Below are 56,384 nucleotides of genomic sequence, written 5' to 3' on the forward strand. Positions count from 1 at the left end.
CGAGAACCAGGCCGAAGTCGAGAAGGCCGTCGAAGTTAAATTCTAATCAGAGGACTACATGAAGCTGTCAGAATACCGAAATAGTAGCAGCTGGCAGAAAGCCATCGATCTGGGACCCAAACTAATGGCTTTGGCAGAGGAGCTGCCCGCCAGCGAAGAAACAGGCCTGAGCCTCCAGCTGCGCCAGCTCATGGTGGAGCTACCCGCCACCATCGCCGCCGATCTGGTGCAGGAGCACAGCGACGAGCGGCTCATGCCCGCGCTCAAGTTGCTCGCCACCCTCGAGCTCATCGATCGCGTATACCCCGCGCTCGATACCGCCGGCGTGCGCAGCGAGGCCGATGCGCTGGCCGAGGGCCTCGTGTCGGGCGAGCCGGCGGCCCGCGACGCCGAGCCGCCCCAGCCGGCGCCGGCGCCCGAACGGGAGCTCGAGCCCGCCGCCACTCCGGTGCTGGCCTCAGAAGTCGGCGCCGGCTCCGAGGTGAGCGTGAGCCCCGACGGCACCGTGGGCGATCAGCCGGCCGAGCCCGCCGCCGCCAGCGCCCCGGCTCCCACCATCGTCCCCGTCACCACCGCGTCCGAGCCATCGCCACAGGAGTCCAATGTACACTCAGATAGCCAGCAATAAACGCCGCAGCCTGCTGCTCATCCTCGGCTTCATCGTCTTCGTCGGCGGGCTCGATTGGCTGTTTTCGCGCCTGCTGCACCAGCCGGCCGCCTTCATCCCCATCCTGATCGTGGCCGTCATCTACGCCGGCGTTTCATACTTCTTCTCGGCTCAGATCGCGCTCTCGATGAGCGGCGCCCGCGAGGTCCAGAAAAAAGACGCCCCCCAGCTGTACCGATTGGTCGAAAACCTCACCATCGCCGCCGGCCTGCCCACGCCCAAGGTCTACATTATTGAAGACGCCTCGCCCAATGCCTTTGCCACCGGCCGCGATCCGCAACACGCCGTGGTCGCCGTCACCACCGGCATCCTCGAGCGCCTCGAAAAAACCGAGCTCGAAGGCGTGCTCGCCCACGAGCTCAGCCATGTTGGCAACTACGACATCCGCTTCATGGCGTTGGTGACCGCCCTCGTGGCGGTAGTGTCGGTGATTTCCGACCTCCTGCTGCGGCTGTCGTTTTGGGGCGGCGGAGACGACGATGAAGGCGGCGGCAACAACAACGGCCTGCTCATCATCCTCAGCATCGTCGGCGCCATTCTCGCGCCGCTGGTAGCCGCCGTCATTCAGTTTGCCGTCTCCCGCCAGCGCGAATACCTGGCCGACTCGTCCGGCGCGCTGCTCACGCGCTACCCCGAAGGCCTCGCGCGGGCTCTCGAAAAAATTTCTGCCGACCCCCAACCCATGCAGCATGCCAATTCTGCCACCGCTCCGCTCTACATCTCCAATCCCCTCAAGGGCCGCAGTCTCGCCGGCCTCTTCGACACCCATCCGCCCATCGCCGACCGTATCAAACGCTTGCGAGAAATGGAGACCAAACAATGACAACCCGCCGCGCCGCCCGCTCAAAGCCCGCTAAGTCCACCGGCGCCTGGAAGCTGTGGGTCGCCGCGGTGGCCGACATGCGCACCCAATGGAAACGCTACCTCGCTATTCTTGCCGTCGTCACCGTCCCCCTCAATCTGTTCAACTTATTTCCTGGCCTCGCCACCGACAGCACCTTCAATCTCGCTACCCAAATCGCCGCCGTCATCATGAACGTAGCGCTCATCTGGGCTATCGTCGAGTTTGAACGCACTGGCGTCACACCTGGCATCGGCGCCGCATACTACGACGGTTCGGTCGCCATCGTACGCTTTCTCATGAGTGCACTGTTGCTCGTGCTTATGCTCGTGCCCGCCGCCTTTGCGGCCACGCTCTACATCATCGGCTTCCTGGCGGTCAGCGACGCCGGCACCATTGCCGAACAGCTCATCCTCGCCTCCATTTGCCTGCTCATCGCCGCGGTCAGTGGCTGGTGGATGGTGCGTTTCGGCTTGGCGCCCACCATCGCCGTGGCCGAAGGCGCCCGGCCGCTCGCCGCACTGCGCCGCTCGCGCCGACTCACCCTCGGCCGGTTTTGGCGCGTGTTCAGCCGCTATGCCGCCCTGGTATTCTTCATTGCCGTCACGGCTGTACCCATCGCGCTCGTCACCGCGGGGCTGTCGTATCTGAAGCTCGGCCCCATTCCTACCATTTTCTTCGGGCTCGCCACCACCTTTACGGCCTTACCACTATTGAATCTCTATCTCCTCAAGCTCTACCGCAGCCTCGAATCCACCATTAAGGCATAAAAACACCGGACTGCGCCACGCAGGGTATAATCATCACATGACCCACCAGCAAGCCCACGACCGCCTGGCCAAACTCCGCGATCAGATCAATGACTACCGCTACCACTATCACGTGCTCAATGAGAGCATCATGAGTGAAGCCGCGGCCGACTCGCTCAAACACGAATTATCCCAACTCGAAGCCAAATTCCCCGACCTCATCACCCCCGACAGCCCCACCCAGCGCGTGGCCGGCAAGCCCTCGGACCGCTTCGCCAAAGTCCGCCACTCGGTCCCCATGATCAGCCTCAATGATGTTTTCAGCCGCGACGAGGTCGAAGCCTGGGCCGATCGCATCAACAAGCTCACCCCCGGCGCCACTACCGAGCTCTTCGCCGACACCAAAATGGATGGGTTCGCCTGCGCGCTGGTGTACCAAGACGGTGCACTCACCCAAGCCGTTACCCGCGGCGACGGGCAAGTGGGGGAGGACGTCACCATGAACGTCCGCACGATCGAGTCCGTGCCGCTGCGCCTGCGCGCGTCCAAGGATCACGCCGCATTCCTGCGCGGCCGCACCGAAATCCGCGGCGAGATCGTCATGCTCAAAAAAGACTTCGAGGCCCTAAACATTGCCAACACCGAAGCCGGCCGCCCGCTGTTTGCCAACCCCCGCAACACCGCCGCCGGCACCATCCGCCAGCTCGATCCGGCGCTGGTGGCCGCGCGTCCGCTCACGTTCTTCGCTTACGACCTCCTGCGCGACGATCCCGCCGAGGTGCCCACCTACGCCTTCGCCTATGACACCATCCGGGCGCTCGGCATCAGCACGGGCCGCCACGCCACCACCTTCACCACCCTCGACGGCCTCATGCAGTTCATCGATCACTGGTCCGAGGCCCGTGCCCAGCTGCCCTTTGGCACCGACGGCATCGTGGTGAAGGTCAACGACCGCGCCGTCTACCGTGCTCTCGGCGTGGTTGGCAAGGCCCCGCGTGCCGCCGTGGCCTACAAGTACCCGGCCGAGGAAGCCACCACCGTGATCAAAGATATCGTGCTCTCGATCGGCCGCACCGGCGCCGCCACCCCCATCGCCACTTTCGACCCCGTGGTGGTTGCCGGCACCACCGTGACTCACGCCAGCCTCCACAACGCCGACGAAATCGCCCGCCTCGATGTGCGGGTAGGGGACACCGTCATCATCTACAAAGCCGGCGATATTATCCCCAAAGTACTCCAATCGCTCCCCAAGCTCCGCCCGAAATCAGCCAAACCCTTCGACATGGAGGCCGAGCTCGCCCGCCAGTATCCCGAGCTCGAGTTTGTGCGCCCCGAAGGCGAAGTGGTCTACCGCCTCGCCAATGCCTCCGGCCCGCTCCTGCTCAAAAAAGCCGTCGAGCATTATGCCAGCAAGGGCGCCCTCGACATCGACACCCTCGGTGAAAAAAACGTCATCACACTCGTCGACGCCGGCCTCGTCCAAGACCCCGCCGACATCTACGCCGTCACCAAAGACCAGCTCCTAGAGCTTGATCGTTTTGCCGACATCTCGGCCACCAAGCTCACCGACGCGATCGGGCGCGCCAAAACCCCCGAGCTCCCGCGCTTCATCTACGCCCTCGGCATCCGCCACGTCGGCCAGCAAACCGCCGTCGACCTCGCCGAGCACTTCGGCACCCTCGAAGCCCTGCAAAACGCCACCCTCGAAGACCTCGACGCCATCGACGGCATCGGCCATGTCGTCGCCGAGAGCGTGCTAGCCTACTTCGCCGACGACGACAACGCCGCCCTCCTCCGCAAATTCCATTCCCTCGGCGTCAATCCCCAGACCTACCACAAAACCACCGGCCCCCTCACCGGCGTCAATTTCGTCATCACCGGCACCCTCGGCATGGGCTCCCGCGAAGAAGTCGCCGCCAAGCTCGTCGCCCTCGGCGCCAAAGAACAAAACTCCGTGAGCAAAGACACCACCTACCTCATCGTCGGCGAAAATCCAGGGGCTTCGAAGCTCGCAAAGGCGAAGAAGCTGGGGACGAAAACGTTGGATGAGTCGCAATTGCTTTCGATGTTGAAGGCAGATTAATTAGCCTTTTTTGGTGCGTATTTATCGGTCAATATCTTCTTCGTGGTCTCACTAATATCTGAGGGTAGTCCGACGCGCATGAACAGTCGTGCAAAATTTTGCGCTAGATATTCCCTATAAGGAGAGATCAACTGGAGCTTTTCAGGATATTTACGGCAAAAGTTATCCAAATAACCAACCCTTACCGCGTAAATTCGACTTAAATCAACCACTAACGGCTCAGATGGATAGGCAGAAATTTCGGTAGAAGCCAATACCGAGAACCGAGGGTATTTCCCATTCAGCAGATCAGAAAGCTTATTGCGATTTTTAAACTCTGTTTTTCCTTTAATAAAAATTGCTAATTCATAAACCGGACATAGTTGTACATAATCAACCTTGATCCTACCGGGCTGCAGATCACATGATTGTGTCATGAGTACGACATCCTTCTCGACCACGTCCACATCAACGGTGGTATTACTAGCGTCGAGCGACACCTCTTCATCGAGAAGTTCAAGTATCGGGAGCTGGCGAAAAATATCCCCTTGTGATAGGGGTTCTGTCGTTGAAGCTAGTTGGTACCATTCTGACGCCACGAAATTTAGCCCAGCTCATTTTCATCAGAATGGTTAATGCGCGAAGGGCTGTCCTTGCGCCAGTGCTTAATATTCGCGATAAATTTTTTGCGCCGATTCGAATACCCCAAGGCTAGAGGGGCGGTGAGGATAAAACTCGAAGCTCCTCCGGTTAGCATTGATGTCGCACTAAGGACATTCTGCGAAACCGAAGAAGTGGTCTGAAAACTAGGAGAAATTGAGAATGCCGGCAGCCCAACCAAGAGAACGGCGGAGGCAACGACGGGTGCGCGCGGATATCTGAAGAACAAAAATGAACTGGCTGTTGTAGGTATCGCTTTCATTTTGCGATCTCCCCCGGAGGCGGCGACACTGCAAATACTTTTGTACCAATAAGTGAGTCATTTATGGTAAAGTTTGCTCTATAATCACCGTAAACTGAAAATGTCAACGCCTGGACCGCGATAGCCCCCCCAATTTTTTGGCTCACGGCATCATGGGGGAGTTTTAGCGCATTAATTTGCAAATTTGTATCGAGGGGCTTACCATCCGGAGCAAGTATTTTAAGCTCAAGCTGAATGGGCAATTCGTTCTCGGAATCGTTGGTGAGGGATACGCTAAACGCAAAATACATTGCAGGTGCCGCTACGGGGAGGGTGTCTGCAAAGATGCGATCATACAGATTAATGAGGCTCGCCTTGCCCTGTTCTCCGACAATTACGTTCTCGCACAAAAGCAAATATTCAGTAGTGTGTTTCATAGTACAAGTAATTATACACGCGCTAATTGTAAAGAGATATTGATGTTGCCTATAAATAAGCCGGGCAGGTGCGAACAAGTCCTCTGCACGTTTCTCGCAGATAGGCACATCTTAACTACTCGCAGGCCACGCCATCGCCGTCACGATCCAGCCCATATTTGTCGTACCCAATCACCGTCACCGGGCCGGCCACATAAGCTGGACCATTGCCGGAACCACCCGCACAATCAACATCGCTGGCTATGGGGACGCATCCCGAATAATTGGGGTCGCAGTTCGCAGCCGCGGCCGAAGTCGGCGCCGGTGCGGGGGTCGCAACGGGTGTCGCTGCCGGAGTGGCCGTTGGAGTAAGTGTCGGCGCCGGCGTAGCAGGAGCCGCCGTGGCCGCTGGCAATACCGTAGCCGCCAACGCCGCCGGTGTAGCCTCGGGCGCCGCCGGTTGCGGATTTGAAGCGGCAATTACCGCCGTAACACCAATAAGGCTTCCCAGACCAATGAGAAGCTTGCGTCGGATAGACATTTACAAAACCCCAATTTTATTGAATTATTATACGCCTAAAGCGTAGGCATAGCGAATCTGGGCTTTAGGTGGGGATCGCCAGCAGACATTACGCCCAGCCCCTGCTAAAATACATCAATGACCAATCACATCATCGAGGTTCGCGGCCTCCAAAAATCATACGGCAAGAACCACGTCCTGCGCGGGATAGACTTTACCATGGAGCGCGGCACCATGCTGGCGCTACTAGGTCCAAACGGCGCCGGCAAGACCACCACGGTGCGCATCCTGAGCACGCTGCTGCCGTTTGATGGCGGCACCATCACGGTCGACGGGCACGATCTAGGGCGCGACCCCGAGGCCATTCGCCGCATCATTGGCCTCACCGGTCAGTCGGCAGCGGTCGACGAGCTGCTCACCGGCCGCGAAAACCTAGTAATGATGGGCCGCCTCTACCGCCTCACCACTGGCAGCGCCAAACTGCGCGCCCGCGAACTGCTCGAACAGTTCGATCTTGGCGAGTCTGCCGACCGCGTCGTCTCCACCTACTCCGGCGGCATGCGCCGGCGGCTTGACCTGGCCGTGAGCCTCATTGCCACGCCGCCGGTCATCTTCCTCGACGAGCCCACCACCGGCCTCGACCCCCGCTCGCGCATCGCGATGTGGGATATCATCAAGCGCCTGATGGAGCAGGGGATTAGCATTTTGCTCACCACCCAATATCTGGAAGAAGCCGACCAGCTGGCCGACCGCATCATCGTTATTGACGACGGCCGAGTTATCGCCGAGGGCACGGCCGCGGAGCTCAAGAGCCAAGTGGGGCGCGACCGGCTTGAGCTCACATTTGCCGATGAAGCCACCACCAAGCAGGCGCTGAAGCTGCTCGGTAGCGCCTCGGCCGTCAAGCAAACCGACGACACCACCCTCAGTATGGAGATAGGCGACGTCACCACCGACGTCAACCACACCCTCACCACGCTCGCCGGCGCCGGTATCAAAGTCTCGGAACTGGCAGTTCACAAGCCCACCCTCGACGACGTTTTCCTGAGTCTCACCGGCAAGGCCAAGGTCACCGAAACCGAAAAGAAACCAGAGAAGGTCAAATAATGGCTACAACCACCAAACTCGAATTCAACCGCAGCCCGCGCTGGGTCCTGGGCATTACCGACTCACTCATAATGATCGAGCGCTCCAGCCGCCACATCTTACGCAACCGCGACCAACTCCTGGGTACGTTCTTCCAGCCCATCATGTTCCTGGTGCTGTTCGCCTCGGTCTTTGGCGGCGCTATCGAAAAAGCCCTGCCGCACGGCGTAAATTATCTTAGTTTCCTGCTGCCCGGCATCATCGTACAAACGCTGGCCTTCGGCTCCAGTACTACGGCCATCGCCATTTGCAATGACCTGGCCAAGGGTATTGTCGACCGCTTCCGCTCGCTCCCCATGAACAATCTTGCCGTGCTCACCGGGCATGTTGTTTCCGACCTCTTCCGCAACGGCATATCCACCGTCGTGATGATCCTGGCCGGCCTCGTGATGGGCTTCCGTTCCAGCGCCGGCTTCACCGATTGGCTGCTCCTGGCCGGCCTGCTCATGCTGTTCACCCTGGCATTTTCCTGGCTATCGGCCATCATGGGACTCTTTGCCAAGAGCGTCGAGGGCGTGCAATGGCTGTCGTTCCTGATCGTCTTCCCCTTCACGTTCGCCAGCACCGCCTTCGTGCCGGCCGAGGGCATGAACAAATATCTCAAGGTCTTCGCCGAAAACCAGCCCATCACGCACATCGTAGAAGCAGTGCGGGCACTCATGCTGGGCCGCCCCATTGGCGATCACGGCTGGCTGGCCGCCGTCTGGTGTGTCGCCATCCTCGCCGTATGCTTGCCGCTATCTTCCTGGCTCTTCCGCCGCCGGACCGCGCAGTAACCCCTAGCGCGCCGTCCCCACCTCATTAATCTGCGCCTGCGTCAGGGGTACCCAGGGCGAACTGTCGGCATTGGACGAAGCCGCCGCCGGACTCGCGCCCGTATTCCACCATTTGGCCTGGTAGGGCACGCCGCTAAAGAGCACGCGATCGCCGGTATTGTAGGGGGTAGTGCCCGCCCAATCCGGGTACGTCCCGGCTGGCAGCGTGAGCTGCGGTACCGGCTTTTCGCCCGGCAGCACCGGGCCCACGAGCTCCCAGGGTGTCTGCCAAGCCTGAAGTACCGGGTTGTCGGGCAGGTCACCCTGCGTCCACCACTTAGCCGAATACACGTTGTGATGCCACACCACTTTCGTACCCTGCAGATACGCGCCGGCGGTCGACCAAATCTGATAAGGGCTCGTAGCCGGATCATCCGGCTTCTGAGCCGCTGCGGTGGCGTCCGGCGAGGTCACCACGCCGGCGTTTTGCGACAAACTGCCGTTGAATCCGGTGCTCAGCGAGGCGGCGTAGTCGCCCTTGCCTTGCTTCACGCCACTGCACGAGTCCGACACGACCTTCACATCCACATAATTGCCGCTGCATTCCAGGTCGCGATTGGCCGACCACATCGACATGCGGCCCAGTTTGTGCGATGAAGCGAAGGCGTTCAACCCCTTGGCGTCCTCGGGCGTCAGCACTTCCTCGGCCTCGTCGTTTTGGCCAATCATCGGCGTAGCGCCAATCTTCGACCACAGCGTCGCGCTGCTGAGCTGAATGCCGGCCCGCTGGTACAAAACGCCGAGCTGGCGCTGCACGCCGGTGAGGGCCTTTTCGGAGGCCGTCTGCATCGACTGGCCTTTCTCGAGACTCTGGCCATAATCCATCGTCATCACATTCACACCGGCCAGATCAACGCCTTTGGCGAGCAGCTGCGCCACCGCATTGGTGCCGTCTTCGCTCAGGCCCTGCGGCGTGGCCGGCAGCGTCACCCACACGGCCAAGGGCTTGCCGGCCGCGCGCCGCTCCGCCTGCAGTTTGGCGATCGCCGTGGCGCGGCGAGCACCGGCTTCAGCATCGGTAAGTCCCGATTGCTCAAGGTCCAGATCAATCGTACTAATGTCGTATTGGTTAATAACCGACGCGTAGGCCGCCTTCAGTTTGGTGGGATCAGTACAGCTCACGGCTAGTTCACTATTTTTCAGGCCGCCAAACGACACCGCCACATCCCCGTCTTGCTGACGCAAGCGCTCGATACGCCGGTCGAGATCAAGCGAAGCGTTGGCCTGCGCCATCGTGTAGGCTCCACCCCACGACGGCGTGCAATCCGCCTGAGGCAGCGCTACCACAAACGACAGCACCGCCTCGCGGTTCGCGGTCGCACCCAGTTGCTCAAACGCAAATCGCGGCGACGCCGTGACGTCCACATAAGCCGCAAACCACGGCTTATGAACCGCCGCCGACCGCTCGGCGAGCCAGCGCTGGCCCGCGTAGGCACTGCCCACCACGACCCCCGCCACAATCAATAGACCCAGCATGACGCGCCACGGAGATAATCGCCTCACGACACCACCTCGCTCTGCTCGGTCAACGGCACCGTGCCCCGGGCGTCGCCATGGTACAGCACGGCTCGCCAATCCAGCCCCGCCTGGCCTTTGCCCGCGCCGGCGGCCGACTTCGGCTTCACCTCCACGTACATCCAGTCGGTCAGGCCGCGCCAGGTGTCGGCCAAAATGCTGAAAACACCGATGTAAGCCATGATCGCCCAGCCCGCCACTACCGCGTTAAAGCCCGCAAACGCCGCATTGCCCCAGTTGTGCGGTACCACGTCGCGCCACAGCGTAAACACCGAGAAGCCCACAATCAGCAACGGCACGATCACATACAGCATTGGCGAAACCGTGCGGTTCTTCACCTTCGGCGTGCGCGCAAACGGAATCTTTTTGCCCGAGAGCGCCTGCTGAAGTGACTTCAGCACCCCGGCTAGGTTCACCGGCAGTAAGATCAAGTTGAAGCCGTAGATGCGGAGCACGTCACTGCGCTTATAGCCGCAATACTTGAGATCGCTGGCCATGGCCAAGAAATAGGGCAGCGCCGCCAGCAGTACCAGCGGGCTCAGCAGTCGGCCGTCATACGGGTACGCCAGCAAAAAGATCAGGCCAAAGCTGGCCCACGCGATCGACGCCATGTAGTTGAGCCGCAGCAGCACCTCGGTGCGCGATACAAACTCATTGCGGCGTTTGCGCTCGCGAATAGTGGCCCACAGCTTGGGCAAAATCAGCAAGCCGCCATTGGCCCAGCGCCGCCGCTGCACAATCAGCGAACCAAAGTCCGGCGGCGTGGCGCTATAGCTCAGCCGCTCCGGGTAGTTGGTGAGCGTCCAGCCGTGCAGCGCCAGGTCCACACTCGACTCCGTGTCTTCGATCACCGTGCGGTCTTGAATGAACCGCCGAATCGCAAATCCGCCGACCCACTCCGTCTCGGCAATGTCCTCCAGCGCCTGCTTGCGAATGACCGCATTTGCCCCCACCCAAAACGTCGCGCCAAAGTGGCTCATGCCCTGATGCAAAATATGCTGAATGTCGGTCGTAGCCGCGGCCAATCGCTCGATCCGCGTAGCCGCGCCCCGAAACGACGAATACGGCGTCTGCGTCACCGCCACCCGGGCATTGCCAGGTTGCTGCAAAAAGTAAACCAGGCGCAAGCAGTAGTCGCGTAGCAGAATCGAATCCGCATCCAGCGTCAAAATAAATTCACTATCCGGCACCACCACATCACCCGGCTGGCGGCGGCTCGTCGGCACCAGCGCCGGACCATCCGGCGTCGGCATCGAGCGGTACGTGCCGCCCATGAGGCCGATGTACGAGTTGAGGTTCATGGCCTTGTTGGCCTCGTGCGACAACGACGCATATTGCTTGCGCTCAAATACCGAGATTTCGGCCTCAAAAATCCAAGCCAGCCGCCGGTATAGCTGGTGCACGCGGCTCGCCGCCAGCGGCGCCCCTTCGCGGCAAGAGGCCGTCAGTGCATCCGCCGTCAGACGCAGCTCAGCTGCCAAACTGCGCAGCACCTGGTCGCCGAAAAACACATCCACATGATCCTCAATGTCCTCCGCATCAGCCAACCTCGTCAGCCAGTCCGCCGCCCAGGTATAATGCCCGGCCAGATCCATCACCGTCATAAAGTTGGCAAATTTCGCCTTCGATTGCTTGCGCTCAAAGCGAGCCAGCGCCCCACCAAACCGTTCGCGCGGCTCTGTGAAGAGTTCCATAATGTCGCCCCCCAACGCCCGAGTCGCCTCGAGCTGCGCGGCCGCCACGGGGTCTTTGGAGTTGGGTTTGTCGTCCACGAGCAGTACCACGCGCATCCCCGGATACTCCTGAAGAGCCGCCGACATGAGCGTCTTGCGAATTACCCCCGTCTCCTCGCTATAGGAAGGCACCAGAACCGTGATCGACGATTGCACCTGCGAGAAATGCCGGTCCAGTTCAGCTCGCGGCACGCGCACGTGTTTGCCAAAACGCTGCAGCGCGCCCTGGCGAGCTATCAAATACATCAAGGCCGAGAAGGTCAAAAACGTCACCACCACCAGGTAGCTCAGGGCCTGCATCATAAATTGAAAACTGTGCGGGCCGTCAAAGAATTGGCGAATAATAGTCGACACCACATACGCGGCCCACAGGCCGATCGTCAAAACGATCGCCAAACGACTAAACGTCATTTTGCGCGTCGAAGGCCGGTCATGGACAATCGAAAGCGGCAGCGTCCGCCGCTCCGCGCCCCACTGCCGCTTTCGCAGCCGTTGTTTTTCAGTTTTTAGGCCTGGCTTAGCCAAATTAACGTTCCTTAAGGTCAAGGATTACATTTATAACACATATCATTATTTTTTACAATACATTACGACAAAAACACCCAAAAAACACAAGAAAAACGCGCCGGCGGCTGGCGCAGCCTCGCGGGCAGGCTGGCACTGAGCGCCAATTGAGCGGATAATACCAGCATAAAACGAGGCAGCCATCATGAAGGAACACAGTCATAAAGTCGCAAACGCCGGCGGCGGGGGCGTCTACGGCCTGGGCCTCATCGGGGCTCTCGTTTACTATCTGCAGCACGCTGCTTCATTTGGTGATGGCGTTCTCGGTATTTTGAAGGCCATCTTCTGGCCGGCGTTCCTGGTGTACCACCTGCTAGCACACCTCCAACTATAACGAGGGAGTATAATTTCATCATGAAGCAAAACCCCCAACGGGTGCAAAATGTGTATCTCGTGCTCACCCTGCTGAGTACCCTCGCCGCCTCGTTCATTTGGGGCGTCAACACGCTATTTTTGCTCGACGCAGGCTTGAGCATCACCGCCGCCTTCGCCGCCAACGCGCTGTTTTCGGCCGGCCAGGTTATTTTTGAAATTCCCACCGGCGTTGTCGCCGACACCATGGGCCGCCGCACGTCGTATCTGCTCGGCACACTCACGCTAGGCGTCTCCACCTTGCTCTATCTGTGGGCTTGGCAAGCGCATGCGCCGTTTTGGGCCTGGGCCGTCACCTCCGTGCTGTTGGGTCTGGGCTTTACCTTTTTCTCGGGCGCCACCGAGGCCTGGCTGGTTGATGCGCTCCATGCCACCGGCTACACCGGCACGCTCGAGGCCGTATTCGCGCGCGGCCAGATCGTGGGCGGCATCGCCATGCTCACCGGCTCCGTGGCCGGTGGCCTCGTGGCCCAGGCTACCAACCTCGGCGTGCCCTACATTTTGCGCTCTGCCGCCTTGCTTGCCACCTTTGGCGTGGCCCTCGTGTATATGCGCGATCTGGGCTTCACGCCAGTGAAGGGCGAGCGGGCCGTCAAAAATATTAAGAATATCCTGAGCGCCTCCCTCGAAAACGGCCTCAAAAAACCACCCGTACGCTGGGTAATGCTCACCGCACCTTTCTCGGCTGGTGTGGGCATTTACGGCTTTTACGCCATGCAGCCGTATTTGCTCCAGCTCTTCGGCAATCCCCACGCCTACGGCATCGCCGGGCTCGCCGCTTCGATCGTGGCCGGCGCCCAGATCTTGGGCGGCCTCACGGTGCCGTTCGTGCGCCGCCGCTTCGGCCGCCGCACCACGCTGCTCATGACCGGCATCGTCGGCAGCGCCGTGGTGTTGGCGCTCATTGGGCTCACCCACGTGTTCTGGCTAGCAGTGTTGCTGCTCATTGTGTGGGGCCTCATCTTTGCCGCCGGCTCACCCATTCGCCAGGCCTACCTCAACGGCCTCATTCCCTCGCAGCAGCGCGCCACCGTGCTGTCGTTCGACAACCTCATGGGCTCGGCCGGTTCGGTCTTTACCCAGCCGGCGCTCGGTAAGACCGCCGACATTTGGGGCTACGGCCTGTCATATGTCTTTGCCGCGGTGGTGCAAATTATGGCGTTGCCGTTTTTGGTGCTGGCGCGCCGCACTCATCCCGCCTCCGACCCCATCGTTCCTGAATCCGCCTCCAAAAAGACCGCCTCGTAAGAAGCGGTCTTTTCCATACGAACGAGCGCGTAGCTACAGATCGTTGTGGTGCGCCATGCAGTATGCGTCGCGGTTGGCTGTCTGCTGAGCGGTGTTGGTGGTCGCTAGCTTGAGCGCGTTGGCCGCGGCCGTAGATTGGGCATCAATCTGGGCTGCCACCAGCTGGTATAGCAACGGATTGTGCGTATCCACGGCCAATTTTAGCTGCTCAGCATTGCGCCAGGCCAGCTCGCGCCACCCTGCTACCAACTGGTAGTCGATGGTGCTAAAAGGCGGCGTGTTGAGGACGGCCGGCTGCCCGATTGCCGGGTCAAATCGCCGTGCTGCCTCCGCAATAGTGGGCACCTGCGCGGCCGCCAGCCACACATTATCTTTGTCGTAGTCGCCCTTGGCGCTCACGCCGTCCGGATAGGCAAGTCCCATTTCGAGCAGCGTGTAGGGCTCATCGTGCAAAATGTGCGCCGCCAGAGCAATAAACGCGTCCCCGAGGCCGCTCACTTGCTTCTGGTCGGCAGCCGCAAACGCCACCCGCCAGGCCGGTGCTACTTGGGCCGTATTGCCCGCCCGCCAGGCTTGATACTGCCGGCTATAGTAGCCCGCAAATACCGCATCTTCCTGGTTCAAATATTGCGGATTGTGGAAAAACGTGGAGTCATTTTGGGTGGTCCGAAACGCCTGCGTAATCCGCCAGTACACAAAATTAAACACTAAATTGTGATCACAGCTAGCGATCAGCGGATCAAGCTGCGCCTGCTGGGCCGCAATCGTGGCGTCCACACACGTGATGCTGCCAGTAGGGCAGGCCGTCGCCGTGCTCGGGCTCCAGCCGATCGGCGCCGGCAAGAGCAGGCCCGTCCACGGCGACGGGTCGGCCAACGCGTGCGCCGTGCCAAAGGGCATCAGCAGCGAAGCCATCACCGACACGCCGGCGGTTAAAATCTTAATGCGAGGCCAAAATCTCATACAAAACTCCTTTGTTACCAGGAAATAATACGTATTGCAGTGCGTAGTTAAAAATACCTAGGGGTACAAAATTATCAGCCTTTTCTAAGCCAAACTTTGGCACTATGCCTCTGCTAAACGAAAATAACAACAGCATGACCCCGGCCGGAGGGTATCCGGCCGGGGTCATCACGCTAACGCAGTCGTGGTACGCTAGCGTGATCGGCGCAAACGTAGAGCTCAAGGTTCTCGAGCCCCGCCTGTTCGCCGGGTTTTGCGCCCGTTTGGATCCGCGGCACGATCACCCCCTGAGCCCCATTTCCGGCGCTGAAGTCAGAGAAGTACCTCACGAGCTTGGTGTCGTCGTCGGTGTGGCCGGCCTTCACCTCCAAGATTCTGACGCTCGGTGTCGCGGTAATGTCGTACCTGCTGGCGGCGCCCTTGTTGTTCTCGGTCACGGTGATGACGCCAGCGCCGCTACCGGAAGCATCTCCGCGGCCGCCCACCTGCGTGGCGGTGGTGTAGTGCAGCGCGTAGCCGCACGTTCGCTCGTAATTGGGGTGGGGCGCCGGCAAGTGCTGTAGCCCAATTAAGCCGCCAACCAGGAGCCCCGCACCTACTGGGGCCCACCGGAAAATGCGCCTCATCGCCACCCGCTCACTTCGGCAACCGCGCAACCCGCAATGGCCGCCAGTGTTCTCTTCACGCCTATCCTTTCGACCGTAGCCCCGCGCCGGGTGCGCGAAACTAGAAATAGCCGCTCGCGAAACGCAAGCTAGGCCATGATAGGTTATAACTGCCTGGGAATGTGTTTACAAGGCTATTTTTCGAACAGCGAGGCTTCATGCGCCGCTTCCAGATCGAGGAGCCAGCGCTTACGCTCGAGGCCCGCCACGTAGCCGGCCAGACCGCCGTCGGCGCCGAGCACGCGGTGGCAGGGCACCACCACGCACAGCGGATTGCGGCCCACTGCCGTACCCACCGCCCGCACCGCCCGCGGCCGGTCGATCAGCGCCGCCAGCTGCGAATACGTGGTGTGTTCACCATACGGCGTCGCCGACAGCGCCTCCCACACTGCCCGCTGAAACGCCGTCCCCGCCGGCTCGATCGGCAGATCAAACTCCCGCAAACCGCCGGCAAAATACCGCTCAGTTTGCCGCCGCGCCGCTCGCAGCACCGGCTCCTCGGGCCGCAGTTGCCAATCTGCCGGCACGCCGTCAAAGTAGCGCTGCCCCTCAAAATGCCAGCCGGTCAAAGCCGCCTCATTGCCACTTACGTAGGCATTGCCGAGCGGCGTCTCAATAATGTCGTAATACGTCATAAAACCCTCACTATCCTCACCATAGTAGTACGCCAGCAGAAGCAGTTCCATGCCATTGACATGCTCCGCCATCCACGCGACAATTCCGCCTGCGGACTCCCATCGTCGAAACGGGGCACTATGAAGCCAATCAGGTTGGCAATAGCCGCTGGTGTCACCATGGCACTTCTCGGCGGTACGCAAGCCCGGCCGAGCCATCCGTCGCATGTAACGTCAGGTGGGTTTATCTGCGCCCGGCCGAAGCCACCTCAGGACATCTGTCACAGCGGCCAGCTGATCGATAGCAACGAGGCCTGTGTCACCGCCGGAGGCAACCCCACCTACCTCGCGCTGGCCAAAGCCTCAACAACGGCCGGCTCACCCGCCGGGTAAAGGTTGGCAAAAAGTTCCACGCCGTCCGGATTGGTTTCGGGCCTGGCCAGTGGAACGCCCTCTGTAAAGTTGGCATGGCCGAGTCCAAGTTCAACCCTAAGGCGGTGAACCCAGACAGTGGAGCGTGCGGGATCGGCCAATCCAAGCCGTGCGGCAAAATGGGGCCGTACAATCACACGACGGGCATCAGCCTCGTGCCGCCGCGGGAGCAGATCATCTGGATGTTCATCTACATCCACGACCGGCCCGACCAACGCAATCCCGACGGCGCCTGGCGGCACCACGTCGCCTACAACTGGTACCTAACGGGGCAGCAGCCAAATATCCGCCCTATACAGCCAAAATGGTGTATAAACGGTAAGGGTCTATTGTCTACCGAAAGGGGACCCTCGTGTCAAGGGGACAATCAAGGCGCCGTCTGCTCATACCAGGGGCGGTATTCGCGGTTTGTGCGGTGCTCGGCACCCTCGTCGCACTCGGGACCAACAACACCCCACCCGCCACCGAACCCTGCCTCTACACCCTCAGCTGGGATCAGCAGGGGCCGGGGAGCGGTTTCACCGGTGACACCGGGCTGTTCACGAGTCTGTCGGGCCCGTCCGCCGGCACACCCACCGCGCAGCGGACCCTGAAGTTGCAGCCATTGGGCGGCTACCGCGTCGCCGCGGCCCAGCTCTACGACGGCAAGCGGCTCGGCGACAAGTTGGTGACCGGTACGGGCGTCGGTCAGCTCTATGAGCGGAAGCTTGACGGACACACCACATCGGTGGTCTTCAGCGTCTGCGCCGGCGGCCAACCCACCACATCCTGACCCTACGGACACCGCGCCCCAAGAGGGGGGACCCTGCGGCGCCGTCCGTGGGGTCCTTTCTCTTTTTAGGCTATGTGCCCCTTGACAAATCGCCGAAATAGGACATACTCAAGGCTACTTTGCCCTAATCAAGGAGTGCGTTCGTGTATTGCATACATTGCGGCTATCGGCTGCATCCCGGCGCCGCCTTTTGCGCCCGGTGTGGCCGCAAATACCCCGCGCCGGTCCAGCATATGGACATCAAGCCCGTCTTCCGCAAAACCCCCGGTGTTGCCGAATTCGGCGAGTTCGCGCCGGCCACCTACGTCCCGGCTGCCCCCGCCGCAAACGGCTGGCTCGAAGCCGATGAGCTCCCCGGCCTGCGCCGCGAAGGCGCCATTGCTGGCTTCATCGTGGCCGCCGCTACCGGCTTCGTAGGTCTCATGGCCATGGCCGGCTTCGATATCTTCGGCGTGGGGCCGTGGAGCCTCATCGACGCCGCCATCTTCGCCCTCCTCGGCTTTGGCACGCTCAAAAACAACCGTTTGGCCGCCGCTGCCGCATTCACCCTGTTTTTGGCCGAAACCATCACCGTCTTCGCCGCCGCCGGCCAAAGCGGCACCACTGTGGGTATCGCCGGCATTATCATTCGCATGCTGCTCGTGCGCAGCTTTTATCGCGGCGTGAAGGGCGTGCTCTCGAGCCACCCCGGCCGTTTCTCGCTCCAAGCGGCCGCCGGCGCGCACATTCTCCTCCGCCCGCTGTACCTGCTCACGGCCGGGCTTTCGCTCGCCGGCATTGCGGCCGGTATCGCACTCAGTAGCCTCGCGGCCCTCTAGCCGCTATAGGCTTGCCCGCGCCCATAAATGAAGGTATAACCAAACGTGGCGTCCGCGTTTGCGGCGCTATCCGGACCGAAAGGTGTATACCCGTGCGTAGATGGGGAACAGTGGGATTGGTCGCCGTGGTCGTGGTCGGGGCCGCGGCGATTATCGCCACCGGTTACAGCAGCACCAAGTGCAATATCAGCACCTCGTGGCAGCGCACCACGAGTGCGGTGTCGAGCGCCGATGCCAGCCGGCTCGAGCTCGCCGTCGACCCGGCTGGCGGTACCTACACGGTGACGCCAACGGGCGCCAAGATCGCCACCGTCACCATTACGTACACCGACGCCACCGTCGCGACCCGCATCACCGTCAACTCCACGGCCGTCTATCACGGCCAGTTGCCGCCGGGCGCCGATTCCGTCACCGCTCGGGGCAGCCGGTGCATCCATCCGTCTCGGCGGTAGAGGGCCCCTCAGTCCCTCGGGGGCCGGCCGGCCGCAATAGCCCGGCCGGCCCCAGCTCCCAAACCCTAACCCGCGGCGTTGCCCCACGCCCGCATCTGGTCCACGATCGCCGACAGCGAGCGGCCCTTGGCCGTGAGGCAATACACTGGATGCGCCTCGCCGCCGCTGCAATCACGGTCGAGCACGCCGTCGGCCTCGAGCTCTTTGAGCCGAATCGCCAGCGTGCGCGGCGAGATGCCTTCGAGCGAGGTTTCAAGCTCGCCAAACCGCCGGGGCTGTTCGAGCAAATCGCGAATAATCAACAGCGTCCACTTGCCGCCGATCACCTCAAGCGCGCGCGTGACACCGCAGGCTTTTGTCTCCCCAGTCGCATTCATGCGCCCATTATACCAGTCTGGCTTGTATGCCGGCCCAAAAAGACTATGATTTGCGTATAAACAAGGAATAACGTGGTGTTATTCGAAATATCGTTCTGGTGGGTGTTGCTCGCAGCAGTCGTCTACTTTGGCATTGGCGCGGTGTGGTATTCGCCGGTGATGTTCTCCAAAATGTGGGCAGAAGAAATCAAACGCAAAAAGGCCGACATGACTATGGCGCTGCCGGCCATGGTTACGACGTTCGTCACCATACTCGTCTTGGTGGGCGTCGAAGCGTGGTTTGTCACTGCCACCGGCACCTCCGGCTGGATGAACGGTGCGATGCTCGGCTTCAAATTATGGCTGGGCTTCGCCGCTACCACCGCGCTCATCAATAGCTCGTTCCAAAACGGATCGATGCGGCTGTATGCCATCGACCAGGGCTATCATCTTATCGGCATCGCGCTAGCCGGCGCCATTTTGGCTCACTAGAGCTCGCCAAGGTGCTCGCGCTTGATTTCTGACTCCCGTCGATTATGCTAGCAACAGATATGACAACTAGGAGTTACTGATATGATCATGCCCCGCCTCCTTGCCGGACTCGCCTCCTCCCTGTTCGTATTTGGGTCACTATTTTTCGCTAGTCCGCCGGTGCCCAATCGGGTCGATTTGGCCGGCGCGGTGACCACCCAAGCCGCTCACGTTCCCAGCGCCGGGAGCGTTCAGTCCGCCGCTACCGTCGGTCCTGATGCCACCACTGCGCCCACGCCGGCCACTTCGCCTGCGCCGGCCGTCGTGCTGCCCTCGTCGGGCCCCACTCCGGCCGCTCAGCCCCAGCCGTCGCCGCAGCCGCTGCCGGTCATTACACCCCAACCCACGCCCGAACCGACGCCCATCATCAAGCCCGTGCCCGGCGGCACCTGTGGCGGCTGCGGTTCCTGGACCGGTCCCGGCCCGCACCCGCTCGTAATGTGCCCCCTCATGACCGACCGCATGTGCCCCAACTAGCGCTATACTAGCGGCATGAAACTACAAGTTGAGTCCAATCACAAACGCCAAATTATCGACCTCACCGAGTCGGTGCAGGCGCTCATACCCTCAGCCGCATCCGGCGCCGTACTGGTGGCCGTGCAGCACACTACGGCCGCCGTCACGACCGCCGATCTCGATCCCGGCACCGATCTCGACCTGCTCGATTTTCTCGAACAGGTCACGCCCAGCGTTCGGTGGCGCCACCCGCATAATCCCAGTCACGCGCCCGACCACCTATTGGCCTCGGTGATTGGTCCGTCGGTGATTCTGCCGGTGCAGGAGGGGAGACTCGTGCTTGGCTCCTGGCAGCGCATCATCCTCATCGAGCTCGACGGCCCGCGCGAGCGGCAATTAACGGTGCAGCTCTTGGCAGAGTGAGCGTAACGCACGTATACTAGGCCCATGTCAAAGATTGGTGTTACCGAGGTAGAGCGCGTCGCTGCATTGGCGCGCATTGGTTTGACGGGCGAAGAGGCCGCCGCCATGGCGGTTGAGATCGGCCGCATCGTGGGCTTTGTGGAGCAACTACTGGCCGTAGACGTCGAGGGCGTGGCACCCACCGATCAAGTCACCGGCCTCGTCGATGTGTGGCGCGAAGACATCGTAAAACCCAGCCTGCCGCGCGACCAATTGCTGGCCAACGCGCCCGCCCAAAAAGACGGCTACATTGTCGTAAAGCGAGTGCTCAATGGCTAACCACACTGCCGATCTCACGCGTCCCATTGCAGGTCTCGCCGCCGACGTGCGCGCCGGCCGGATTTCGGCCGCCGAGCTGCTGGCCGCCAGCCTCGAGCGCATCGCTGCCACCGAAGATTACCACGCACTGCTTGAGCTCAACCCCGAAGCCGCCGCCGAAGCCGCCGAGGCCGATCGCCGCGCCCAGGCCGGCGAAAACCTGCCGCTAGCCGGTGTGCCATTCGTGGCCAAAGACAACTACCTCACCATCGGCACCCACACTACCGCCGCCAGCCGCATGCTCGAGCCGTTCCGCGCGCCCTACGAAGGCCCCGCCATGCAACGTCTGCGCGCCGCCGGCGCCGTGTTGGTAGCCAAGGCCAACCTCGACGCATTCGCGCACGGCACGTCCACCGAAAACTCCGACTTCGGCCCCACCAAAAACGCCCACGACCCGTCGCGCGTGCCCGGCGGTAGCTCCGGCGGCTCGGCCACAACCGTGGCGCTCGGCCAGGTCACCTTCGCCGTCGGCTCCGACACCGGCGGCTCGATCCGCCAGCCCGCCGCCCTCAGCGGCGTCGTGGGCCTCAAGCCCACCTACGGCCTCGTACCGCGCACGGGCGTGGTGGCCATGGCCAGCTCCACCGACGTGCTCGGCCCCATCACCCGCAGCGTGGCCGACGCTGCGCTCGTACTCGACGTGATGGCCGGCCGCGATGCCTCCGACGCCACCACCATCGACCGCGACCCCAAATCCTACGCCGTCACCACCGGCAGCCTGAAAGGCCTCAAAATCGGCCTCATCAAAGAATACCTCGGCGAGGGCCTCGACCCCGCCACCAAGCGTCACCTCCTGGAGCTCGTCCCCCAGCTCGAAGCCGCCGGCGCCACCATGGAAGAGGTGAGTGTGCCCGCCACCACCTTGGCCCTGGCTGCCTACTACATCCTCGTGCCAGCCGAAGTATCGTCGAATCTCGCCCGCTACGACGGCGTCAAATACGGCCACAGCTCGCCCCACGCCAAGGACCTTGAAGAAACCTACCGCCTCAGCCGTCAAGAGGGCTTCGGCCCCGAGGCCAAACGCCGCATCATGATCGGCACCTACGTGCTCTCGAGCGGCTACTACGACGCCTACTACAAGCGCGCGCAAAAGGTCCGCACCAAGCTCATCGAGCAGTTCGACCATGCTTTCGTCAAATACGACCTCCTGCTCGGCCCCACCTCGCCCAGCCCGGCCTTCCCGCTCGGCTCTAAAGCCAATGACCCGCTCGCGCTCTACCTCGAAGACGTCATGACCGTGGCCGTCAACCTCGTGGGCATTCCCGCCATTTCCATCCCCTTCGCCACTTCCGACAGCCTGCCCGTCGGATTGCAGATTATGGCTCCCCAAAGGGCCGAACACCAATTATTCGCCGCCGCCATCGCTACCGAAGCGCTCATCGGCGATTGGAGGAAACGCTAATGTTACCCTTTCTCGTTGTCGCCCTCGTCGGCGGTGTGGTGCTCTATGGTGTGGTCGAAAACGGCAGCCGCAAGGGCCGCAAGCGCTCCCGGCCCGTGGCCTCCTCGCGCGGCTACCGCGGTTTTGTCGATCCCACCGAAATCAAAACCCGCTGGGACACCATCATGGCCATCTCAAACACCGGCGCCAGCGGGCTCAAAAGCTCGCTCAACGAGGCCGACAAGCTCTTCGATCACGTCATGAAATCCCTCGGCTTTGCCGGCGACACGATGGGCGAGCGCCTCAAGCACGGCCGCAGCCGCTTCGCCGACCACGACGCCTACCAGGCCGTCTGGCGCGCCCACAAACTCCGCAACGCCCTCGCCCACGAAATCGGCTTCGACCTCGTGCCCAGCCAAGCCAAAGACGCCCTAGCCGACTTCGAACGCGGCCTGCGCGCCCTGGGGGCTCTGCGATGACCAAGCCGGAGCTTCAAGCTTTCATCGATCACCACGACTTGGCGGTCATCTCCACCCTGGCTGATCTAAACCAGCGACCTTGGAACATACAGGAGATGATATTCTCATGAATCGCGAAGCCCTGCTGTCAAAGCTCGAACAATACTTGGAGTCCGATGCCGATTTTCGGATCGTCTACAAATATGTTGAAAAACGCTTTAAAGACACTCCCAACTTGGTCGCCCACAATTGGGATCACGCCCGCCGCGATACCCTAAACGCCATTGTTATCGGCGAATCCGAGGACGCCGACATGAGCATCGTGCTGCCGGCCATGATCATGCATGATATTGGCTTCTTGTATGGCGCCAGCGGCCCCACTCATGGCACTATCGGCGCCCAAAAGCTTAAAGAATTCCTCAAAGATGCCGGCATCAGCCTTAGCCAGGACAAAATTACCCGCATTGCCAACTGCATCCGTACGCACAAGGGTAGCTTGCATAACGAAACGCCCACAACGCTCGAGGCCAAGGTCATTTCGGATGCCGATCTCTTGGACAAATTTGGCCCCATCGGTGTCTACCAGGGCATCCGGGTGTTCGTGGAGTTTAATTACGACATTGATAAAATCATCGAAAGTTTAGTTGGACGCCACAAAAAAGCCGTTTTCCAAACCCCCACCGGCGCAGCCCTAGCGCGCGGGCAAGAAGATTACCCCGCCAACTTTGGCCGCGCCCTGCAACAAGCCTATGAACCATACCGTGAGGACCTATCATGAACCCCGAACTCCGCGCCAAATACGAAACCGTCATCGGCATCGAATGCCATGTGCAGCTGGCCACCCGATCGAAGCTGTTCTGCGCCTGCGACAACGATTCGCGCGAGGCCGAGCCCAACACGCATGTATGCGAAGTCTGCCTGGGCCTGCCCGGCACCCTGCCGGTGCTCAACCGGCGCGCCGTCGAGTTGGCGCTGCGCCTCGGTCTGGCGCTGGGCGCCGAGTATCCAGCCGAGCTCCATACCAAATTTGACCGTAAAAATTATTTTTACCCCGACTCGCCCAAGGGGTACCAAATTACCCAATTTGACGAGCCGATCGTGCCAAACGGTGCTGTCGAGTTTCCGCTAGATGGCAAAATCAAGCGCGTCGGCATCACTCGCGCCCACCTCGAAGGCGACGCCGGCAAGCTCACGCACCCCGAAAAAGCCAATTACTCGCTCGTGGACCTCAACCGCGCCGAAACCCCATTGCTCGAAATCGTGAGCGAGCCCGACATGCGCAGCGCCGCCGAGGCCAAAGGCTACGCCCAGGAACTTTACAATCTCGCGCGCTACGCCGGCGCTTCCGACGCCAACCTCTATTACGGCAACATGCGCTTCGATGTGAACGTGAGCGTGCGGCCCATCGGCCAGAAGGAATTTGGCACCCGCACCGAGACCAAAAACCTCAACAGCTTCAAAGCCATCGAGCGCACCGTCGAATACGAAACCCGTCGCCAAATCGCCGCCATCGAGCAGGGCGAGCGCATCCGCCAAGAAACCCGCGGCTGGAACGAGGCCAAAGGCCAAACGTACCCTATGAGAAGCAAAGAAGACGCCGATGAATACCGCTACTTCCCCGAGCCCGACCTGCCGCCGCTCGTGATCACCGCGGCCATGGTGGCCGAGCAAGCCGCCGAACTCGGCCTCATGCCCCGCGACCTGCGCGCCGAGCTCGCCGCCGCTGGCCTGCCCGCCGCCGCGGCCGAGGCGCTCGTAGCCGACCCCGACGCGGGCCAGCTCTGGCACACCACTGTCAGCGCCTACCCCGAGCACGCGCGCTTTGCTCTCAACTGGCTGGTCGGCGACGCCGTCAAACTGGCCGAGACCAAGGGCCAAACGCTGCCCCAATCCGACATCAATTCCGCCACCCTCGGCGGTGTTGCTGAGCTTGTGAAGGACGGCAAACTTAGCTCTACCAACGCCAAGGTCCTCCTGTCTCACCTCTGGGACAAGGATGAAGGCCCACGTCAGGCCGCCCAAACACTCGGTCTGCTCCAGCAATCCGACGCCGGCGAGCTGGGCAAAGTCGTCGACGATGTCATCGCGGCCAACCCCCAAGCCGCCGCCGACTACCAGGCCGGCAATCACCGGGCGCTCGGCGCCCTCGTCGGCCAAGCCATGAAAGCCACCCAGGGCAAAGGCAACCCGCCGCTCATCACCAAGCTTCTCAAAGACCGCTTAGATGAGCCGGCGTAGACTGCAACGCAAGGGTAGACGGCAGGATTGACCCCATTTCGTCAAACCGCCAGACAACATCGCGCCTAGATAGTCACCAAAGGAAGAGTTCGCGTTTGACGAAATGAGGTCAATCCGGGAGCAAGCAGGGAAGGCGTGCACGTCGCTAGCACCCAAACCGTGTTACACTAACCACAAGCACAATCCTCACCATGTTTGAACTCAACTCCAGCTTTGTCGATCATATTTTAGCCATTGGCCGCCTCGTGCAGGCCAATCTGTTAAAGGCCCTGTTTGATTTACTCCTAGGCATCCTCATCGTCCGCTTTATGGTCCGCGGGCTGCGGCTCCTGCTCAAGCTCACGCACATCCAAACCGGCTTGCGCTATGTGCTTACCTCCATTATCGAGACCGTGCTCTGGATGTTGCTTACCGTGGTGATACTCCAGGAACTCGGCTTCCAAAACCTCATTTTGTTCTTCACTGGCTCCATCGCTGCCATCGGTATCGCCATGGCCGCCGGCGGCTCAACGCTCGTTTCAGACGTAATCGCCGCCGTCTTTTTGGCCCGCGACCACGATTTTAACGTCGGCGACGAGGTTATTGTGGGCGAAACCCCTACTCAGGGCGTCATTGAGCGCATGGACGCCCGCCGCATTCGCGTCCGCGACGACGACGGCATCCTGCATGTCATCCCCAACTCTCTCGTCGAGCGCAAAGAATGGGTGGTGTTGCAGCGCCGAGCCGAACTCAGCGCCGCTGCCCGGGCTGCCCGCACCGCCAAGCGTTTGGGCGCTGCCGCTTTGGAGAAAAGATCAAATTTCAGAGCCAAAGCCAAAACGGCTCGTGAGAATGAACAATAGCCAGGCTCCGAGAGGCATGTATGATAGAGCTATCCGTTAGAATAATTAACAATCAAGCAGATTGAATAACGAGCACGCACTATGAATACCGTCGAGCTAATATTGGTAATACTCCTAAGCGTTGGGTTTTTAACCCTAATCGTTTTGAGCATCGTACTGGTAAGCCTCATGGTTGCCATCATGCGAAACCTCAAGCGCATCTCGGAGCGGGCAGAGTCCGCCACCAGTAGCGTAGCCAACCTCGCCGAAACCTTCGGTCGCAAGTTAGGCCCCTTAGCCGCCTCCGGTATCCTGGGTATGCTCATCAAACGCTTCACCAGCAAGCGAGCATCAAAGGAAGATTAATACTATGAACGAACGAGAAAGGAATAGAGCCATGAAGCGAACATTTTGGAAGGGTACCATGATCGGAGCCATAGCCGGAGCAGTGGCCGGAATTCTCCTGGCCCCCAAGAGCGGCAAGGAAACCCAAGAAGACATCAAGCGCAAAGTTAAAGGCACCTACGAAGACATTCAGCGCCGACTCGAAAAAATGAGCGAAGAAGTCGGCGGCCGGGTCGACACGCTGCGCGAGGCCGCCAAAGATCTGCAGGGCGAGGCCAAAGCAGAGAGCCAAGAGCTCATCCGCCGCGCTGAAGTACTCAAGCAAGACCTGCGCGTTTCCGCCACCAACCTCACCAAGAGCGGCGCCCAGACGAAAGACGTGGCCGTCAAAGAGGTCAAGCAGCTCCTCAACGAGGGCGCAGCCGTTATGAGCGAGCTCGAACGCGTCACCCGCCATCTCGCCACCTCGGCCAAGAGCAAAGTCGACGACGTGCGCGACGGCCACTAAATGATTCTCGCCAGCGACCGACCCGACTCCAACTCCAAGCGCAGCGGCGTCAACTACGAGCGCCTCGGCAAAGCCGTCGAAGACGCGCTCATCCTCGACTACATCTACGTGCTGCACAGTACCCGACGCCAGATTTGGAGCTCGTTTGTGCGCGGCATTTTTGCCGGCCTCGGCGGCGTTTTGGGCGCCACCGTGGGCGTGGCGGTACTCGTGGGACTGCTTCAGCTCTTCGGCGGCGCGCCCGTCATTGGGCACTTTTTCCGCGACGTCGGCCAAACCATCGAAAACCGCTAAACGCCCGGTCTAGAACGACGAAAGCCCCCGGCAAGAGCCGGGAGCTCCCGCCAAGGGCGGTTGTTCTGTCATGCGACAGAACGGGAAGTTACGCGGGGCAGGTGTTCTCCTGCTCGTCCGATGCGATCGGCACCGGCTTCTTGGCTTCCCACAGCGCGACCAGCTTCTTGCCGCAGGCCGCGGCATCGGATTCGGTGTCGAAGTGGCCGGCCAGATCGTAGGTCCGAAACTCCTTGCCCGTCACGTCGGCCGTCACGAACCACTGCCCGGAGAGCGGCGACTGCTGGACCTTGATGCTCTTCACCTGCGCGGCCGGGATCGAACCATCCGAGTAGACGCGTTCGTTGGAGCTGCGGGTGCTGGTGGGGTTCGGGGTGACGTCACCACCCGACTGGTTGCCGGACAGACCGCCATTCGCAGCGACGGCGACGCCACCCACCACCAGCACCCCGGCAGCAATAATTCCCCTGATGCGCATAACACGCTCCAATGCAAGAGCTCCACTGCGGGTTACCCGCAGATCGTCCCGAAACGGAAACGACGTTCTGTTGATACTACAAAAAAGCCCAAAACACAACTAATTGCCGTCCAAAAAAGGCTTCAGGGCCCGACCACCGCACCATGCCGCGCTCTACGCGCAGGTTCCCGCCCGCCGCCGGCTAGCCAGCAGTATGCGCCGTCCCCGGCCGAAGGCTTGGCTGCTCAGCCGCCGGGCACAGGCCTTGGCCGCCTGCCGATCGGCCAGTCCCGTCACTACCTCCAGCGGTCCGTCAACGCCCTGGGCGTAGACCACCACCCGCCAGCTCGTGCGGCTCGGCGAGACCGGCTCCTCCTTGAAATCGATCACCGTTGCTCCCGCCACAGAATCTGGCGGCGCAGTCTGCGGCTTGGGCCGCTGAGGATCCCGGGATGGGCTCGCGATCGTCGATCGCAGGCCCGCATTCGCGCTCGTGATGGAATCCCGGTTACCCATATTCCCGACCCACACCGCAGTCGCTACGGACACTATCGCCACGGCCGCCAGGCGCCTGAATGTCACCGTCGTACTCCTCCTTCTCGGGTTGGAAATCCTCCCGCTACCGTCCATAGCGGGAATAGGCCTCATATTTTATAGAATAACTAACATGCGAAAGCAACCATCCGTGTCCGCCACCCGAAATCGAAAGCGGCGGCTTGCGACTGCAAAACGAGTCTAGAATTTAGACAAACCGTCCGAACCTGAAGGTAATGACGCACTGAATGTCTAAGGTTTAGACACATTACCGCGGACGACTGCCCCCGCGGCCGGTCACGCCCATGTGCTACCATTAAAATCAACGAAGAGGGGAGAGGGCGTGCCGGAAACACAAACAGCGAAACCACAATTTGTCCACCTGCACAATCACAGCCACTACTCCCTGCTCGACGGCCTCCAAAAGGTCCCCGGCATGCTCGATCGCGTGCAGGAGCTCGGCATGACCTCGGTGGCGCTCACCGATCACGGCACCATGTCGGGCGCCATCGAATTTTACAAAGAAGCCAAAAAGCGCGACATCAAGCCAATAATCGGCGTTGAAACCTACGTGGCGCCGCGCGGCCACCTCGACAAAGCCGGCCGCCAAGACGCCAATCCCTACCACCTCATCCTGCTGGCGTACAACAACGTCGGCTACCACAACCTCATGAAGCTCGTCACCATCGCGCAGCTCGAGGGGTACTATTACAAGCCGCGCATCGACCGCGACCTCATTACCCAGTACCACGAAGGCCTCATCGCGCTTTCCGCCTGTGCCGGTGGCGAGGTGGCTCAAAACATCCTCAACGGCAACCTGGCCGAGGCGCAGAAAGTAGTCGAGTGGTACGACGCCACCTTTGGCCGCGGCAATTATTACCTCGAACTCCAAGCGCACGAGCACCAATGGGAGACCCAAAAACAAATTAACGATGCCAAAATCGAGCTCTCGCGCAGCACTGGCGTGCCGCTCGTAGTCACAGCCGACGCCCACTACAGCGCCCACACCGATCGCGAGGCGCACGAAATCTTGCTGTGCGTCCAGACCGGCAAAACCATCAGCGACGCCGGCCGCATGACCATGGACATGGACCTCTACGTCACCAGCCCCGACGAAGTCATCGAGCGTTTCCAGCGCGTCCCCGAGGCCTACGAAAACACGGTCAAAATCGCCGAACGCTGCGATGTGGAGCTTGAATTGGGCCGCATTCTCATCCCCACCTTCGAAGTCCCCGAGGGGTTCAAGGATGAGCGCGAATACCTGCACAGCCTGTGTTGGCGGGGGCTCGCCTGGCGCTACGGCGGCATTCCCAAAGAAGACATCGCCCACATTACCGAAGTCAAAGCCAAAACTCTCGTCACCCCCGAAATCGCCGAGCGCCTCGAGTTTGAGCTGTCGGTCATCGGCCGCATGGGCTACGACGGCTACTTTCTCATCGTGTCCGATTTCATCAACTGGGGCAAAAACCAGGGCATCATCTTTGGCCCCGGGCGGGGGAGTGCGGCCGGTTCCATCGTGTCCTTCGCCATGAACATTACCGACCTCGATCCGCTCAAATACGACCTGCTGTTTGAGCGCTTCCTCAACCCCGACCGCATCTCCATGCCCGACATCGACATCGACATCCAAGACACCCGCCGCGGCGAAGTCATCGACTACGTCACGGAAAAATACGGCCAAGAACGCGTGGCGCAGATCATCACCTTCGGCACCATGGCCGCCCGCAACGCCGTGCGCGACACCGGCCGCGCGCTCGGCTACTCCTACGCCGAGGTCGACGCCATTGCCAAGCTTGTACCGCAGCCGGTGCAGGGCCGCCACATCCCCCTGGCCGTAGCCGCCGGCCTCAAAACCGGCAAAGGCAGCGAGCAGCGCCCCGACCCCGAGCTTGTGAAGGAATACACCACCAACCAGCGCGCCCGCGAGCTCATCGACCTCGCCATCCGCCTCGAAGGCACCATCCGCTCAAACGGCGTGCACGCGGCCGGCGTGGTGATCGCGCCCGAGCCGATCGTGGGCTACACGCCGGTGCAGCGCGCCCAAAAAGGCGGTACCGCCACGCAGTACTCCATGGGCCCCATCGAGGAGCTCGGCCTGCTCAAAATGGACTTCCTCGGCCTCTCCAACCTTACCGTCATCAACAATGCCCTGCGCATCATCAAACGCGTCTACGGCGCCGCCATCGACATTGCCGACATCCCGCTCGACGATCCCAAAACCTTCGAGCTCCTCTCGCGCGGCGACACCACCGGTGTCTTCCAGGTAGAATCCGCGGGCATGAAGCGCTACCTGCGCGACCTCAAGCCCACGGTCTTCGACGACATCATTGCCATGGTAGCGCTCTACCGCCCCGGCCCCATGCAGTGGATCGACGAATTCATCGGCCGCAAGCACGGCAGCATCCCCATCACCTACGTGCACCCCTCCATGGAAAACGCGCTCAAAAACACCTACGGCGTGCTCGTGTACCAAGAGCAGGTCATGCAGATCTCCAAAGAGGTCAGCGGCTTCACCGGCGGCGAGGCCGACACCTTGCGCAAAGCCATTGGCAAAAAGAACGCCGCCATGATGGCCAAAATGAAAACCAAATTCGTCGAAGGCGCGGTCAAAAACGTTGGCGCCGATCAAAAAATCATGGAAGACTTCTGGGCCAATCTCGAAGATTTCGCCGCCTATTGTTTCAACAAATCCCACGCTGCCTGCTACGGCCTCATCGCCTACCAAACCGCCTACCTCAAGGCGCATTACCCCGCCGCCTTCATGGCCGCGCTCATGACCAGTGATTTTGGCAACATCGACCGCATCGCCATCGAGGTGGCCGAGTGCACGCGCATGGGCATCCAGGTGCTGCCCCCCGACGTCAACGAGTCGTTCCACGAATTTGCCGTGGTCAAAGAGTCGGGCAACATCCGATTTGGCCTTTCGGCGGTCAAAAACATCGGTTCCGGCCCCATCGAGACCATCCTGGCGGCGCGCGACGAGGGCGGCCCCTTTGCCTCTGTCGAAGACTTTGCCAAGCGCGTCAACGCCCGCGAGTGCAACAAAAAAGTCTGGGAATCACTCACCAAATGCGGTGCCTTCGACGCGCTCATCGACGGTGACCGAGCTCAGCTTCTCTTTAACATCGAAACCATCACCGCCTTTGGCGCCAAAGCCCAAAAAAACGCTCTCTCGGGCCAAATCGACATCTTCGGCTCGCTCGGCGTCGAAGAAAACCTGCCGGCTCTTCGGCTCGAATCCGCGCCGCACCCTGCCTCGACCCGCGAGCAGCTCGCCTGGGAAAAGGAGCTCCTCGGCCTCTACATCTCGCATCATCCCCTCGACGAATACGCCGGCTACCTCGCCGACACCTGCGTGCCCATCAGTGACATCACGCCTTCGTCGGACGGCAAACTCCTGCGTATCGGCGGTATTATCACCACGGTGCGCAAAATTCTCACGAAAAAAGGCGACACCATGGCCTTCGTGGGCATCGAAGACAAAACCGGCCTCACCGAGCTCATCGTCTTTCCCAAGGCCTTCGAAAAATCCCCCGAAGTCTTCGAGGCCGACAACATCATCATGGCCACGGGCAAAATTTCCGCCCGCGACAAAGAAGGCCGCCTCACCGACGAGCCGAAGATGATGGTAGACGCCGCCAAAATCGTCAATTACGACACCGCTTCCAGTCATGTCTCTACCCACGCGCCGCAGCCGGCGGCCCCAGTCGCCGCCCCGCCCGCCCGCCCAGCCGCCGCGGCATCCCCTGGCGGCGGCTACGTGGTGCTTCATCTCGCCGACCTGTCCGATCAGCAATTGCTTCACGACATCAAGCAAATCATCGGCGCTCATGCCGGCGGCGCCGAAATTTATATCGTGGTCGGGGCCGACGCTCCCAAGAAAATCCGGCTACCGTTTAAGGTCGCCGTTTCCGAAGCACTCTTAGAGCAATTAGGCGCCCTCGTTGGCACGGACCAAGTAACCCACGCCGCGTGAGCTTGCCAAAAACGCCCAGCCCATTAATACTGATTGAGACCAAATTCTCCATGACCACCTAGCCACCCGAAAGGCGGTACCGTATGGGAAGTCTACAGATTTGGTTGATCGTTATAGGAAGCCTCGCTGCAGCTCTGGTGCTGTGGTACGTCGTGTGGCCGCTCTGTGCCTTGGTGCAAGCCTGGCTGAGGGTGAAGGCCGCCACGATCACCGCATCGCGCGATGGACGCGTTGAGGCGGCCCGAGCCAAGGGCCAGCAGCTGGCCGCGGAGGCCAAACTGCAAACAGCTCGCCTCCAGACGGCCGCCAAGGCCGCCACCGCCACGGCCGCATTCAAGGCCCAAACCATTGCGGAGCAGAGGGTGATTGAGGCCGACGCCGCGACCCGCGTTCAGGCCGCGAAAGACACGCCTCCCGCACCTGCCAAACCGCCACCACGCCTGGCCCGTTCGGACCTGTTCTGGAATATCAGGTTCTGGGCGAACTTCGCGGCCGCGATCGTGATCGTGGTCGGTGCCATCGGGTACGGCATCTTCAAGTACGACCAGGCCTCTACCCGGCCGCACCAAGCCACCATCCTGGTGTGCAAGGTGTCGGACAACCCGCTCGACACCGACCCGCCCAAGCTCGAGACCGCCAGCGGTTCATACTACATCAACAAGGGCACGTTCGGCGCCACCTACTACCCCGACCCGAGCAAGGGAAAGAAGTTCTTCGGGCCCAACAGGCAATACGCCATCACCTTCCACGGCATCTGGCCTGGAGATCGGTATGTCATTGGTGCCACCGAGTTGCCCAACACGGAGCAGCAGTGCGCCGGCTCGTAGACCTGCTGCGGCCCGGGGACCAGCTCCCCGGGCCGCAGGCCCAGCCCCTTGATCGCTCCGCTCAGATATGCTAAAGTACCCGGGTTATGGAAGCCATTCGTCAACTCGAACTCAATTACCGCAAGCCCGCCCTGCCCCAGGTGCAGACGGGTGATACCGTGCGTGTGCATCAGCTCATCAAGGAAGGCGCCAAGCAGCGTATCCAGGTGTTCGAAGGCATTATCATTCGCACGCACCGCATGAACGAGCTGACCGCCTGCGTTACTGTTCGGCGCATTGCTTCCGGTATTGGCGTCGAGAAGACCTTCTTGCTGCACTCACCCAACGTTTCCAAAATTGAAATTTTGCGCCGAGCCAAAGTCCGCCGCAACTTCCTCTCCTTCCTGCGCGAGCGCCGAGGCAAGTCGGCCCGTCTCAGGGAAATTAGCTTCGACAAGATCGCCGCCAACGACGTCTCCACGCCCGAGACGCCCGCCGGCGACACCGATGAGACCGAGGTCATCGATGCCGAGCAAGCTGAAGACGCCCTCACCGATGCTGTGCCGCTGGCTGATGTTGAAAAATCCGAAGCCAAAGCCGCCGCCAGCGAAGACGAACCCAACACCGCTGCCGATACCGGCACTCCCGACGAACAGCAAGCCCCCGCCGACGAGGCCGAAGCCGGTGTTGCCCAAGCCGAGCCTGGCGAAGGCAAAGCCGTCCAATCGTAGCCAAAATCCTTTAGTGTTCATCTAAAACAGCGCCGTTATACCGGTGCTGTTTTTTGGTATAGAAGTCGGCCGTTTTGCGGTATGCTGGTTGGCATGACGGTCATATCTGGAATTCCCGCTACCACCCGCACCCCCCGGCATGCCGCCGCCCCCGGCTGGCGCGCGGTACTCCCGCTGGTGCGCGCAGGCCGCACCATCATCGGCATCGACGAGGTCGGCCGCGGCGCCTGGGCCGGCCCGGTAGTGGCCGCGGCCGTAATCTTGCCGCCCCGCCTGCGCCTTCCCGGCCTCGGCGACTCCAAAGCCCTCGCAGCCCCGGCCCGCCGCCGCCTCAGTCGCGACATCCGTCGCCGCGCCCTCGCCGTGGGCATCGGCTGGGTGGCCGCCGCTGAGGTTGACGCCCACGGCCTCAGCTGGGCAGTGCGCGAGAGCGGCTTGCGCGCTCTGGCCGGCATGAGCCTTGAGGCTGCCGTTATCATCCTCGACGGCAGACACAATTACCTGCGGGGCACCCACGAGTCGCAGGTGTTTGTGAAAGCCGACGCCACCATCTCACCGGTTGCCGCCGCCTCGATCATCGCCAAGGTGGCGCGCGATGCCTACATGCAGCGGCTGCACCGGGCCGACCCCCGCTATGGTTTCGACCAGCATGTTGGCTACGGCACCGCCCTGCACGCTGCCGGCCTGGCCGCCCACGGTCCCGGCCCGCAACACCGATATAGCTTTCGTCCCATCCGGGAGGCCGCACGTGTCATCGGTTGAGACCGGCCGCGCGGGCGAACAGCTCGCCGCTCAGCACCTCGCCGCCAGTGGCTTTGCCATTCTCGCGCGCAATTGGCGCAACCGGTGGTGCGAGCTCGATATCGTCGCCCGCCGCCACGGCATAATTCACTTCATCGAGGTTAAATACCGCTCCGACATCCGCTACGGCTACGCGGCCGAATACATTTCGCGGGACAAATCCGCGCGCCTCATGCGCGCCGCCCTGGCCTGGAACCAGGCACATGGTTACGACGGCCCCTACCAAATCGACGTCGTCACCGTTGAGGGCAGCCTCGAACAGCCCCAGATCGCGCACCTCGAAAACGCCGTCGGTGGATGGTAGCCGGCTGGCCGCATTAGCGGGCCTGCGCCTGCTCCCAATCGGCCAAAAACGCCGCCACGGCCGCCGCGTCGCGATCTGCCCAATCGGCCCGCAACTCCACGCTTTCCACCGCCTGATCCGTCGGCCGGCCCAGCGCCGGGTGCGGGTGGCTGTCGAAAAAGTCCCGGATCTCGGCTGCTTTCGCGTGTGTCGCAAAACCCGCGCCCACAAACAAAGGAAAATGCTCCAGCATATGGCCGCCCGCTCCGTAGCGCTCCAGCCATAGATTCCAGTGATCTTGGACCCATTGCCAGGTAGCGTCGCGCCCGTCGCGGTTGCGCATGCCCCAGGCTAGCGCAATGTAGAGGTCCTGCGGCCGTACCGCCTCGGTCAGTGCGTACGCCAAATAGCGCGCAATCAGGGCCGGCTGACGAAAACGGCCCATTGCCCCCAGTAGCCCCAGTTTGATCTGCGGCACCGGTTCGCGCTCATAGCGGCTTTGCATAGCCTCAAACTCGTGTTCACCACCATGTCTCGCCGCCGCAAACAGCAGCGCCGCCACCACGTCCGGATCTGTTTCGGCTCCGTCCATCCAGGCTGCCCAGCGTGTCTTGGCCTCCTTCACCACTGTCTCATCATCAAACCGAATCGCCTGCTGCAATACCAGTGGCCGCATCAACGTATCAAACGATGACTCATCGTCGGCGGCCTCCCAGCCCAGGCGCTTCACGTTTGGTCCCACGAGCCAATGCCCAAAATGGTCGAGTCGCTCGCGCAAGGCCGCATCCTCGACGGCATGCGACAAATCACCCAACGCACCACTCACTCCGGTCCACACCACATAATTCGGCTCATCGCGCAGCGCCGCCACCAGTTTCAGCAACGCCGTGCTGGTCGTGACACCGGCTTCAGTAGCCGCCGTCACGTCGCCGATGATGCCAAACCGGTCCACCACCGCCAGCTCGCGGGTGTGCAACGGCGCGGTCAAAGCCTCGATCATCCCCTCGGTGTAGTGCGTCCGGAAAAATCCCGTTTGCCCCGGATTGGGCTTAAACCAATCCGAACCCAATATCTCGGCCGACAACATGTCGCTGTGCTTTCGCAGCAGCTCCGTGGGGGTCTCCCGCCCGCCGGGCAGCAGCACATTAAACGGTATCGGCCACAGCGACGCATCCTGGCCTTTGGCCGCCTGTCGCGGCGAGCTGTAAAACCGCCGCTGCTGTACCTCGCCGTCGTCAAACGTCACCACCGGATACCCTGGCTTGCTCGTCCAGGCCGACATCAGCGCGTCCACCGGCTTGCCCGATGCCGCTTCCAGCGCCCGCCACAGATCGTGCGTCACCGCGTTGGCGTAGCTGTGCTTCGTGAGGTACGCATGCAGCCCCTTGCGAAAGTCCTGATCTCCCAAATAGTGGTGCAGCATGCGGATCACACTGCCTCCCTTGCTATATGACACCGCATCAAAAATTTCGTCGAGCCCGCGCGGGTCCTCTACCTCCACCTCAATGGGGTGAGTGCTCACGAGGCTATCGAGCTCCATGGCGCGACCTGTTTCATCGGCCGTAAAGTGCGCCCAGATCTCCCACTCCGGGAACCGCGCGTTGCGCGCCAAATCGGCACACCAGGTCGCAAAGCCTTCGTTGAGCCACAAATCGTTCCACCACCGCATCGTGACGAGGTTGCCAAACCACTGGTGCGCTAGCTCGTGCGTCACGATCTCGGCCACGCGCTGCTTGGCCATGAGCGAGGTGCGCTCAGGATCGAGCAGCAGCGCCGTTTCGCGGTACGTCACCAGTCCCCAGTTTTCCATCGCGCCGGCCGCAAAATCCGGCAGCGCTACCATATCGAGGTTGGGCAGGGGATAGGGAATGCCAAAATAATCTCCGAAAAATGATAGCGTCCACGTCGCCATATCCAGCGCAAACGCCAGCTGGTCTTTGTGTCCCGGCGTTGCCAGTGCGCGCACCCGCACGCCCTCGGCCGTCTCGCCCTCCAGGTACTCAAACTCGCCTACCACATACGCCAGCAAGTAGGTGCTCATCTTGGGCGTGGGCGCAAAGGTTACGCGCTTGCGCCCCTCGCCGGCCGGCGTCTCCTCGGTCGCCACGGTATTCGACAGCGCCATCATGCCCTCCGGCACGGTCAAATTCAGCTCAAACACCGCCTTGGCGCTGGGTTCGTCGATCGCCACCAGCGCCTCGCGCGCATGCACCGCTTCAAATTGCGTGGTCGCAATGAGCTGCTCCTGGCCGTCGCGCTGGTAAGTGCTGCGGTAAAAACCATGCAGCGAGTCGCCGATGACACCGCGCACCCGCATCGACAAGTGATGCATGCCGGCGCCCACGATCTCCGCAAACGCAAACGTCACGGTCTCGGTCTTCTCGTCGAGCTTCACCGACTCCGGGCTGAGCTTGCCGTCGAGCTTCACCTCGCTCACTTCCAGCCCAACCGCATGGAATACCAGCTCGTTTGATGGCTCCACCACGGCAAAATCAATCGATTCATGAATCGCAAACCGTGAACCCGCCATGTCAACGTCAATGTCCAGCGCGTACCGCTCGGGCACAATAGTATCCAAAAGACGAGCCACCTTTGCCATGCACAACCTCATGAGTTACAGATCACCATTATATCGACAAACTTGCCGCCAGCCCACCCCCACGCTATAATGTCTCTTGTAGCCGGCCAGCAGGCCGGTCATTTTTATCACACAGCGCCACAATTGAATAACAACAGAATAAGGAGTTCACCACTATGCAAACCAATTTTTTAGCCGCTATCAACCTCATCGCTGAGGAAAAAAATCTTCCCCGCGACATTATCATCGAGACCGTTCAGGCCGCGCTGGCCGCGGCGTACAAGAAAGATTACAGCGACAAAGATCAAGAAGCCCGCGCCGAGCTCGACGAAGAGACCGGTGAGGTGCACATCTATGAATCCAAGGCTGTGGTACCAGACGGCGAGGTCGACAACGAATTTCTCCAAATCGGTCTCTCGGACGCCAAAAAGATCGACAAAAAGGCCGAAGTGCGCGAAGCCGACGTCGAAGCCGGCATCGAGCCCTACATGGTCGAAATGGAAGCCCACCCCGAAGACTTCGGCCGCGTGGCCGCCCAAACCGCCAAGCAGGTGATCATTCAGCGCCTGCGCGAAGCCGAGCGTGAAATCGTCTTCACCGAGTACAAAGACAAAGAGGGCCTGGTGCTCAACGGCAACGTGCAGCGCGTCGAAGGCAGCGTGGCCTACGTCGATCTGGGCAAAGCCACCGGCGTATTGTTTGCCTCAGAGCAAATTCCCGGCGAGCGCTACTACACCGGCCAGCGCCTCAAGGTGTTTGTGGTGCGCGTAGAGCAAACCGCCCGCGGACCGCAGATCGTGCTCAGCCGCGCCCACGCCCACATGGTGAAGCATTTGTTCGAGCTCGAAGTGCCCGAGATCGAGGCGGGCAGTGTCGAAATCGTCGGCATCGCCCGCGAGGCCGGCATCCGCTCCAAGGTCGCGGTGCAATCGCACGCCTCTGGCGTCGACGCCGTCGGCACCTTTGTGGGTGGCCGCGGCTCGCGCGTGCAGGCCGTCATGAGCGACCTCGGCGAAGAAAAAATCGACATCATCCCCTACGCCGAAGACCCCGAAACCTACATCGCCAATGCGCTGTCACCCACCAAGGTCGTCAGCGTCAGCCTCAATGACGTCGAAAAGAAGGCCGTGGTGCGCGTGCCCGAAGACCAGCTCTCGCTGGCCATCGGCAAGCAGGGCCAAAACGTCCGCCTGGCCGCCAAGCTCACGGGCTGGAACATCGACATCATTTCGGCCGACGAATCACGCATCGAAGCCGCTGCCGCAGCCGCCGCGGCCGAACCCGCGCCCAAGGGTGGTGACCTCGAGAGCTCGCTCATCGACGCCATCAACCAACAGGCCGAAATCGACCCCGCCCGCAGCGAAGAGGTCTCAGGCGGCCAAACCGACGTGCTCTCGGGCCGCGAGTCCAACGACTAGCCACCGCGACCGCCGGCTCGCCGGTTGCACCCAGGCACATAATCCGCTACGGTAACAATCGCCGAAGTTGGCATCCCTCCGTTCATCTCCAGCCCCCGAAGGAGCGCCGTGAGGCGGTTATTTGGCATCCTCGCGCTCATAGGCATAATCGTCTATGTTGTCCCGCACGCTAGCAACGGTGGTCCAGGCGCCACCCAAACCGGCCGGCGGGGGATCGTCACGTCCCAAGCCCGCATCGATTACTCCAAGGTGACAAGTCGACTCACGGAGCTAAAGCTCGGTCCGCTAGTGACGAGCCAAAGCTCTGGCGCGCAGCGTCAGGTGGCCACCACCAAACTGCTTGCTAGTGGCCTCGTCACCGCGGTCAAGTACGATCAGCGCATTCGATGCTACCCGCTCGATGACCTCAGCCAGCGTGCCGCCAAGATGTATTGGGGGCTCGTGCAGTTCTTGCAGGTGATCGTAACCGCCGGTTTCGTCGTCGGGGTCAGCTGCGTCAATACGGGCCACGATCGTGACGGTGCACTCCATCCGTTATGGCGGGCTATGGACATAAACTACGTCAATGGTCGGCGGGTTAATACTCGTCTCGATCAAGTCTGGCGGTTTGCGCGCTGGGTGATGGGTCTCAATACGGCCGATCTACCCACCGAGGTCGGTAGCGACAGCGATTTCATTGACCACAGTCGTATGAAAAAGGCCGGCCGAGGCCCGTTTATTGTCGATCCAGCCCATTTTCACTTCGGGTATCGGCTATGACCTGCCCGTCAACTTCCGGCGGCCCGCCCGTGCCCGTGATCGGGTGCGGGCGGGCAATCCGGCCTGGGCGCCGCACCGGCATTACGTGCGCTATGTACAATGTCTAAAGTTTAGACATTTGCCGTAGGTCCGAACTCAAATAACCGTAAAAAGTCTAAACTTTAGACCACATCACCTTCATGAACACCCTCCAGCCACCAAAAACCACCCGCCAAGTCCGCACCAAGTACACGCCGCTCAGTTACGAGCGCCTCGCCATCCTTCTCGCCGTCGCTGCGGGTCCCATCGATTGCGCCCGCATCGCCGAGCAAGTACTGGCCGATACTGTCGCCAATATCGTCCTCAAGAAAAGTACAGCCTATTATCTTATAAGTGAATTGACCACTACCGGTCACCTGCAAAAACACGGTTCCTACACCCTCACCGCCAAAGGTCGCCAAACCTTGCAACGCGAGCTCGCGCGCCTCGAACAACAGCGCCGTCTCCTGCTCCAGCGCCTACCGCAATGACGTTTAGCACTCGCTTGCATAGAGTGCCAACAATGCTATACTATCTGCATATCTCGCGTACTCTTGACTACCGGATGCCAGCGTGGGAGGGTAACGGAAAGGACATCAATCATGGCCGATTTTAGCTCACAGTTCGATCGGTTCACCGAGAACGCCAAACGCAGTCTCGAAAACGCCGAGGCCATCGCCACCCAAATGGGTTCCAGCTACGTCGGCACCGAGCACATTTTGCTCGGCGTGCTGCAGCAAGAGACCTCCATCGGGGCCAAAATTCTCAAAAATGTCGGCGTCACGTTCGAAAAAGCCCAGCTGGTACTGAGCTTCTCGCAGCAGTTAGCCGGCGGCGGCTACAAAGGCGCCTCCGAAACCGCTAAGCGTACGCTCACCTACAGCATGCGCGTGGCGAAGGAATTCGGGCAGCCTTACTGCGGTACCGAGCACATTTTGTTCGCCATCCTGAGCGAAAAAAGTGCGCGCGCTATCAGCTTGCTCAAAAACGACCTCCAGATCGACCCCGCTATCATCCGCGGTGAGCTCGAAAACTACCTCGGCAACCAGCAATACTTCTATGCCGACGAAGAGCGCGGCGGCGCCCGTACCGCCAAGGGTGGGGGAGGCGGCAACGCCGGCAAATCCAAAACCCCCGCGCTCGATCACTTTGGCATCGATCTCACCGCCAAAGCCGGCGACAACAAGCTCGATCCCATGGTGGGCCGCGAAGCCCAGATTAGCCGCGTCATTTCTATCCTCGGCCGCCGCAGCAAAAACAACCCCGTGCTCATCGGCGAGCCCGGCGTTGGCAAAACCGCCATCGCCGAGGGCCTGGCTCAGCGCATCATTGCCGAGGAAGTCCCCGAAATGCTTCTGCGCAAGCGCCTCGTCATGCTCGACCTGGCGTCGGTCATCGCCGGCACCAAGTACCGCGGCGAATTCGAAGAGCGCCTCAAAAAAATCCTCGACGAGGCCAAAGCCACTCCCGAGGTCATCCTCTTCATCGACGAGCTCCACACCGTGGTGGGCGCCGGCGCGGCCGAAGGCGCCATCGACGCCGCCAACATCCTCAAGCCCGCGCTCAGCCGCGGCGAAATTCAGGTGATCGGCGCCACTACTCTCGACGAATACCGCAAGCACATCGAAAAAGACGCCGCCCTCGAGCGCCGCTTCCAGCCGGTGCAGGTCCCCGAAACCACGCCCGAAGAGACCGTCGACGTGCTGCGCGGTTTGCGGCCCCGTTACGAAGAGCACCACCGCGTCGAAATCAGCGACGAGGCCATCGAAGCCGCCGCCAAGCTCGCTAAGCGCTACGTGGCCGACCGTTTTCTGCCCGACAAGGCCATCGACCTCATCGACGAGGCCGCCAGCCTCGCCCGCATCAAGCGCGGCGGCTCCAGCAAGGCTTTGCGCAACCTCCAAAAACAAGTAAGCGAAATCCGTGACGACATCGAAAACGCCGTCTTCGACCAAGACTTCGAGCTGGCCGCTCGCCTCAAGACCCGCGAATCGGTCATCCAAAACCGCCTCAGTCAGCTCAAACTCAAAGAAGGCGCCGCCGATGCCGCCGTGCGTATCACCGCCGAAGACATCGCCCAGGTCGTCTCGCTCATGACCGGCATCCCCGTCACGCGCCTCATCAAGACCGAAGTCGACAGCCTCCTCAAGCTCGAAGACTCGCTCAAGCGCCGAGTCATCGGCCAAACAGAAGCCATCGAAGCCATCTCCCGCAGCATCCGCCGCTCGCGCACCGGCGTGTCCGACGCCCGCCGTCCCATCGGCAGCTTCATTTTCCTCGGCCCCACCGGCGTCGGCAAAACCGAGCTCGCGCGTATGCTGTCCGAGGAATTGTTCCACGACCGCGATGCCATGATCAAGATCGACATGTCGGAATTCATGGAGCGGCACAACGTTTCGCGCCTCGTCGGCGCCCCCGCCGGCTATGTCGGCTACGACGAAGGTGGTCAGCTCACGGAGCAGGTCCGGCGCAAGCCCTACAGCCTCATCCTTTTCGATGAGCTCGAGAAGGCCCACCCCGATGTGTTCAACATGCTGCTGCAAATCCTCGAAGATGGCTATGTCACCGACGCCAAAGGCCGCCGCGTCGACTTCCGCAACACGGTCATCATCATGACCTCCAACGTCGGCGCCTCCGACATGAACCGCGAAGTCGAGCTCGGTTTCCGCACCGAAACTCCGAATGAGGAAAAAGCCCTCGAGGCCACTCACCTCAAGGTCAAAACTAAGGTGCTCGAAGACCTGCGCAAGCAATTCCGCCCCGAATTCCTCAACCGCATTGACGGCACACTGGTCTTCAAGACGCTCAGCCAAAACGACATCAAAAAGATTCTTGTGCTTCAGCTGACCGACTTGAGCAAACGCCTCGATGAACAAGATCTCAAGCTCAAAGTGACGTCCTCGGCCAAAGGACTCCTCGTGGAGCGTGGCTACGACACCAAACAGGGCGCCCGCCCGATGCGCCGTGCCATCCAGGATCTCCTGGAAGACCCGCTCGCCACGGGGCTGCTCGACGGCCGCTTCGAAGCCGGTGATACCATCACCGCCACCCGCCGCGGCGACCAAATCCACCTCACTTCCGAGCGGCCTGCCCCCTCGCCAACCACCACGGTCGACGAAGCGGGCCGCGCCTAAGGTAGCCTAGAGACCGCAACCGCACTATCAATAAATCCGTGGTGTGGTGGCCCTGATCGGATTGCGACCAGGGCCACCATGGCACTCTCCCGGGTGCGAGGTGGCGGTTACGCCACCGGACCAGTCGGGCCAGCCGAGCGGGGGTGCGCCGACTGGAGCTCGGCGATTTGTTGATCGCGCTGAGCTATCAGTTCCAGCAGAAACTGTTTCTCCAGCTGCTGTCGAGTCCGATCGGGAGCCGGCATCGAAGTCGGCAAATCCCGGATCAGCCGACTCACGACCTCGGCCGCGAGCCGCGGAGCATGGGGTAGCTCCAGGGCCAGCCGTTGGCGTATCTGTTTGCCCAAGGGCAGGAGCCGGATATAAGACGTAGACCGTCTGCCTCCGCGCTCGATCATCTTGTGCTCGGCGAATGTTTTGAGCAGCGCCGACACGGCTGTACTCCCCACCGAACCGAAAAAGGGCCGAACCAAGGCCAGACTCGCCTTCCGAAGCATCTCTCCTGGTTGAGCCTCGATGTACAGAAGCAGTTGATACAGATGACCCCTGGTGCCATACGCGATCCCCGTCAGGGTCTCGGCTAGCTCGGCCGCCGCTGGCAGTCGTTCGTAGCGCTCCAAGTAGCTTCCGTAGTACTCTAGTGCCGCGAGACCAGCAGGCGTAAGGACTATGAACAGAGGGGGAGTCTTCGGGATCGTGCTCTTCGTGATGGTAATGAGTTCGGCCGCCTGAAGGCTCGGCAGCAGCTGGCGAAGAACAGAATTCGGAAGACCGGTGATGGTCTCCAGCGGCTTGAGCTGCGGGCAGGACCATCGCTCCCCCCGCTGCCGAATAAACCGAAGAATCATCAGACCCTCCGGAGCTCGGCTGAGGCCACCCATCGTTCCGTCCAGATCGGCTTCATCGAAGACGCCGACTACCGCAGGGGAGGTGGGAAGCACCATATCGGCTCTGGAGCCATACTGGTGCCACAGCTCCCGCCCAAGCGCGGTCCAGCTTAACGAATGGCCGTCTCCCACTCTCTGCCATGTCAGGTAACCGCCGGCCTCACTGTCTTGAAGTAGTTTGCGGATCCACCATTCACTGATGTCGCCGCACCACTCCTGGAGAGTATCGAGCGAGAGGTCCGACACCTCCCCCTCCCTGTCGGCTAGATGACGCAGGAGGACGACGGTCAGGAGCGGGGAGAAGAGCGTCGCCACCGACGGGGAGAAATCCGCCTCGATCGTAGCCTGCCAAGCAGTCTGAAATGCCATCACCTCCCGTTTCAGGTCGTCGGTCTCACCATCCAGGAACACTTCGAGCTCCTGGATGGCGCTCCAGCCGGCTGGAGTTAGCCGCGTGTAGGCCCGAGTCTCTTTTGAGACGCGGGGCCCCCGATCGATCAGTTGGTGGCTTTCGGCAAATCGCAGCGTGCGGACCTCCAGCCGGCTATACCTACCGCCAAGCAGTGGGCTCGGCTGGATATTCATGACCGGCCCGCAGAGACCCTCTGGCTGGAGCGCCAGCCAAGACAGCAGGAAGTAGAGCTTGCGTAGGCTGGGCCGGAGCAGGCGCCCGCTTTGGTTGAGGGCGGTAAGGGTACCGATCGGCTCCTGGGCCGCCGCTAGTTCGAAGACACCCCCCTTCGGCAGCGCTAGCTGGACTCCCTGATTCTGTAGGTAGCCGATGAGTGCGGCCGGAGTAGAAAGCTCCAGTCGCCGCATGAGCCGGTAGAGCTCGGGCTCGGATGGTGGTGCCCCCAGCTCAAGGAGGCCGGCTTCGAGCCGCCGTTGTCGCTCTACCGCCGTTAGGCCTATCCTGCGGTTCATAGGGAATCCACCTCTCTCGGCCGGAGAAACTGCACTTGGGAAGGGCCATCCGTTGTCGCAATGAACTGCATTTCGACTCGGGATCATTCCATTATGCCGTCAAATGCGGCCACCGCAAACTCTAGCGGTATCCCGAGGCCTGTAGCTCAAAGAGCTCATGGTACCGCCCACCCAGCGCCACGAGCTGTTCGTGGCTCCCGCGCTCCGTAATGGTGCCGTTCTCAAGCACAATAATCATGTCGGCGTTGCGCACCGTGCTAAACCGATGCGAGATAATGATGGTTGATTTCTCGCGCTGGTTGGCCGCAATTTGCTCAAAGATCTCAAACTCGCCTTTGGCGTCAATCGCCGACGTCGGCTCATCGAGTATCAGAATGCTGGCATCGCGGTAAAACGCTCGCGCCAGCGCGATGCGCTGCCATTGCCCGCCCGACGGCTCAATGCCGTTCTTGAAACTGCGATTGAGAATCTGGTCGTACGTATGCGGATACTCCTCGATAAAGCCGTTGGCGCCCGCCTCCTCAGCCGCTGCCCGCACTTCGGCCGAATTGGCCTTGGTGGCGGCCCGGCCGAGCGCGATATTGTCGCGCACGCTCAAGGAATCGTAGCGGTTAAAATCCTGAAACAGCGCCCCGATGCGTCGGTACCAGCTGGCTGCATTGATCGCGCGCAAATCCTGGCCATCCACCAGAATTCGTCCCGACGTCGGATCGTAGAGCCGCAAGAGCAGTTTAATAAGCGTAGTTTTGCCGGCGCCATTCGCCCCCACGATCGCCAGGCCCTCCCCGGGCTCGAGCACAAACGACACCTCCCGCAACACCTCATGCTCGCCCCCGGGGTAGCGAAAACTTACCTTCTCAAATTCAATCCGGGGCGGCGGCCCGGCCGGTTCGAGCACCACCGGCTCGGCCGCCTCGGGCAGTCGCGGCTGAAGCGCCATCATCTCGAAGTAATCATTCACATACAAGCTACTCTCCTGCATCGTGTGCAGGTTGCGCACGAGACTCGAGCCAGCACTGGCGTAGTTGTCAATCACCTGGCGATAAAACACGAAGCTCCCCAGACCCGACCCGCGCGCCATCACGCGCAGGAGCAACCAGGCCTGCGACCCCACGCTCACCACAATGTCGAGCACGCCGGCAATGGCCCGCTGCTTTTGAGCGCGCCGCTCGATACCAATTTGAGCCAAATGCGCCGCTCGGTAGTGCTGCTCCCAGCGTTTGATGAGCGCGTTTTTGAGCCCGTACAATTTAATTTCCCGCAGGCTGATCACGTTCGACAGCAACCCCCGCAGGTACCACTGCAGCCGCCAGTCGTTGCCGCGCTCGTCCCAGCTGCGCCATTGCGCCATGCTCGTGCGCACCTCGATCACGAGCACCGGAATCAGCCCCAGCGTAATCGCCAGCGCAATCAACGGCTCGAACGCCACCAGCGCAATCGCCGTCGACACCAGCTGCACCACACTATTGCCCGCCATCAAAAAATTGCGGTTGAGTCGCCGCATCGATGACAAATTCTGACTAATCTTGTTGAGCTGGTTATTGAAGGCCTGGTCTTCGTAATAGGTTTGATCGAGCGCGTGAACCTTTTCAAACAGACTCCGCTGCACAAACAAATCAAACTGCATACCGAAAACATCATCGAGATAAAAACTCCAGTAGCTCGTTTGGTTAATCACAAATTGCAACAAACCAATCGCCACCATGAGCCACAAAAGGCCCACAATCGGTCCCGGATGCGCCACGCGCTCAGCGATGCCGCCGAGCACCAGCGCCACCAAAAAGGCGTTTAGGAGGGGCAAAAGACCCTGAACCACCGTTATTACTACCTGCAACACATACAGTCGCGGCGACACCCGCCAGTTCATAGCTACTACCCGGCTCAGCGTGCGTGAAAAGCTGCCGACACCGCGCAGGCTGACCCTCAATTTGCTCATAATCATAGCTCCTACACTAGCACAATTGCGTGTTCGCATTTTGTTCGCAACCTGCTACAATAATATCAGACATGGCAAAACTTTCTACCAAATATGTCTGCCAAACCTGCGCCGCCGTTTATTCCCGATGGATGGGTCGTTGCGAGCAATGCGGCACCTGGAACTCGCTCGTCGAAGAAGTGCAGGCTGCGTCGGCCGGCGGTTTCGGCAAGACGCGCTCCGCCGCCGCGCTCAAGCCCACCACCATGGCCGACGTTACCGCCGAGCATTCACCGCGCCGCACCACGGGCCTGGCCGAAGTCGACCAGGTACTGGGCGGCGGCCTCGTGCCGGGTTCGGTGATCTTGCTCTCGGGTGATCCCGGCATCGGCAAGAGCACCCTGGTGCTGCAGATCGCCGCCGCCGTGGCCAGCCGCGAGCGCGTGCTCTATGTGAGCGGCGAAGAGAGCACAGCGCAAATCCGGCTGCGAGCCGAGCGCCTCGAGCTCGCGGGCAGCAGCCTGGAGCTCCTCGCCGGCACGGGCGTGGACGCGATCGCCGCGACGATTGATCAGGGCGACTACGGCCTCGTGATTATCGATTCCATCCAAACCATGGCTGTAGAGGCGCTCACCGGCTCGCCCGGCACCGTCGGCCAAATCACCGCCAGCGCCCAGGCGCTCACGGCCGTGGCCAAGCGCCGCGGGCCGGCCATGCTCATCATTGGTCACGTCACCAAAGAGGGCAATATTGCCGGGCCCAAAATTCTCGAACATCTCGTGGATGTCGTGTTGTACCTCGAAGGCGAGCGCTACGGCGCCTTCAAGGCCCTGCGCGGCGTTAAAAATCGGTTTGGTTCCACCAGTGAGGTCGGCATCTTCGAAATGGGGGAGCACGGCCTCGTGCCCGTCCCCAATCCGTCCGAGGCCCTGCTCGCCGAGCGCCGCCCGGCCTCCGGATCGGTGGTGCTGGCCACTCTCGAGGGCAGCCGGCCGTTACTCGTTGAGGTCCAGGCGCTGGTCTCGCCCACGCCGTTTGGTTACCCCAAACGCACCGCCGTTGGCTTTGACCTCAACCGCCTCAACTTGCTCGTAGCCGTGCTGGGTAGACGCGCCGGTCTCAATTTGAGTTCATCCGACATCTATGTTAATGTAGTGGGCGGATTGCGGGTCACCGAGCCGGCCGCAGATTTAGCAATTATTTTATCCGTAGCTTCGGCTCTCCAAGACACGCAGGTCCCCCAAGGGCTCGTCGCCTTCGGCGAAGTAGGACTCAGCGGCGAAGTTCGGTCAGTGGCCCAGTCCGCCGTCCGCGTGGCCGAGGCCGCTCGCCTCGGGTACAAATTCGCCATCGGACCGGCCTTTGGCGCGGCCCGCGGCCTCACCGGAGTGGCCGACGTCGCTGCGGCCGTCAAGCTCCTGCGTACCAGCAAGCATTAATGCAAGGATTTATTTTCATGACTCCCACAATGACCGTTTCTCTCGCCGTCGTCAGTGTATTACTAATAGTACTAGCGCTGCTGCGGCTGCGGCATGTCTCGCTGCAGGGGCTCGTATTTGGCCTCAGCGGAGCCATAATCGGCCTGCTGCTGGGCGCTCTGGCCAGCGTTCCGCTCAGCAAACTGCCCGACCCGGTCGGTAATGTCTTGCCGCTGGCGGTATCGCTGGCGCTGACGCTCATCGTGATGGGCGCCGTGCTTTCACGGCGGCGGGCTTTGCTGGCCGCCATGCCGTTTCTGGATGTTAAATCGCGCACTGTGGTTCAGCCGGCCGTAGCCGAGCCCGAACCCGTTGCTCCAGCTGAGCCCACGCTGCCCCAAATTCTCGTCGACACCTCGGTGATCATCGACGGCCGCATCGCCGATATTGCCGCCGCCGGCTTTGTGCCCGGCCGCCTCACGGTGCCGCGGTTTGTGCTGGCCGAGCTCCAAAACATCGCCGACTCCGACGACGCCATGCGACGGGGCCGCGGCCGCCGGGGCCTAGACGTGCTCAACACCCTGCGCGAGCTACCCGATGTCGAGACCTCGATCATCGAGGACGATGTCCCGGGCGTACGCGAAGTCGACGCCAAGCTGGTGGCCCTGGCTCAGCGATTTAGCTGCAACGTGCTCACTACCGACTACAATCTCAACCGCGTCGCCCAGATTCAGGGCGTGCGGGTGCTCAACGTCAATGAACTTTCCAACGCTATCCGCCCGGTGGTGCTGCCCGGCGAGGAGCTGCTAGTCCGCGTGGTCCAGCCCGGCAAAGAGCGCAACCAAGGTGTGGGATACCTGGCCGACGGTACTATGATCGTCGTTGAAAACGGCGACAAACTCATCGGCCAAGAAGTGTCTACCGAGGTCACCCGCGTCTTCCAGACCGTCGCCGGCAAAATGATCTTTGCCGTGCCGCGCCATGGCCTGGGCGGCGCCCCGGCTGCGGCGGCCACGCCCATCGCCGCCGACCCCACCACCACGCCGGCCCCCGCTGCCGCTCCCGTAGCCCCCGCGGCTGCCCCCACCGCCCCCCCGGCCGACAAAGACGCCGCCCAGCGCAAGAATCGCTTCGGCCGCCACCGGGGGCGCGGCAACGGCAACAAACCGGGCCCGGCGGCTGGTGGCCAAGACGGCCAGTCGCTCGAAGACCGTGTCATCGCCGCCACCACCCCGCCAAACGAGTAAAAATTTGGTATAACTAGACCTGGGTTCTGACGTCTACGAAGGGATGAACTCGTGTCGAGGTTAAGGTTGGCCACCATGGTTGCTTGTGCCGTGCTGCTAGGGGCCGGGTATATCTATCTTAGCCACCTAGACGACAAGGCCTGCAATACCGACCTGTTGTGGACCAGGGCCAGCGGTCTGTCGTCGGTTGAGTCCAGCAAGCTCCGCCTCACCGTCAGCTCCGACGGCAAGACCATCACCGCCACACCGATCGGCCGTCACGTGCTCCGGATCAACCTCTTCAACCTCTACCCCACCGCCGACACCGGCGGCTTCGCCGACAAGCAGCAGATTTCGCCCCGGGTGCACCCGGGCGATTCGGCGACCATCACCCTCCCGGCCAGCGTGCAAGCCGTTCGCGTATACGGCGCCCTCTGCTAGCCCACCCTCACCTTGGGCTTCGTCCAGGGTGAGCTCACCCCAAAATAGGTGCGGGCCGGCTACTAGCCGGCCCGCACCCCGAGGCTCAACATTGACCGAGCAGCCGCTCTATGGCTTCACTTTGAATGTCAACGGGTCGGTCGCGTCACTCGTATCGGCGCGCACAAACCAAGTGTGGTTGCCCACCGCCAAGCCGCTGACCACTTTGGATGTCGTGCTGGTGCTACCGCGCAAGATGTTATCCACATACAAACTGTACGACGCCGCCCCCGTGGCCGCCCCCCAGGTAAACGTCACCGGTCCGTTATTGACTGAGCTGCCATCGGTCGGCAGCAGTCCCGTAAAACCACCACCTCCGGCGCCTGTCACATTCACGCTTTGGTCATCGCTGCCCTGATACAGCCCGGCGTCAGTCACCACCGCCTTGAAGGTATGGCTGCCCGTCACAGTAGGCCCATAGGATACCGGGTACGTTCCCGAACCGTTAATAACCTGGGTCGACACAATCTGATCATCGAAGTAAACCTCGAGCTTATTGGCGGTAAACAGCCCCGACGTCACCTGTATCTGGAGATTATACGGCCCGCCCCCACCCGCGCCCGTGATAGCCACCACCGGTTTCGCATCGTCGCAATGATGCGCGTTGTCGCTCTCGGTCGGCAAATCGCCGCCGCTCGTCGAATACCCCGCCTTTTGCAGCGCCGTCAACCAGAGCTGGTATTGCGTGGGGTTTTCGCTTTTGGTAATTTCAGGCAGAATTGCGCTCGAGTGCACCGTACTCTTGGCGAGATCCGGCGTACACTCAGCCGCCAACTTACCCGACACCGTGTCGATCTGCGCGCTTTTGCCGCCCGCTGAGCTCATCGGCGTGTACCAGCTGGGAAAAACATCCACAGTAGTATTCTTGGTGCCCGCCGCCACCGCCCGCCCGGTCTCTTTGTCGAGCGACACCGTCTTGAGCTCCGATGGCTTCGCAAACGCATCGGTAGCCTTGCCCTGCACCACCAGGTTCATGTACTGCTGCCACACCGGCGCCGCCACGTTGGCCGCCGCCGAACGCATCGGCGCGTTGTCATTGTTGCCCACCCACACCGCAGCCACTACATCGGGCGTGAAGCCCACGGTCCAGCCATCGTTGAAGTACTCGGTGGTACCCGTTTTTACCCCCGCGTGCACGCAGTTGGTGTTGCTGTTATTGCCACAAATATTTTTGAGCATCAAGCTGTTGCCAAATACGAATTGCTTGGCAACGGTGTCGCTGAGCACATCGGCCATCAAGCCCGCCACCTGCGGGTCGAGCGCCTGCTTGGGCTTCTTGGGCTTGGTGTTGTCTTCCATCACGTTGCCCTTTTGGTCTTTCACCATCAGCAGCGGCGTCTGCTCATAGTGCAGGCCCCCGTTGGCAAACGACTCATAGGCGTTTGCCATTTCTATCGGCTTCACCTCCCCGGTGCCCAGTACGAGCGACAGGCCGTACTGATCGGCCGACTTGAGCGTAGTGATGCCCATCGCTTGAGCGGTCTGGAGCGAGTTGGAAATCCCGGCCATGGCCAGCGCCTTCACCGCCGGCACGTTGAGCGAACCGGCCAGGGCTTTGCGAATCGTAATGATCCCATTATTTTTGTTATCAAAGTTGTGAGGGTGATAATCGGGGTTTCCACCAAAGCTGGTCGGCACGTCGTAGATCGTGGTGCCCGGGCCATACGTGGGACAGTCGCGGGTTTTGGCACAGGCCGCATCCTTGTTTTTGGCAAACAAAGTAGAATACACAATCGGCTTGAAGCTCGAACCCGGCTGCCGCAGCGAGGTAGCCACGTTGAATTGGCCGCTGTTGGGATCATTGAAGTCGTGCGAGCCGATCATGGCCAACATGTGGCCGCTCTTCGGATCGGTTGATACCAGCGCCGCATTTGAACCCCCCAGCGCTTTTATATTCCCCATATTGTCGGCAATCGCCTTGCAGCCGGCAATTTGCTTATCGTAATCGAGCGTGGTGCGCACATTGAGCCCGCCTTCGGTGACCGTAGCTGTCCCATATTTGTTCTCCAAAACGTCTTGGGTGTAGAGCACAAAGTGGGCCAGGCAGGGGTCGAGGTTGGCATACAGATTCTGAACATGCGAAATCTTGGTAGACGTCGTCGCTAGGTCGGCCACGGTCCACTTGGCCGCATCCGCCTCGGCGCGGGTCGCGTAGCCCTGCTCTACCATCAGGTCGAGCACGATATGCTGGCGGTCGATGAGCTCCTGCTGGTGTGTGCCAAAGGGCGAAAAGTACGATGGGGCGTTCAGAATAGCCGCCAGCAACGCCGACTGGTCCAGTTTCAGATTTTTGGCGCAATGCTGGTCTTTGTCGGCCGTATCGATATCCATGGGGAAAAAGGTCTTGCACGCACTCTCGATCCCATAGGCGCGGTTGCCAAACGGAATTTCGTTCATATAAAACGCCAAAATGTCATTCTTCGAGAAGCGCGCCCCAATTTCGATCGACAAAATTAGCTCTTTAATTTTGCGCGAGAAGCTGTGGTCGGCCGGGTCGAGCAGAGCATTCTTAACGTATTGCTGCGTGATAGTAGACCCACCCTGATGCGTGCTGCGGCTCATGAGGTCAGCGAACCCAGCCCGCAAATACCCCACGAAACTAAAGGCCCCGTGGCGGTAAAAATCTTTGTCTTCTATGGCGATGGTGGCGTTTTTGGCCACCGCCGGAATTTGGTCAAACGAGATAATGCTGCGGTTTTGATCACCATAAAGCTCATAAATGAGCTTGTTGCCGGTAGAGTCATAAAATTTCGTCGTCTGGGCGGTCACCCGGGCATTAATCTTGCCCGGCGTCGGCAGATCCTTGGCAAACCACAAAAACACCAAAAAAATAAACAGCACACCGGCGCCGGCCAATTTGGCCACCCGCCGCAAGCCGTCGCGGCTCAGCCAATAAGCCTTGAACCGGCTGGGCGTAAACGAGAGGAAGAAATTTTTGATATGGTTTTTCGCGCCGCGAGTGTTGTCTTGAGACGGCTTAGCGGGCTTGCGGACATGTCGTTTGGCCATAATATGCGTTTTTCACCTATTCGAATAATACCGGCTTATTATACCACTCTCGCTCGCTAGCGCCCCCTCATGCTACACTACGTGCCATATGGAAGAATTACTCAGCCGCGGCGTCGATCAGATCGTGGGACGGGCCGAACTAGACCAGGCGCTGGCCAGCGACCGTAAACTTCGCATCAAATTCGGCGTCGATCCTACGCGCCCCGATCTGCACATCGGCCACGCTGTAGCCCTGCGCAAACTCCGCGCGTTCCAGGAACTCGGCCACACCGTTATATTCCTGATCGGCGATTACACCACCAAAATCGGCGATCCCTCGGGCAAAAACAAAACCCGGCCGATGCTCTCGGGGGCCGAAATCGCCGCCAACGTCAAAACCTATCTCGATCAGGTCGGCCTCATCCTCGACGTCAAAAAAGCCGAAATCCGCTACAACAGCGAATGGCTGAGCAAACTCAGCTTCGGCGACCTCGTCGGCCTCGCCTCCAACGTGAGCGTGGCCCAAATTATCGAGCGCGACGACTTCAAAAACCGCCTCGACGCGGGCATTGAGCTCGCGCTCCACGAGCTGCTCTACCCGCTCATGCAGGCCTACGACTCCGTGGCGCTCGAAGCCGACGTCGAGTTTGGCGGCACCGACCAGCTCTTCAACCTGCTCACCGGCCGATCACTCCAAAAAAAGCTCGGCCAAGCCCCGCAAATCGTATTCACCACCGAGCTGCTGGTGGGCCTCGACGGTACCAACAAGATGAGCAAAAGCCTCGACAACTATGTGGCCGTCACCGATGAGCCCACAGATATGTACGGCAAAATTATGAGCCTGCCCGATAACCTCATCGCGCCATACTACAAGCTCTGCACCGAAATTGAGCTCGCCATTATCGATGAGCTAGTGAAAACCCTGGCCGGCGGCGCCAATCCCCGCGACGCCAAGGCCTCGCTAGCCCGCGAAATTGTGCGCATCTACCACGGCGAAGCCGCCGCGCTGAAGGCCGAAGCCAGCTGGAACGCCACCTACCGCGACAAAAAAGGGCCCAGCGACGAGCAGATCGAAACTCTGAAAATCCATGCTCACGATTCCGCCACCGTTATCGATTTGCTGCCGCAGCTCCAGATCGTCCCATCTCGCAGCGAGGTTCGTCGGCTTATTAGTTCCGCCGGCATCCGCGTGAATGGCGAAGTCGTCACCGATGAGACCCTCACGCTCAAGCGCGAAGATCTCTTGCAGGTTGGCAAACGCCGCTTCTTTAAGCTTGATTAGGCCGGTCGCGACCGATTACATAGCACTATTCCAGAAACTGGAATAGTTGGAAGGTTACCACTAAATTATGGCTTGATATAGGGTTTATTTCGATCACCAGAGCTCACTATTCCAGAAAGTGGACTAGTGTCGCCAGCACGGCATGTCCCGGATTCGCGAAAGCACAAGCGCCACCCGCCCCGACCAGATTTGCTACACTACTCAAATGGATCAACCCACTCCCGCATCTACCCACGATTGGCAGCAGCGTCCCATTGGTTCGCTTAAGGGCGTCGGGGCCGAGGTCGAGCGCAAACTCGAGCGGCTCGGCATCGCCACGCTCGGCGACCTAGCGCGGCATTACCCCCGGCGTTACGACGATTTCTCCAAGATCATGCCTATCCGCATGATGCGCCCAGGCAACGTCACCTTCCGGGGCGAAATTGAGCGCGTCGCCAGCCGCTACGCCCGCGCCCGCAAATTGCACCTCACCGAGGCCATCATCTCGGACGGCACCGGCACGGTCAAAGCCATTTGGTTCAATCAGCCCTACCTCGCCAAAACCATCCCCACCGGCACTCCCGTGCTCGTGAGCGGCCAGCTCAAATTCGTCAGCAACGACCTAGCGCTGCAGTCGCCGGCCATCGAGGCCGTGGCGCCGGGCCGCATCACCAAAGACACCGCCCGCATCGTGCCCGTGTATCCCGAAACCGACGGTCTCTCGAGCAAACAGCTGCGGGGGTTGGTGCAACAACTCTTGCCGCTCATTAATACCCTTGATGAGACGCTTCCGGAATCCGTTACCACCTCCGCCAAGCTCGCACCACTGCCCAAGGCTCTGCGTGACATTCATTTTCCGGCCACCCAGGCCGCCCTCACCAAGGGTCGGCATCGCTTGGCATTCGAGGAGCTGTGGTTTTTGATGCTCACCGCGCTCGTCATCAAGCACGAAATCAAAACCGAAACCGCCCCGCAGGTGCCGTTCGATGTCGAAGCCGCCAAGGCTTTCGTGGGCGCACTCGACTTTGAACTCACTCCGGCCCAAAAACGCGCTGCCTGGCAAATTTTTCAGGACCTCGCCCGCGACCAGCCCATGAACCGGCTGCTCGAAGGCGACGTCGGCTCGGGCAAAACCGTGGTCGCTACCATGAGTGCCTACATGGCGCTGCGCGGCGGTTTCCAGGCCGCGCTCATGGTGCCCACCGAAATTCTCGCCCGCCAACACGCCGCCAAGCTCACCCCGCTGCTCCAGCGGCTGGGCTACGACGTGGTCGTGGTGCTCGGCAAGCAGCCGGCCGCCGAGCGCGCCGCGGCCGCCGAGCGCATCGGCGCGGGCGGCGCGCTGCTCGTCATCGGCACCCAGGCGCTGCTCGGCGACAAGCTCGCCATGCCAAATCTCGGCCTCGTCATCATCGACGAGCAGCACCGCTTTGGCGTGGGCCAACGTGCTGGCCTCAAGGCCAAAGCCGGCCGCCTGCCGCACCTGCTCTCCATGACCGCCACGCCCATTCCGCGCAGCCTCCAGCTCACGGTGTACGGCGAGCTCGACATCTCGGTGATCGAAACGCTGCCGCCGGGCCGCAAACCCATCACCACCAAAGTGCTCGACGCTCCCCAGCGCGACAAGGCCTACACGTTTATCAATGAGCAAATTGACGCCGGCCGACAAGCCTTCGTCGTATGCCCTCTCATCGACGATTCACCGCTCCTGGAAGCCAAAAGTGCCACCGCCGAATACGACCGCCTGGCCAAGGGGCCCTTTGCCCACCGCCGCCTCGGCCTGCTCCACGGCCGCCTCAGTCCCACTGAAAAGCAGGCCGTCATGGATCAATTCGCCGCCGGCGAACTCGACGTACTCGTTGCCACAAGCGTTATCGAAGTGGGTATCGACGTCCCCAACGCCGCGGTGATGCTCATCGAAGGCGCCGAGCGGTTTGGCCTGGCTGCGCTCCATCAGCTGCGCGGGCGCATCGGCCGCGGAGAACACCCCTCGCACTGCTTCCTGGTAGCCAGCTCCAAAGCCCCGGGCACGCTCGAACGCCTGCGCGCGCTCGAAAAATCTCAAGACGGCTTCCGGCTGGCCCAAATTGACCTCGAACTCCGTGGGCCTGGTCAAATCTACGGCCGCCGTCAGCATGGCACGCTCGACGTGCAGTTGGCCGACACCACCGACGTCAAATTCCTAGCCGCCGTCCGCGGTGAAGCCCTCAAATTCCTCTCCGATCCCGCCGCCATGATAAAATACCCGGAGGTAGCCGCCAAAGTAAACGCGCTCAAAGCCGTTACCTCATTAGATTAAGAAGGCATCATGTACGCAGGCTTCATCAGCCCCAAACGAGTCGTAAAATCCGCCGGCATTCATCAGCGTCTCGACAGCGCCGCCTACAAAATGATCGCCCACTACCTCCCCGACGACGCCTTCCCTGAGCTCTCGGCAATTTTGAGCTTCGAAGGCTACAATGGACCCGATGGACTCAACTCCAAAATTGGCCTGCGGCCCAAGGGCAGCGACCCCACGGGGCAAGACAACCACAATCCCAGCCACCTGTACGATCCCGTGAGCGATTCTGGCGAAGTGCCAATGCACATCGCTACGCACTACCGCGGGCTCGTGGAGTGCCTGGGCAGCGGCGACATGATCCGGGCTGCATTCGAGGCCGCCTGGCTGGCCCATTACGTGGGTGACGGCCTCACGCCGGCGCATCACTTCCCGCTCGAAGACAAAATTGCCGAAGCCGCTGCCAAGGCCTCGCGAGATCTCGAAGCCGGGCGTTTCAGCCAATTTGCCGGCAAGATTCGCAAAAACTGGGATATTTGGGGTGCCAAGGGCCACATGACAACGCACCAAAACTTCGAACTCGGCATTGCTTTTGCCCTGCTGGTATTTCCTATCAAGCCCCAATTTGACGACCAAGAGCTCGGCCGCGCCCGCCAGCTGGGACCCGTGGAATATTTCAAAAACGAAGCCCGCGAAATTGCCGAGCTCGATCTGTACGACCGCTTCTACAAAGAGGGCTGGAACAACGACATCGCCTCCATGATCAAGCGCGTGCTCGCGCCCAAAGCCGCGCGCACCATCGGCCTCATCTGGCTGCTGGCGCTGCTCGAAGCCGGCCAGCGCATGGTGACGGCCGAGCCGCCGGCATGAAAATCCTGGCCGGCTCCCTCGGCGGCCGCTTCATTGCTCAGCCACCCAGCCGCAGCGTGCGCCCGCTGTCCGAAAAGGTGCGGGGGGCGCTGTTCGACATCGTCGGCGACATCACGGGCTTCACGGTACTCGACGCCTACGCCGGCTCCGGCGCCGCCGGCTTCGAGGCCACCAGCCGCGGCGCCACGCTCGTAGACGCCATCGAGGCC

General features: G+C 61.0%; 56 protein-coding genes and 1 pseudogene (2 of these 57 cut by a window edge). 41 read left to right on the plus strand and 16 right to left on the minus strand.

Annotated features, from left to right (window positions below):
- The 5 genes in view from VMT30_06660 to ligA are tightly spaced (at most 37 nt apart) and all read left to right on the plus strand, a layout consistent with a single transcriptional unit that may run on beyond the window.
- Positions 1-46: the end of a LemA family protein gene (locus VMT30_06660; protein ID HVQ44615.1), read on the plus strand. Its footprint begins 512 nt before the window's first position; only the last 46 of its 558 coding nucleotides appear in the window; its start codon lies beyond the left edge, outside the window; the stop codon is at positions 44-46.
- Between the two features lie 12 nt (positions 47-58).
- Entirely contained in the window at positions 59-628 is a 570-nt protein-coding gene (locus tag VMT30_06665) for a four helix bundle protein (GenBank protein ID HVQ44616.1), read from the plus strand.
- Entirely contained in the window at positions 603-1,490 is an 888-nt protein-coding gene (gene htpX, locus VMT30_06670) for a zinc metalloprotease HtpX (protein ID HVQ44617.1), read from the plus strand. Before VMT30_06665 ends, htpX begins: the two co-directional genes overlap by 26 nt.
- Positions 1,487-2,278, plus strand: coding sequence for a hypothetical protein (locus VMT30_06675; GenBank protein ID HVQ44618.1), 792 nt, complete (start codon positions 1,487-1,489; stop codon positions 2,276-2,278). Before htpX ends, VMT30_06675 begins: the two co-directional genes overlap by 4 nt.
- Positions 2,279-2,315: 37 nt before the next feature.
- Complete coding sequence (ligA, locus tag VMT30_06680) at positions 2,316-4,340, plus strand: NAD-dependent DNA ligase LigA (GenBank protein HVQ44619.1); 2,025 nt, start codon at positions 2,316-2,318, stop codon at positions 4,338-4,340.
- On the opposite strand, the gene VMT30_06685 is transcribed toward ligA, so the two are convergent.
- The 4 genes and pseudogenes from VMT30_06685 to VMT30_06700 form a co-directional block, all read right to left on the minus strand.
- A complete protein-coding gene (locus tag VMT30_06685; GenBank protein HVQ44620.1) occupies positions 4,337-4,918 on the minus strand; it encodes a hypothetical protein in 582 nt (193 codons plus the stop codon). The two genes, ligA and VMT30_06685, sit on opposite strands and share 4 nt — an antisense overlap.
- A 5-nt stretch (positions 4,919-4,923) precedes the next feature.
- Positions 4,924-5,241, minus strand: coding sequence for a hypothetical protein (locus VMT30_06690; GenBank protein ID HVQ44621.1), 318 nt, complete (start codon positions 5,239-5,241; stop codon positions 4,924-4,926).
- The gene (locus tag VMT30_06695) at positions 5,238-5,657 is read right to left on the minus strand and encodes a hypothetical protein (GenBank protein ID HVQ44622.1); all 420 of its coding nucleotides are present in this window, start codon (positions 5,655-5,657) and stop codon (positions 5,238-5,240) included. Before VMT30_06695 ends, VMT30_06690 begins: the two co-directional genes overlap by 4 nt.
- A gap of 115 nt (positions 5,658-5,772) precedes the next feature.
- Positions 5,773-5,943 (minus strand): annotated as a pseudogene (locus VMT30_06700) (excalibur calcium-binding domain-containing protein).
- A gap of 351 nt (positions 5,944-6,294) precedes the next feature.
- Here VMT30_06700 and VMT30_06705 point away from each other — a divergent pair.
- A complete protein-coding gene (locus VMT30_06705) occupies positions 6,295-7,263 on the plus strand; it encodes an ATP-binding cassette domain-containing protein (GenBank protein HVQ44623.1) in 969 nt (322 codons plus the stop codon).
- Positions 7,263-8,078 carry an ABC transporter permease gene (locus VMT30_06710; GenBank protein HVQ44624.1) on the plus strand — a complete coding sequence of 272 codons (816 nt, stop codon included), beginning with the start codon at positions 7,263-7,265 and terminating at the stop codon, positions 8,076-8,078. Before VMT30_06705 ends, VMT30_06710 begins: the two co-directional genes overlap by 1 nt.
- 3 nt (positions 8,079-8,081) lie before the next feature.
- Here VMT30_06710 and VMT30_06715 read toward each other — a convergent pair whose 3' ends face one another.
- Positions 8,082-9,620, minus strand: coding sequence for a chitinase (locus tag VMT30_06715; GenBank protein ID HVQ44625.1), 1,539 nt, complete (start codon positions 9,618-9,620; stop codon positions 8,082-8,084).
- Complete coding sequence (locus VMT30_06720; GenBank protein ID HVQ44626.1) at positions 9,617-11,776, minus strand: glycosyltransferase family 2 protein; 2,160 nt, start codon at positions 11,774-11,776, stop codon at positions 9,617-9,619. Before VMT30_06720 ends, VMT30_06715 begins: the two co-directional genes overlap by 4 nt.
- Positions 11,777-12,074: 298 nt before the next feature.
- Between VMT30_06720 and VMT30_06725 the strand changes: the two genes are divergently transcribed.
- Entirely contained in the window at positions 12,075-12,263 is a 189-nt protein-coding gene (locus VMT30_06725) for a hypothetical protein (protein HVQ44627.1), read from the plus strand.
- Positions 12,264-12,283: 20 nt separating this feature from the next.
- Positions 12,284-13,549: an MFS transporter gene (locus VMT30_06730; protein ID HVQ44628.1), complete on the plus strand. Its 1,266-nt coding sequence runs from the start codon at positions 12,284-12,286 to the stop codon at positions 13,547-13,549.
- Positions 13,550-13,582: 33 nt separating this feature from the next.
- Here VMT30_06730 and VMT30_06735 read toward each other — a convergent pair whose 3' ends face one another.
- The 3 genes from VMT30_06735 to VMT30_06745 all read right to left on the minus strand — a co-directional run bounded on the left by VMT30_06735 (position 13,583) and on the right by VMT30_06745 (position 15,863).
- On the minus strand, positions 13,583-14,512 hold the full coding sequence (locus tag VMT30_06735) for a DUF5995 family protein (GenBank protein ID HVQ44629.1): 930 nt from the start codon (positions 14,510-14,512) through the stop codon (positions 13,583-13,585).
- Positions 14,513-14,685: 173 nt separating this feature from the next.
- Positions 14,686-15,138 (minus strand): hypothetical protein, encoded by a 453-nt coding sequence (locus VMT30_06740; GenBank protein ID HVQ44630.1) that lies wholly within the window; start codon positions 15,136-15,138, stop codon positions 14,686-14,688.
- Between the two features lie 173 nt (positions 15,139-15,311).
- Positions 15,312-15,863 (minus strand): methylated-DNA--[protein]-cysteine S-methyltransferase, encoded by a 552-nt coding sequence (locus tag VMT30_06745; protein ID HVQ44631.1) that lies wholly within the window; start codon positions 15,861-15,863, stop codon positions 15,312-15,314.
- A gap of 69 nt (positions 15,864-15,932) precedes the next feature.
- Between VMT30_06745 and VMT30_06750 the strand changes: the two genes are divergently transcribed.
- The 4 genes from VMT30_06750 (at position 15,933) to VMT30_06765 (ending at position 18,265) form a co-directional block, all read left to right on the plus strand.
- On the plus strand, positions 15,933-16,184 hold the full coding sequence (locus VMT30_06750) for a hypothetical protein (protein HVQ44632.1): 252 nt from the start codon (positions 15,933-15,935) through the stop codon (positions 16,182-16,184).
- Positions 16,185-16,575: 391 nt separating this feature from the next.
- Positions 16,576-16,995 (plus strand): hypothetical protein, encoded by a 420-nt coding sequence (locus VMT30_06755; GenBank protein HVQ44633.1) that lies wholly within the window; start codon positions 16,576-16,578, stop codon positions 16,993-16,995.
- Positions 16,996-17,138: 143 nt separating this feature from the next.
- On the plus strand, positions 17,139-17,813 hold the full coding sequence (locus tag VMT30_06760; GenBank protein HVQ44634.1) for a zinc ribbon domain-containing protein: 675 nt from the start codon (positions 17,139-17,141) through the stop codon (positions 17,811-17,813).
- Between the two features lie 92 nt (positions 17,814-17,905).
- On the plus strand, positions 17,906-18,265 hold the full coding sequence (locus VMT30_06765; GenBank protein HVQ44635.1) for a hypothetical protein: 360 nt from the start codon (positions 17,906-17,908) through the stop codon (positions 18,263-18,265).
- 65 nt (positions 18,266-18,330) lie between these two features.
- On the opposite strand, the gene VMT30_06770 is transcribed toward VMT30_06765, so the two are convergent.
- Entirely contained in the window at positions 18,331-18,642 is a 312-nt protein-coding gene (locus VMT30_06770; protein ID HVQ44636.1) for a helix-turn-helix domain-containing protein, read from the minus strand.
- Between the two features lie 75 nt (positions 18,643-18,717).
- Here VMT30_06770 and VMT30_06775 point away from each other — a divergent pair, with 75 nt between their 5' ends.
- The 12 genes from VMT30_06775 (at position 18,718) to VMT30_06830 (ending at position 26,433) form a co-directional block, all read left to right on the plus strand.
- A complete protein-coding gene (locus VMT30_06775; GenBank protein HVQ44637.1) occupies positions 18,718-19,113 on the plus strand; it encodes a DUF1761 domain-containing protein in 396 nt (131 codons plus the stop codon).
- 81 nt (positions 19,114-19,194) lie between these two features.
- Positions 19,195-19,629: a hypothetical protein gene (locus VMT30_06780; protein ID HVQ44638.1), complete on the plus strand. Its 435-nt coding sequence runs from the start codon at positions 19,195-19,197 to the stop codon at positions 19,627-19,629.
- Between the two features lie 15 nt (positions 19,630-19,644).
- Positions 19,645-20,031: a secondary thiamine-phosphate synthase enzyme YjbQ gene (locus VMT30_06785; protein HVQ44639.1), complete on the plus strand. Its 387-nt coding sequence runs from the start codon at positions 19,645-19,647 to the stop codon at positions 20,029-20,031.
- A 24-nt stretch (positions 20,032-20,055) separates the two neighbouring features.
- A complete protein-coding gene (gatC, locus tag VMT30_06790; protein HVQ44640.1) occupies positions 20,056-20,349 on the plus strand; it encodes an Asp-tRNA(Asn)/Glu-tRNA(Gln) amidotransferase subunit GatC in 294 nt (97 codons plus the stop codon).
- Entirely contained in the window at positions 20,342-21,790 is a 1,449-nt protein-coding gene (gene gatA, locus VMT30_06795; GenBank protein HVQ44641.1) for an Asp-tRNA(Asn)/Glu-tRNA(Gln) amidotransferase subunit GatA, read from the plus strand. Before gatC ends, gatA begins: the two co-directional genes overlap by 8 nt.
- Positions 21,790-22,248 (plus strand): hypothetical protein, encoded by a 459-nt coding sequence (locus VMT30_06800; protein HVQ44642.1) that lies wholly within the window; start codon positions 21,790-21,792, stop codon positions 22,246-22,248. Before gatA ends, VMT30_06800 begins: the two co-directional genes overlap by 1 nt.
- 106 nt (positions 22,249-22,354) lie before the next feature.
- Positions 22,355-23,005, plus strand: a complete 651-nt coding sequence (locus VMT30_06805) for an HD domain-containing protein (protein HVQ44643.1) — start codon at positions 22,355-22,357, stop codon at positions 23,003-23,005.
- Entirely contained in the window at positions 23,002-24,465 is a 1,464-nt protein-coding gene (gene gatB, locus VMT30_06810) for an Asp-tRNA(Asn)/Glu-tRNA(Gln) amidotransferase subunit GatB (GenBank protein HVQ44644.1), read from the plus strand. The genes VMT30_06805 and gatB overlap by 4 nt, the downstream gene beginning before the upstream one ends.
- Positions 24,466-24,656: 191 nt before the next feature.
- Positions 24,657-25,307, plus strand: a complete 651-nt coding sequence (locus VMT30_06815; protein ID HVQ44645.1) for a mechanosensitive ion channel domain-containing protein — start codon at positions 24,657-24,659, stop codon at positions 25,305-25,307.
- 144 nt (positions 25,308-25,451) lie between these two features.
- Positions 25,452-25,652, plus strand: a complete 201-nt coding sequence (locus VMT30_06820; protein HVQ44646.1) for a hypothetical protein — start codon at positions 25,452-25,454, stop codon at positions 25,650-25,652.
- 31 nt (positions 25,653-25,683) lie between these two features.
- Positions 25,684-26,139 (plus strand): YtxH domain-containing protein, encoded by a 456-nt coding sequence (locus VMT30_06825; GenBank protein HVQ44647.1) that lies wholly within the window; start codon positions 25,684-25,686, stop codon positions 26,137-26,139.
- Positions 26,140-26,433 (plus strand): DUF5665 domain-containing protein, encoded by a 294-nt coding sequence (locus tag VMT30_06830; GenBank protein HVQ44648.1) that lies wholly within the window; start codon positions 26,140-26,142, stop codon positions 26,431-26,433. It abuts the gene before it with no gap.
- Positions 26,434-26,521: 88 nt separating this feature from the next.
- Here VMT30_06830 and VMT30_06835 read toward each other — a convergent pair whose 3' ends face one another.
- Both VMT30_06835 and VMT30_06840 read right to left on the minus strand, forming a co-directional pair.
- Complete coding sequence (locus VMT30_06835; protein HVQ44649.1) at positions 26,522-26,911, minus strand: hypothetical protein; 390 nt, start codon at positions 26,909-26,911, stop codon at positions 26,522-26,524.
- 153 nt (positions 26,912-27,064) lie between these two features.
- Entirely contained in the window at positions 27,065-27,472 is a 408-nt protein-coding gene (locus tag VMT30_06840) for a hypothetical protein (protein HVQ44650.1), read from the minus strand.
- A gap of 295 nt (positions 27,473-27,767) precedes the next feature.
- Here VMT30_06840 and VMT30_06845 point away from each other — a divergent pair, with 295 nt between their 5' ends.
- The 5 genes from VMT30_06845 to VMT30_06865 all read left to right on the plus strand — a co-directional run bounded on the left by VMT30_06845 (position 27,768) and on the right by VMT30_06865 (position 34,042).
- Positions 27,768-31,400 (plus strand): DNA polymerase III subunit alpha, encoded by a 3,633-nt coding sequence (locus VMT30_06845; protein ID HVQ44651.1) that lies wholly within the window; start codon positions 27,768-27,770, stop codon positions 31,398-31,400.
- Between the two features lie 83 nt (positions 31,401-31,483).
- Entirely contained in the window at positions 31,484-32,227 is a 744-nt protein-coding gene (locus tag VMT30_06850) for a hypothetical protein (GenBank protein HVQ44652.1), read from the plus strand.
- 86 nt (positions 32,228-32,313) lie between these two features.
- Positions 32,314-32,937: a 50S ribosomal protein L19 gene (gene rplS, locus VMT30_06855; GenBank protein HVQ44653.1), complete on the plus strand. Its 624-nt coding sequence runs from the start codon at positions 32,314-32,316 to the stop codon at positions 32,935-32,937.
- Positions 32,938-33,030: 93 nt separating this feature from the next.
- On the plus strand, positions 33,031-33,699 hold the full coding sequence (locus VMT30_06860; GenBank protein ID HVQ44654.1) for a ribonuclease HII: 669 nt from the start codon (positions 33,031-33,033) through the stop codon (positions 33,697-33,699).
- Positions 33,686-34,042, plus strand: a complete 357-nt coding sequence (locus VMT30_06865; protein HVQ44655.1) for a YraN family protein — start codon at positions 33,686-33,688, stop codon at positions 34,040-34,042. The genes VMT30_06860 and VMT30_06865 overlap by 14 nt, the downstream gene beginning before the upstream one ends.
- Positions 34,043-34,055: 13 nt before the next feature.
- Here the strand turns inward: VMT30_06865 and VMT30_06870 are convergent, their stop codons facing one another.
- Positions 34,056-36,620, minus strand: coding sequence for a M1 family metallopeptidase (locus VMT30_06870; protein HVQ44656.1), 2,565 nt, complete (start codon positions 36,618-36,620; stop codon positions 34,056-34,058).
- A gap of 155 nt (positions 36,621-36,775) precedes the next feature.
- Here VMT30_06870 and nusA point away from each other — a divergent pair, with 155 nt between their 5' ends.
- The 4 genes from nusA (at position 36,776) to VMT30_06890 (ending at position 41,928) form a co-directional block, all read left to right on the plus strand.
- A complete protein-coding gene (nusA, locus tag VMT30_06875) occupies positions 36,776-38,017 on the plus strand; it encodes a transcription termination factor NusA (protein HVQ44657.1) in 1,242 nt (413 codons plus the stop codon).
- Positions 38,018-38,125: 108 nt separating this feature from the next.
- Positions 38,126-38,776 (plus strand): hypothetical protein, encoded by a 651-nt coding sequence (locus VMT30_06880; GenBank protein ID HVQ44658.1) that lies wholly within the window; start codon positions 38,126-38,128, stop codon positions 38,774-38,776.
- Positions 38,777-38,955: 179 nt separating this feature from the next.
- A complete protein-coding gene (locus VMT30_06885; protein HVQ44659.1) occupies positions 38,956-39,285 on the plus strand; it encodes a hypothetical protein in 330 nt (109 codons plus the stop codon).
- 111 nt (positions 39,286-39,396) lie between these two features.
- Entirely contained in the window at positions 39,397-41,928 is a 2,532-nt protein-coding gene (locus tag VMT30_06890; GenBank protein HVQ44660.1) for an ATP-dependent Clp protease ATP-binding subunit, read from the plus strand.
- Between the two features lie 107 nt (positions 41,929-42,035).
- Here the strand turns inward: VMT30_06890 and VMT30_06895 are convergent, their stop codons facing one another.
- Together VMT30_06895 and VMT30_06900 are read right to left on the minus strand one after the other, a co-directional pair.
- On the minus strand, positions 42,036-43,739 hold the full coding sequence (locus tag VMT30_06895) for a hypothetical protein (protein ID HVQ44661.1): 1,704 nt from the start codon (positions 43,737-43,739) through the stop codon (positions 42,036-42,038).
- 121 nt (positions 43,740-43,860) lie between these two features.
- On the minus strand, positions 43,861-45,675 hold the full coding sequence (locus VMT30_06900) for an ABC transporter ATP-binding protein (protein ID HVQ44662.1): 1,815 nt from the start codon (positions 45,673-45,675) through the stop codon (positions 43,861-43,863).
- Positions 45,676-45,746: 71 nt separating this feature from the next.
- Between VMT30_06900 and radA the strand changes: the two genes are divergently transcribed.
- From radA to VMT30_06915, 3 genes are all read left to right on the plus strand, one after another.
- On the plus strand, positions 45,747-47,093 hold the full coding sequence (radA, locus tag VMT30_06905; GenBank protein HVQ44663.1) for a DNA repair protein RadA: 1,347 nt from the start codon (positions 45,747-45,749) through the stop codon (positions 47,091-47,093).
- Positions 47,094-47,122: 29 nt separating this feature from the next.
- Positions 47,123-48,319, plus strand: coding sequence for a PIN domain-containing protein (locus tag VMT30_06910; protein ID HVQ44664.1), 1,197 nt, complete (start codon positions 47,123-47,125; stop codon positions 48,317-48,319).
- Positions 48,320-48,394: 75 nt separating this feature from the next.
- Positions 48,395-48,739: a hypothetical protein gene (locus tag VMT30_06915; GenBank protein ID HVQ44665.1), complete on the plus strand. Its 345-nt coding sequence runs from the start codon at positions 48,395-48,397 to the stop codon at positions 48,737-48,739.
- A gap of 108 nt (positions 48,740-48,847) precedes the next feature.
- Here the strand turns inward: VMT30_06915 and VMT30_06920 are convergent, their stop codons facing one another.
- A complete protein-coding gene (locus VMT30_06920) occupies positions 48,848-51,787 on the minus strand; it encodes a transglycosylase domain-containing protein (protein ID HVQ44666.1) in 2,940 nt (979 codons plus the stop codon).
- 88 nt (positions 51,788-51,875) lie between these two features.
- Here VMT30_06920 and tyrS point away from each other — a divergent pair, with 88 nt between their 5' ends.
- The 4 genes from tyrS to VMT30_06940 all read left to right on the plus strand — a co-directional run.
- Complete coding sequence (tyrS, locus tag VMT30_06925) at positions 51,876-53,048, plus strand: tyrosine--tRNA ligase (GenBank protein ID HVQ44667.1); 1,173 nt, start codon at positions 51,876-51,878, stop codon at positions 53,046-53,048.
- Positions 53,049-53,253: 205 nt separating this feature from the next.
- A complete protein-coding gene (recG, locus tag VMT30_06930; protein HVQ44668.1) occupies positions 53,254-55,326 on the plus strand; it encodes an ATP-dependent DNA helicase RecG in 2,073 nt (690 codons plus the stop codon).
- A gap of 9 nt (positions 55,327-55,335) precedes the next feature.
- A complete protein-coding gene (locus tag VMT30_06935) occupies positions 55,336-56,175 on the plus strand; it encodes a hypothetical protein (protein ID HVQ44669.1) in 840 nt (279 codons plus the stop codon).
- A protein-coding gene (locus VMT30_06940) for an RsmD family RNA methyltransferase (GenBank protein ID HVQ44670.1) crosses the window boundary here: on the plus strand, positions 56,172-56,384 show its 5' portion. It continues 339 nt past the right edge of the window; 213 of the gene's 552 nt are visible here — the first part of the coding sequence; its start codon is at positions 56,172-56,174; its stop codon lies beyond the right edge, outside the window. The genes VMT30_06935 and VMT30_06940 overlap by 4 nt, the downstream gene beginning before the upstream one ends.

Source organism: Candidatus Saccharimonadia bacterium (genome assembly GCA_035544015.1).
GTDB lineage: Bacteria > Patescibacteriota > Saccharimonadia > UBA4664 > UBA4664 > UBA5169.

What these genes read in the sequence shown, in the direction of transcription:
- VMT30_06725 (HVQ44627.1), top strand. Translation starts at nt 12,075, where the DNA reads ATGAAGGAACACAGTCATAAAGTCGCAAACGCCGGCGGCGGGGGCGTC.
- nusA (HVQ44657.1), top strand. Translation starts at nt 36,776, where the DNA reads ATGCAAACCAATTTTTTAGCCGCTATCAACCTCATCGCTGAGGAAAAA.
- VMT30_06770 (HVQ44636.1), bottom strand. Translation starts at nt 18,642, where the DNA reads ATGAATGCGACTGGGGAGACAAAAGCCTGCGGTGTCACGCGCGCGCTT.
- VMT30_06720 (HVQ44626.1), bottom strand. Translation starts at nt 11,776, where the DNA reads ATGACGTTTAGTCGTTTGGCGATCGTTTTGACGATCGGCCTGTGGGCC.
- rplS (HVQ44653.1), top strand. Translation starts at nt 32,314, where the DNA reads ATGGAAGCCATTCGTCAACTCGAACTCAATTACCGCAAGCCCGCCCTG.
- VMT30_06710 (HVQ44624.1), top strand. Translation starts at nt 7,263, where the DNA reads ATGGCTACAACCACCAAACTCGAATTCAACCGCAGCCCGCGCTGGGTC.
- VMT30_06815 (HVQ44645.1), top strand. Translation starts at nt 24,657, where the DNA reads ATGTTTGAACTCAACTCCAGCTTTGTCGATCATATTTTAGCCATTGGC.
- VMT30_06730 (HVQ44628.1), top strand. Translation starts at nt 12,284, where the DNA reads ATGAAGCAAAACCCCCAACGGGTGCAAAATGTGTATCTCGTGCTCACC.
- VMT30_06785 (HVQ44639.1), top strand. Translation starts at nt 19,645, where the DNA reads ATGAAACTACAAGTTGAGTCCAATCACAAACGCCAAATTATCGACCTC.
- VMT30_06920 (HVQ44666.1), bottom strand. Translation starts at nt 51,787, where the DNA reads ATGGCCAAACGACATGTCCGCAAGCCCGCTAAGCCGTCTCAAGACAAC.
- VMT30_06675 (HVQ44618.1), top strand. Translation starts at nt 1,487, where the DNA reads ATGACAACCCGCCGCGCCGCCCGCTCAAAGCCCGCTAAGTCCACCGGC.
- VMT30_06850 (HVQ44652.1), top strand. Translation starts at nt 31,484, where the DNA reads ATGGGAAGTCTACAGATTTGGTTGATCGTTATAGGAAGCCTCGCTGCA.
- VMT30_06915 (HVQ44665.1), top strand. Translation starts at nt 48,395, where the DNA reads ATGGTTGCTTGTGCCGTGCTGCTAGGGGCCGGGTATATCTATCTTAGC.
- VMT30_06830 (HVQ44648.1), top strand. Translation starts at nt 26,140, where the DNA reads ATGATTCTCGCCAGCGACCGACCCGACTCCAACTCCAAGCGCAGCGGC.
- VMT30_06750 (HVQ44632.1), top strand. Translation starts at nt 15,933, where the DNA reads ATGAAGCCAATCAGGTTGGCAATAGCCGCTGGTGTCACCATGGCACTT.
- VMT30_06695 (HVQ44622.1), bottom strand. Translation starts at nt 5,657, where the DNA reads ATGAAACACACTACTGAATATTTGCTTTTGTGCGAGAACGTAATTGTC.
- VMT30_06890 (HVQ44660.1), top strand. Translation starts at nt 39,397, where the DNA reads ATGGCCGATTTTAGCTCACAGTTCGATCGGTTCACCGAGAACGCCAAA.
- VMT30_06895 (HVQ44661.1), bottom strand. Translation starts at nt 43,739, where the DNA reads ATGAACCGCAGGATAGGCCTAACGGCGGTAGAGCGACAACGGCGGCTC.
- VMT30_06665 (HVQ44616.1), top strand. Translation starts at nt 59, where the DNA reads ATGAAGCTGTCAGAATACCGAAATAGTAGCAGCTGGCAGAAAGCCATC.
- VMT30_06825 (HVQ44647.1), top strand. Translation starts at nt 25,684, where the DNA reads ATGAAGCGAACATTTTGGAAGGGTACCATGATCGGAGCCATAGCCGGA.
- VMT30_06780 (HVQ44638.1), top strand. Translation starts at nt 19,195, where the DNA reads ATGATCATGCCCCGCCTCCTTGCCGGACTCGCCTCCTCCCTGTTCGTA.
- recG (HVQ44668.1), top strand. Translation starts at nt 53,254, where the DNA reads ATGGATCAACCCACTCCCGCATCTACCCACGATTGGCAGCAGCGTCCC.
- gatC (HVQ44640.1), top strand. Translation starts at nt 20,056, where the DNA reads ATGTCAAAGATTGGTGTTACCGAGGTAGAGCGCGTCGCTGCATTGGCG.
- radA (HVQ44663.1), top strand. Translation starts at nt 45,747, where the DNA reads ATGGCAAAACTTTCTACCAAATATGTCTGCCAAACCTGCGCCGCCGTT.
- ligA (HVQ44619.1), top strand. Translation starts at nt 2,316, where the DNA reads ATGACCCACCAGCAAGCCCACGACCGCCTGGCCAAACTCCGCGATCAG.
- VMT30_06745 (HVQ44631.1), bottom strand. Translation starts at nt 15,863, where the DNA reads ATGGAACTGCTTCTGCTGGCGTACTACTATGGTGAGGATAGTGAGGGT.
- tyrS (HVQ44667.1), top strand. Translation starts at nt 51,876, where the DNA reads ATGGAAGAATTACTCAGCCGCGGCGTCGATCAGATCGTGGGACGGGCC.
- VMT30_06835 (HVQ44649.1), bottom strand. Translation starts at nt 26,911, where the DNA reads ATGCGCATCAGGGGAATTATTGCTGCCGGGGTGCTGGTGGTGGGTGGC.
- gatA (HVQ44641.1), top strand. Translation starts at nt 20,342, where the DNA reads ATGGCTAACCACACTGCCGATCTCACGCGTCCCATTGCAGGTCTCGCC.
- VMT30_06870 (HVQ44656.1), bottom strand. Translation starts at nt 36,620, where the DNA reads ATGGCAAAGGTGGCTCGTCTTTTGGATACTATTGTGCCCGAGCGGTAC.
- VMT30_06900 (HVQ44662.1), bottom strand. Translation starts at nt 45,675, where the DNA reads ATGAGCAAATTGAGGGTCAGCCTGCGCGGTGTCGGCAGCTTTTCACGC.
- htpX (HVQ44617.1), top strand. Translation starts at nt 603, where the DNA reads ATGTACACTCAGATAGCCAGCAATAAACGCCGCAGCCTGCTGCTCATC.
- VMT30_06935 (HVQ44669.1), top strand. Translation starts at nt 55,336, where the DNA reads ATGTACGCAGGCTTCATCAGCCCCAAACGAGTCGTAAAATCCGCCGGC.
- gatB (HVQ44644.1), top strand. Translation starts at nt 23,002, where the DNA reads ATGAACCCCGAACTCCGCGCCAAATACGAAACCGTCATCGGCATCGAA.
- VMT30_06705 (HVQ44623.1), top strand. Translation starts at nt 6,295, where the DNA reads ATGACCAATCACATCATCGAGGTTCGCGGCCTCCAAAAATCATACGGC.
- VMT30_06805 (HVQ44643.1), top strand. Translation starts at nt 22,355, where the DNA reads ATGAATCGCGAAGCCCTGCTGTCAAAGCTCGAACAATACTTGGAGTCC.
- VMT30_06885 (HVQ44659.1), top strand. Translation starts at nt 38,956, where the DNA reads ATGAACACCCTCCAGCCACCAAAAACCACCCGCCAAGTCCGCACCAAG.
- VMT30_06690 (HVQ44621.1), bottom strand. Translation starts at nt 5,241, where the DNA reads ATGAAAGCGATACCTACAACAGCCAGTTCATTTTTGTTCTTCAGATAT.
- VMT30_06740 (HVQ44630.1), bottom strand. Translation starts at nt 15,138, where the DNA reads ATGAGGCGCATTTTCCGGTGGGCCCCAGTAGGTGCGGGGCTCCTGGTT.
- VMT30_06910 (HVQ44664.1), top strand. Translation starts at nt 47,123, where the DNA reads ATGACCGTTTCTCTCGCCGTCGTCAGTGTATTACTAATAGTACTAGCG.
- VMT30_06735 (HVQ44629.1), bottom strand. Translation starts at nt 14,512, where the DNA reads ATGAGATTTTGGCCTCGCATTAAGATTTTAACCGCCGGCGTGTCGGTG.
- VMT30_06860 (HVQ44654.1), top strand. Translation starts at nt 33,031, where the DNA reads ATGACGGTCATATCTGGAATTCCCGCTACCACCCGCACCCCCCGGCAT.
- VMT30_06800 (HVQ44642.1), top strand. Translation starts at nt 21,790, where the DNA reads ATGTTACCCTTTCTCGTTGTCGCCCTCGTCGGCGGTGTGGTGCTCTAT.